Raw genomic sequence first — 56,576 nt, forward strand, 5'->3', positions numbered from 1 at the left:
GCCAATGACCCGCATCTGGCGCCGCAGCTTCCCTCGCTCTGGTACCAGATGGGCCTGCACTGCCGGGTGGTGAACGCCGCCTGCCCGTACGACGTCGCCGGTTACACCTTCTCAGGAATGCCAGGGGTCGTCATCGGCCACAACCAGAGCATCGCCTGGGGAATGACCAACCTGGGGGCGGACGTCACCGACCTCTATCTGGAGAAGGTCACGGCGGGCACCTACCTTTACGACGGCAAGCAACTGCCCTTCAAGACGCGCCAGGAGACCATCAAGGTCGCGGGTGGTAAAAGCCGCACTATTACGGTGCGCGAAACCAACAACGGCCCCGTGATCTCCGACCGCAGCGACGAGATCCGCACCGTCGGACAGACCGCACCCGTCACCGATCCACCGGGCGGCGTCAACAGTGGTTATGCCGTCGCTCTGCGATGGACGGCGCTCGAGCCCTCGAAGACCATGGACGCCGTCTTCGAACTCGACAAGGCGACGGACTTCGACCAGTTCCGGGCCGCCGCCGCCGACTTCGCGGTCCCGTCGCAGAATCTGATCTACGCCGACACCAAGGGCAATATCGGCTACCAGGCGCCGGGCCAGGTGCCGACGCGCGCCGACGGTGTGGACGGTACGTACCCGGTGCCCGGCTGGGACTCGCACTACGACTGGACGGGCACGATCCCGTTCAAGTCGATGCCGTACGAGTACAACCCCTCCCGCGGATACATCGTGACCGCCAACCAGGCCGTCATCGATCAGAGCAAGTACCCGTACCTGCTGACCGAGGACTGGGGATACGGCACCAGGAGCCAGCGCATCAACGACCTCATCGCGTCCAAGATCAAGGACGGCGGCAAGGTCTCCATGGACGACATGCAGTCGATGCAGGGCGACAGCAGCAGTGAGATCGCCAAGCTTCTCGTTCCGTATCTTCTGAAGATCAACATCACGAACGACAAGGGCGACTACGTACGCAAGGCGCAGCAACTGCTGGAGGGCTGGGACTTCAACCAGGACGCCGATTCCGCCGCCGCCGCGTACTTCAACGCGGTGTGGCGCAATGTCCTGAAGCTGGCCTTCGGCAACAAGCTGCCCAAGGAATTGCGTCCCGAGGGTCAGTGCCTGCGGGTGCCCCCGGCCGGGCAGACCGGGCCGGTCGACAATCTCGACGGCAGCAGCGGCACGGTCCACGAGTGTGGCGAGCGGGATGCCGACGAGGCGCAGCCGGACGGCGGCGACCGGTGGTTCGAGGTCGTTCGCAAGATGCTGCCGCAGCAGAACAGCCCCTGGTGGACGATGTCGACAACGGCGTTCTTCAGCGGTGACCCCGACAAGAAGCACCACAGCGATCGTGACCAGCTCCTTGGGCAGGCCATGAAGGACGCCCGCTACGAACTGACCGCCAAGCTCGGCAAGGACATCGACACCTGGAGCTGGGGCCGCCTCCACAAGCTGGAGCTGAAGAACCAGACGCTGGGAACCGAAGGCCCCGCCGTGCTCAAGTGGCTGCTCAACCGCGGCCCCTGGCAGCTCGGCGGCGGTGAGGCGGCCGTGAACGCGACCGGCTGGAACGCGGCGGGCGGTTACGACGTCGTCTGGGTCCCGTCCATGCGGATGATCGTCAATCTCCAGGACCTCGACAAGTCCCGGTGGATCAATCTGACCGGTGCGTCAGGTCACGTCTACAACGCGCATTACACCGACCAGACCAATATGTGGGCGAACGGCGAACTTCTCCCCTGGGTGTTCTCCGCCGAGCAGGTGGACAAGGCCACCAAGGCGAAGATGGCACTCACTCCGTAAATCACACCGGTAATCGCGCACCTGGTGACGGAAAACGTCACGCGCGAATGACGTCACCTGGTGAAGCGGTGCACTCCTTCCGGTGTCACCGCCAGGTCTACGAGGTGGTCGTGCGGTTCCTGCGGGACCCGGTCGACCACCTCGTGCGCGTAGAGCAGCACCATGAGAAGCGGATCGACCGCGGCCTCCCTCAGCCGGCCGAGGACCCGGTCGTACGAGCCGCCGCCGCGGCCAAGGCGTACGCCGCGCGCGTCCACGGCGAGGCCGGGGAGCAGAACGGCCCGCGCCGTGGTGACGGCTTGGGGGCCGAGGTGTTCGCCGGTCGGCTCGAACAGGCCGCGTCCGGTGCGGTGCAGGGCGTCGGGGCCGTCGTATGCGGCCCAGTCCAAGTCGTTGTCGGGGAGCAGGACGGGCAGTAGGACGCGCGTACCGGCGTTCCGCAGGGTGTCGATCAACTCCCGGGTGCCGGGCTCCGCGCCGATCGACACATAGGCGGCCACCGGTCCGGGGGCGGCCAGTTCGGGCAGGCCGCGTACGGTCTGCGAGAGCGCTGTCGCTGCGGCGGCACGCTCGGCGGCGGTAAGGTCGCGTCGGGTGCGCAGGAGCCGGGTCCGCAGTGCTGCTTTTCGCTCGCGGGCGTCGCTCATACCACACACATCCGTCACCAATCCGTCACAACCAGTCGTACCTTCGTCTTCGGGCAAATACTTGCCCGCTATGGTGCACGGCATGACGCAATCACATCCTCGTACCCGGATCAGCAAGGCTGTGATCCCTGCCGCCGGTCTTGGTACCCGCTTCCTGCCGGCGACCAAGGCGACGCCCAAGGAAATGCTTCCCGTGGTCGACAAGCCGGCCATTCAATACGTGGTCGAGGAAGCCGTGTCCGCACAGCTCTCCGATGTGCTCATGATCACAGGACGCAACAAGCGCGCCCTGGAGGACCATTTCGACCGCAACTACGAGCTGGAGGAAGCACTCACCCGCAAGGGTGACGAGTCCCGGCTCGCGCGGGTACGCGAATCCAGCGGTCTGGCGACCATGCACTATGTGCGCCAGGGTGACCCGAAGGGCCTCGGTCACGCGGTGCTGTGCGCCGAACCGCACGTCGGTGACCAGCCGTTCGCCGTGCTGCTCGGTGATGACCTCATCGACCCCCGCGACCCGTTGCTGGCGCGCATGGTGGAGGTGCAGGAACGGCACGGCGGCAGTGTCGTCGCCTTGATGCGGGTCGATCGCTCGCAGATCCACCTCTATGGTGCAGCCGCCGTGGTGCCGACGAGCGACGACGATGTCGTGCGCGTCACCGACATGGTGGAGAAGCCGAACCCCGACCAGGCACCGTCGTCGTACGCGGTCATCGGCCGCTATGTGCTTGACGCCGCCGTCTTCGACGTGCTGAAGAAGACCGAGCCGGGGCGTGGCGGCGAGATCCAGCTCACCGACGCGTTGCGTGAGTTGTCGCACCGGGACCACACCGGCGGGCCGGTGCACGGTGTGGTGTTCACCGGGCGGCGTTACGACACCGGTGACCGCGGTGACTATCTGCGTGCGATTGTCCGACTGGCATGCGAACGTGATGACCTGGGGCCAGATTTCCGGACCTGGCTGCGTTCGTACGTCACCGAGGAGATGCAAGAGTGAGTCATGACGCCGACCGGGTGTGGTCCGTCTCCGAACATCTCGACAGCATCCTGGGTCAACTGACCCCGCTGGAACCGATCGAGTTGCAGATCCTCGACGCGCAGGGGTGTGTGCTGGTCGAGGACGTCACGGTGCCGGTGGCGCTGCCGCCGTTCGAGAACAGTTCCATGGACGGCTACGCGGTGCGGGTCGCCGACACCAAGGCGGCGACCGAGGAGCACCCGGCGGTGCTCGACGTGGTCGGCGATGTGGCGGCGGGGAGCGGTGAACTGCCCACGGTGGGACCGGGCGAGGCCGCCAGGATCATGACAGGCGCCCCGCTGCCGCCCGGCGCTGAGGGCGTCGTACCCGTGGAGTGGACCGACGGCGGCACCGGTGGCGGCCCGGCGGCGAGCATGACCGCGCACAGCACCGATCCGGCCGGCGCGGCGGGTGAGGTGCGGGTGCACCGGCCGGTGGAGCACGGGCAGTTCGTGCGGGCTCGCGGCAGTGATGTCGCCGCGGGGGAGTTGGCGTTGGCCGCCGGTACGATTCTCGGCCCGGCGCAGATCGGGCTGCTCGCGGCGATCGGGCGCGGCGCCGTCAAGGTGCGGCCCCGGCCGCGGGTGGTCGTGGTGTCCACCGGCAGCGAGTTGGTGCAGCCGGGTGAGGACCTCGGACCCGGTCAGATTTACGACTCCAACAGTTTCGCGCTCACCGCCGCCGCGCGGGCGGCGGGCGCCATCGCGTATCGCGTCGGCGCCGTCGCCGACGAGGTCGAGACGCTTCGCGCCACTATCGAGGACCAGCTCATCCGCGCCGACATCATCGTCACCAGCGGCGGTGTGAGCGTCGGCGCGTATGACGTCGTCAAAGAAGCACTGTCGTCGATCGCGGACGGCAGTGAGATGAACGCCAACGACGACGACGGTGAGGGTGACATCTCCGCGCCAAGTGGACATGTCGACTTCCGCAAGCTCGCGATGCAACCGGGCAAGCCGCAGGGCTTCGGGCGGATCGGCCCCGACCGCACGCCGCTGCTCGCGCTGCCCGGCAATCCGGTGAGCGCGTACGTGTCCTTCGAGCTGTTCGTCCGCCCCGCGATCCGCACGCTGATGGGTGCCGGGTCGGTGCACCGGGAGGTCGTGCGCGCGGTGTGCGTCACCGCGATCGAGAGGTCGCCGGAAGGCAGGCGGCAGTTCCTGCGCGGTCACTACGACCGGGCGTCCGGTACGGTCACGGCGGTCGGCGGTTCCGGGTCGCACCTGGTCAGGGCGCTCGCGCATGCCGACGCGCTGATTGTCGTACCGGAAGCCGACACCTCGGTCGAGGCCGGAGCGGATGTCGAAGTGGTGGTGCTGGAGCCGTAGGCGATCGGCCGCCGGGCGGTCCGCGCGCACACCGGCGCGGACCCGTGGGCCGCGCGGAGGTCCCTGCCGGTACGGTGTCTGCCCAAGAGACCGCACCGGGAGAACGATGAGCAGCGCGCAGCAGCACCTCACCCACCTCGACGAGGCAGGCGCGGCCCGAATGGTCGACGTCTCCGCCAAGGACGTCACCGCGCGCACGGCCAGGGCGACAGGACGGGTCCTGGTCGATCCCGGCGTCATCAAACTTCTGCGCGGCGCAGGCGTTCCGAAGGGCGACGCCATCGCCACCGCGCGGATCGCCGGGATCATGGGCGCCAAGCGCACCCCTGACCTGATCCCGCTCTGTCACCCGTTGGCGGTGTCCGGTGTGACAGTCGACCTGGTGGTCGCCGACGACGCCGTGGAGATCACCGCCACCGTGAAGACCACCGACCGCACCGGGGTGGAGATGGAGGCGCTGACCGCGGTCACCGTCGCCGCGCTCACGGTCATCGACATGGTGAAGGCCGTCGACAAGGCGGCGGTCATCACCGATGTGCGGGTCGAGGAGAAGACCGGCGGCAAGTCCGGCGACTGGCACCGCGCATGACCGCGCCCGCCGTACCGCAGGCCGCGCCGGGCCGCACCCTGCGCGCGCTCGCCGTCACCGCGTCCAACCGCGCCTCCGCGGGGGTGTACGAGGACCGCGGCGGCCCGCTGATCGTCGCCGCGCTCCAGGAGTGGGGTTTCACCGTGGACGGCCCGCGGGTCGTACCCGACGGCGCGCCCGTCGGCGAGGCGCTGCGGGAGGCGGCCGAGGCCGCGTACGACGTGGTGGTGACCACCGGCGGCACCGGTATCTCGCCGACGGACCGTACCCCCGAGGTCACCCGGGAACTGCTCGACTACGAGATCCCCGGTATCGCCGAGGCGATCCGCGCGGCGGGCCGGGAGAAGGTGCCGACCGCCGCGCTCTCCCGTGGCGTGGCGGGGGTGTGCGGACGCACGCTGGTGGTGAACCTTCCCGGTTCGAGCGGCGGGGTCAAGGACGGCCTCGCCGTACTCGCCCCGCTCCTGGTGCACGCCGTCGACCAGATCCATGGCGGCGATCACTTGAATGACCAAACGACTTCAGTCCCTGGGAGACCGAGCTGAACGGGTCCTGGCCGGTTGAGTTGGTGGACGGTGACATCACCCTCCGCCCGATCCGGATGCGTGACCAGCGCGCCTGGCGCGAGGTCAACCGGCGCAACCGCGACTGGCTGCGTCCGTGGGAGGCCACCGTGCCGCCCGCCCCGCCCGGCCATGTCGCGCAGCGCCCCACGTACCGTCAGATGGTGCGGCACCTGCGCTCGGAGGCGAGCGCGGGCAGGATGCTGCCGTTCGTGATCGAGTACCAGGGGCGGCTCGCGGGGCAGCTCACCGTCGCGGGCATCACCTGGGGGTCGATGTGCTCGGCGCACGTCGGTTACTGGGTGGACGAGGCGGTCGCCGGGCGCGGTGTGATGCCGACGTCGGTGGCGCTCGCCGTCGACCACTGCTTCCGGCGCGTCGGACTGCACCGCGTCGAGGTGTGCATTCGCCCGGAGAACGGTCCCAGCCGCAGGGTGGCCGAAAAGCTCGGTTTCCGGGAGGAGGGGCTGCGTCCGCGCTATCTGCATATCGACGGTGGATGGCGGGACCATCTGGTCTACGCGCTGACGGCGGAGGAAGTCCCCGAGGGGTTGCTGAACCGCTGGCGGCAGGCCAGGCCCGGGACGCACCAGAAATAAAACAATTGTTCGAAAATGAAGCCAATCGCAAAAAAATCTCGGCATATCAGCCAGATCGTGCGACACACCGGGCCAAATTGCGTATGGCGTGTCTCGATCACCCCTACCGTGTAACGCGTGAGCAGTAGTGGCCTCATCTACGCAGTCATCGTCGGGGCCTGGGCTGCCTACTTGGTGCCCATGTGGCTCCGTAGGCAGGATGAGCTCAACGAAGCGCGTCCGACGGAACGCTTCAGCACCGCCATCCGGCTTCTGTCCGGGCGCGCGGCGATGGAGCGGCGTGTCGCGAAGGCGCGAGGTGAGAGCGTCGAACCCGCGGAAGACGCAGCCGACGACGTATCCGAGGACGACCTCGCCGGAGCGGTGGACGTCCGCGGACTCGCCGTGCCCGCGACCGAGGTGCGGCCGGGCATCCCGCAGGGCGCCCACGGCGTCCACGGAGCACGCGGTACTCAGGGCGCGGCCGGCGTCCATGGTGCGCACACCGCGCATGGTGCCCGCCCCGGCGTGCCCAATCCGCGTGCCAAGGTGCTCGCGCGCCGTCGCCGCACCACGACACTGCTCTTCCTCGGCTTCACCGTCGGCGCCGTCGCGGCGGCCGTCGGCGGCGTCGCGCTGCTCTGGGCGCCCGCCATCCCGGCCGTTCTGCTGACGGTCTACATCGGCCAGATGCGTCGCCAGGAGCGGCGTCGCTTCGAGGTGCGCATCGACCAGCGGTACGCCGCCGAGGCCGCCCGACGCCTGCGCGCCCGCCCCGAACCGGCCGCCGAGGAGCACCAGCACCAGCACCAGGCGGCGCCCGCCGAACGCCCCGCGCCCTCGCCGCGTACGGCTGACCGGCGCGCCCTCGTCGAGCAGACCGACCACGCCGAGTGGGTCGACCAGCAGCGCGCGCAGCAGAACAACGACGACGGCTGGGAGCCCGTACCGGTCCCGCTGCCCACCTATGTGACGGCTCCGGTCGCCCCCCGTACACCGGGCGGCGTCGACCCCGGCGCGCCCGACACGTGGAGCGCCGCCAGGTCCGGCACCGCCGCCGCGGAATCCGCCCCGGCGGCTGCCGTGCAGGAGTCCGCCCCGGCCGCCCCCCAGCCGCGCCGCCCGCGCCCGCGCACCCCCCGCACCCCGCTCTTCGACCAGTACGCCGACCCCTCCGACCGCCCCCGCGCCGCCAACGAGTAGTGCCGCCAGGCTTCCCGGCCATCCGGACCAGCGTGAATCGCGTTCACGACCACCCGTCTCGGGATGCTAGAGTTTTCCTCGTTGCAAGGGCCTGTGGCGCAGTCCGGTAGCGCACCTCGTTCGCATCGAGGGGGTCAGGGGTTCGAATCCCCTCAGGTCCACAACCAACTGTTTACGAGTTGTCTGGTGAGCGGTTGACGAGATCCCGTCCGATCTGATTGATCGGGCGGGATCTCGTCGTTTCTGGTGTCTGTTCGATGTGCTGTCCGAACGCGGCAGGCGTCGTGACATCTGTCCGGTGGTCGACAGCCTGTGGGGCCGGGGTGGGTCGGGTGCGGAGGGTGTTCCGGGGCCTTAGCCGGGCGTGCGTGATCGCGTGTGGTGCTGAGCTCTCAGGTGACGGTGCGGATCTGCGGTCGTGCGGGCGGAGGAACCCTGGTCGCGGCGGGAGGCGAGAGTGCTGGACTGCTGGGTGCGCCGGCTTCGCAGAGGGTGGTGAGGGCTCGCTCGGTGCCGGTGGTCTGCTGCCAGGTGAACAGGATGTGCAGGTTGATGCTGCAGATCATCAGCGCGAGCAGGATGGTCTGCGCGACTCGCCCGTGGGCGAGCCGTTCGGCGAGGTCGGAGATGTCGATGCCGTGGCTCTTGGCTCTGCCTTTGAGACCTTCGATGTTCGCCCGCTCGGGCCGGTAGACGTCCTGCCAGGTGGGGTGGAGGTAATGGCGGTCCTGGCGGAATTTGTCGAGTTTGCCGAGGCCACCTGGCCGGACGGTGATCGTCGGCTTCTGGCAGATCCGCGGCAGCTCGTTCATGGGCAAGGGCCGCAGCCGTTCGCCTTGCGGGATCGGGACGGTGGACTTGGCCGCGGTGTGTGCGGCGGTGGCTCGCTTTTTGGTGAGGTCGACGACGGCTGGCTGCGGCGCGGGGACGCGGTGGGAGTGGTTGAAGCGGGGGCAGGTTACGGCAGGTGAGGGACCCGTCGACGAGGAGGGCGCCCTTCTAGGTGCCCTGGACGCCGCGGTACTGCTGTTTGTAGTCGAGGACCAACTGGTAGCCCATGGTGCGGACCGGCTGTGCGAAGTTCTCGGTGGTCTGGTCGGTGTAGGCGCGGTCGGCTGCCAGCAGTCCCGTCGGGAAACCGAACGGGGCGAGCTGGGCCAGGGAGTGAACGGCGTTCGGGCCGATGCGCTTGCCCGGGGTGTCCAGGACGAGACCGAGGGCGAGTTGCGGATGCCGGCTGACACGTTCACCGGCCTGCGGATGACCTGCGGGGTGCCGTCGGCTGGCGGCGACCAGGAGGCTGGCGGAGTGCCCGAAGATTCCTTCCTCGGAGCCTCCGCAGTAGTGCCAGCCCCCGGTGAGCTCGACGGAGGCCAGGCCCCGTCGTTCGCGGGGAGGCTGGTGCCAGGCGGGAATCGGTGTGGTGTCGGCGCCGATGTCGCCCCGCCAGCCCTTGAGCAGGCCCCGGCGGTGAGCGAGGCGGACGGTGATCAGGATCAGACGATCGCTGATCTCCTGCAGCAGTTCCAGGCGTCGTTTGTGCTCGGCGTCCGTATCCTCCCAGGCGTCGGCCACGATCCCGGCCTCTTCGGCGGGAAGCCGGCGGCGCCGGTCGCAGCGCTGCGCGTCCAGGGCGGTGGTCAGGCGGTCGAAGGACCGGTAGACGCGGCGGGAGAACGCGATCCTGGCGTGGCCGTCAGCCCTGCTGTTGTCCGGGATGCCGAGCCAGGAGCGGGTAGGGGCTCGCAGCTCATCGAGCAGAACCCGGCAGACGTCCGCGAGGCTCGCGCTGCGGTGGTGATGCAGCGCCAGCAGCAATCCCACCAGCACGGTCCGCACTGGCAGCCCCTTCGGTCCCGGGCGGCCCGCCAACTCGGCGTCAATCAGCTCCAGCACCCCGGACTGGTGCAGGACGGCATCGAGCTGGCCGACCTTGGAATCGGGGATTTCGAAGGGGGCGTCGGTCACCCGCCGGGGTCGGCAGTGCTTGATCTTCTCCGGGTTCCGCCAGGCCCGGGGCTTGGTCACCGCTGCTCCGGGCCCCGCAACAGCCGGGCTGCGGTCGCCTCGTCCACGGGCGGCACCAGATGCTGCCAGCGGGCCAGGGAGGCGGCGGAAGCCAGTCCGGCCGCTTGGGCGATCAGGTGGTGATCAATATGCGCGCGCATGAACTCGACGATCCACGTCGCTCGCAGCCGGCCCACGGACACTGCGGGCGTGTTCCCCGGCGGCCGGTGCATCAGAGACCAGGAGCCGATCAGGTTCTTGGAGTATTCGACGGTCCGCCCGGGCCGGAACACGTACCCGCTGCCCGCCCGTTCCGCCAGTTCGCCCAGCAGGGCATCCCAGCCGGCTCGGGCGACGAGCGGGACCACACGCTTGACGCCCTTGTGCAGCAGCGGCCCGCCTTGGCGAGGACGCCGCAGATCGACGCCGCGACTAGCCGCCACCTCCCTGGGCGTGAGCCCCAGCGCCGCGCCCAGGCCCAGAAGTGCCAGGGCATCGGTCCGCTGCTGGCCCGGCAGGTGATCGGCCCAGTGCCGCAGACCCGCCAACTCGGCTGCCGTGTAGGGCTGGTGCGGAGACGCTTCCGCGTGCATCCGCGACGGGGCTGCCTCTCCGCGCTCGCTGAAGGCCAGAGCATCCCGCACCCGCAGGAGCCACGTCCGGTAGGTCCGCACCGACGACGTTTCGATGTCTCCTGCCCGCGACAGGACGAACGCGTCGATCACCTCATTGCGCAACCACGTATCCGGATCGCGTTCCAGCCCCGCCGACTCGGCCCACAACGCCAGGCGCCCGAGGACGTGCAGCAGCCTCTCCACCTCGTAGGGAACCGAGCTCACCGTGGCAGCGGCCACCGAGCTGACGAGTGGCGCGACCTCGTCCCAGAGCGGTGGAGCCTGCCGGGGGCGGTAGCGGGCGATCTTCGCAGACGTATCGGGATCAACGACCACGGCCATACATACCGGCTGGACAAGCAGCCATTCCAAGCGTGATCGACTTCGACGGACAGGATGGTGCGCGCATGGTCGGCGGACGCGCCCGCGCACGCTCCCCCCGGCAGATGACCCGCGATCCGGAAGCCTGGCCCGAACAGACCAGCCCCGACCCCGCGGCCGAGGCGGTTCGACAGATCGCTGACGCCCTCACCCGGGCGCTGGCCGATCAGGGACTGAGCCTGCGGGCGGCGGCGGCCGGTTCCGGAGTCAACCGGCAGGCCATCGCGGATCTGCTCGCCGGGCCGGTCCTGGCCCGACGTGGCCACTGTCGCCCGACTGGGCGCGTTCACCGGAGGGCGGCTGTGGCCGCGAAATTCCACGACCGATCGAACTGGGACGCATTGAGCCTCGATTCGCGCCCGGAACCGCACAACGGCGACCGGGCATGACGACTTCGCGGCTCCACGCTTTGAGGGGGGAAGGCATCTACTACGCTCGAAAACGCGGGAGCCACCGTTCACTTGGGCGCTCACGCACATTCGGCACCGCCGAGCTGAACCCTCGGCGGTGCCACCCTCCCCGGCCGCACCGGCGGCCGTCGCGTCACCTCATGCCCACTCCTTCCTGACGGTGTCCGCCAGCCGTGGGCGCGATCGCGAAATACGCCGTCGGGCCTTCAACCACCCGGCCCTCTTTCGCCATCCGCTTCAGCCGGGAACGGGTCGTCTCCACCCGCCGCGTGCTCGTGACGTCCTCGCCGATCGCCGCGCAGATGTCCTGCACCTTCATCGCCCGCCCAGCCCCAGCCAGAAGCACCAGCATCTGCTCGCGTGCCACCTCCCAGTCCAACTGGGTCCCGGACGCAGCAGAAGCACCTGAGCTATCGCCATCAGCCGAAGCTGAGACCTCGGCCGAACCGCGGGGCGAACTGCTGGCGGGCGGCGCCTGCCCGGCCTGTTCCGACGCTGCCTGAGGACCCTCGGTGGAAGCACCGCCGCCCAGAAGCGATTCCGCCGTCTCCCGGGTGATGGTCAACCGCGCCAGCCGTTCCTCGGCGACGGTGATCTTCTCCCGCAACGCGGACAACTCGCCGCGCACGATGGCTTCTTCCTCATCCAGACGCTGAAACAGCGATGTCATCTCGTCCCGCCAATCGCCCGCAGTCGACAGCCGGCTTCCACGGCCTCCGAAGCTCCAGGCAACCGTAGAAGGGAGCGCACCAAGATCGCAGAAGGTGACCGCTCATGCCCCCAAACAACCACACACGCCTGCCTTCCGCCCGCACCGCGTCGCCCCACGACAACTCCCGTCCGCGCCGTAAGCTCATCTCGTGCCGGCAGAGGACAGCCCCCAGAACAGCGTCAAGCACTGGCAGGAGTGCACCAGCGTCTACGACTTCCTGGAGCAGGTCCGTCTGCGACCTGGCATGTGGCTTCCCGGCGGCTCACTCCAGCACCTGCACTCCATCCTCATCGGCTACCGAGTCGCCCTGGGCGTGCACGACATCAACGAACCCTTCGATTTCTGGCCCGACGGGGACTTCACCTACTGGCTTCGTGAGCAGCAGGGCATCTCCGGTTCCCTCAGCTGGGCAGCAGGCATCGAGCGTGCGACACCAGCGGACTCCACACCGGTCGAGGAGTTCTTCCGGCTGCTGGCCCAGTTTCGCCAAGTCGGACGCCGAAGGTGGGAGGACGAGGCCGGTGCCTGATCTCCAGTTCAGCTGGGAACTCAGCGGGTCCGGCTGGGCAACCTGCCGCATCGCAGACGGGTCGTCGGAGCGCAAGGACATCGTCAGCTACCTCACCGATGCCCTTGCCGACCTGCTTCACAGCGTTGCCGGCCTCTACAGCCCGAACTCCGTCCACCGGTTCTCCTTCGACCTCGAACCGGCCGAAGTCAGGTGGGTCCTCCGACGTCTGGGGCCGGACGTGGACATAACGATCTACCGCTTCCCAGACATGTCCGCGAGCTTCGACGCGAACGACGATGCCGGCACGCTCGTATGGACCTCGACGCAAAGCCGTAGCGCCCTGAGTCACGCTGTCATCGAGGCCGCGCAGTCAGTGTTGCGGCTTCACGGTGAAGAGGGCTACCGAGCAAAGTGGGTGCAACACCCCTTCCCAGCCGCAGCACTGCAAGACCTGCGTCGGCTGCACATCCGAGAGGACGCATGCGGCAACCTGCACGACATTTCCGCCCCATAGGCGGCCCACGCTTCTCCCGGGAAGCGATCACCACTCGGGAAGCGATCTCCAAAGGCGTTGGACGTGCTGGTCAGACCCACGTCTGGCAGCCGTTCCCGACCCCGGCGTACTTCACGCTGGTCCGGTCCGTGCGGCCGCTGTCAGTGGCCTCTGTCAGGATTCCTCGATCAGCACCGTGATCGGGAGACACTTATGGGCACTTGGGACGTCGGCCCCTTCGACAACGACACCGCAGCGGACTTCTGTGGCGACCTTGACGAGGTTGCCGCAGGCGAACGCGAGGGCCTCGTCCGCGGAGCTCTCACCCGTGTGATCGACACCGTGGACTACCACGAAGCGCCAGAATCAGAGGAAGCCGTGGCCGCGGCCGCCCTCGTCGCGGCGCAGTGTCCCGGGGGTGAGCCTGCTGATCCCGTTTATGGGCCGGAAGAGCTCCTTCCTGATCTCACCGGCCTGCGCGATCTGGCACGTCAGGCCCTCGGCCGTGTCATGACCGAGCCGTCCGATCTGATGGAGCTGTGGGCCGAGCCGAGTGGCGCCTCCTGGCGCGCGAACGTCCGCCAGTTGCAGAACGTGCTCCTGCCACAGCCTCCTGGAGAGCAGTTCAGCCTGATCTGACCGACCGCGACCGCTACTTGAGTCCTGCCTGAAAGGCCACCATGAGCTGGGATGTGCTCCTCCTCCGCTTGCCCGACGAGGTCACCTCGATGCACGAGCTTCCCGACGACTACTCGTCGGAACCGCTCGGCCGGCGATGCGACGTGCTCGCGGCTGTCACCCGGGCCGTTCCCGAAGTTGATCTCTCGGACCCCACGTGGGGCGACCTGTCCGGCCCCACTTGGTCCATCGAACTCAGCATCGGCTCAGAAGAGCCGGTGGACTCGATCATGCTTCACATTCGGGGCTCCGGCGACGACGTGCTGGCACCCGTCTTCCGCCTTGCAGAGGCTCTGCGGTGCAAGGTGCTCGATCTCGCCGAAGGGGACCTGATCAATCCGGGACAGACGTCGGGCTGGCACACCTTCCAACAGTTCCGTGACGGTGTGCTCGGATCCGCTCAGTGATGCCGCCCGGCCGGATGATCACGTCCAGTGAAGGCGATGGGGATTCCCAACCCCTATGGCTCAGCGACGAGCCGGCCGCAGCCGGGCTGTGGGCTCGGATGCACGCCGAACACAGAGACTCCGGCCAGTGGCCCCTGCTGCTGGACGCGCTCGACCCCGAGGATGCCGAATTCCGCCCCTGGGGATCGGGCGAGGTGTTTCCAGAGCAGATGTCCGCTGCCACGGGCCACGACCCAACCGCCCTTCTCGCGAAGTGGTGGGCGACGTATACCGCCGTCGATGAAGACGACGACATGCTGTCGGCCGATCGGCGCCTCGCCGTCACCGCCCCCTTCGAGCAAGGCTGGCCTGGACGTGCACCCAGCCGAGAAGCCGTGTTGAGCGCTGACCAACTGGCCGCCGAGTACGCCGAGGTGTTCCTTTCCGACCACCCCAAGTCGCGTCTCGGGCTGGTCACCGCCGCATCCGGCGCAGAAGCCCTCACAACGGCAGGATGGTCCGGTCCCGCCAACTACGACAACGACACGGCGAAGTTCTCCGCGATCGTCGGCGACTGGGAGAACCGGTTCGGCGCCCGTGTCGTCGCTGTCGGCTTCTCCACCCTGCATCTCAGCGTCGCAGCCCCACCCACAACTGAGGAGGACGCCCTCCTGGTCGCTGCGGAGCACTTCGCCTTCTGCCCTGACAACATCTGGCAGGGCAGACGCCCGTACACACTGGGCGCGTACGCTGAGCGGCTCACCGGTGTCCACAACTGGGACTTCTGGTGGGACTGAGGCCCCTCGCTGACACCTCGCGCGGGAAACGATCAACCTTGCCGCGGGAAGCGATCTTCACGGGCGCCACGTGTGCCTGATCAGAGGTATTCGTCAACACCCCACAACAGGGCCGTTCCTGGGCGATTTCGGGAACGTTTGACGGAATCCCGCCGGTCTTCATGATCGGACGGGATTTCTGTCGTTTTACGGGGTCCGTTCGAGATGGTTCAGGGCGGCGGAGTTTTTCAGGGCGGCTTGCGGTCCCGGCCCGGCACCGGCGACACGGGACGGGGGCGGCGGGGGCGGATAGAGTGCGGGTGGGCCGTGACTGGCGCTGAGGTGGAGTACCACCGGGGAGCGGCCTGACGCATACGTCGGTGCCGTGCGCCTGGGCGAGTGGACTGAACACGCCTGGAGGCAACGGTGGCATCGACACATACCGCGCGGCTCATGGACGGGGCCGGTCTTGCCCGGCGCATCATGGGGGAGACCGCCGCCAAGGCGTCGATCCTTGCGCGGCGCACAGGATTCGCGCCGTGCCTGGCGACGGTGCTGGTGGGTGAGGATCCCGCGTCGGTGACGTATGTGCGGATGAAGCAGTCGCGCAGCGCGAAGGCCGGAATCCTGTCGCGCCATGTGGCGCTTCCCGCGCGGACCAGTACGGCGGAACTCGTGGAGACGCTCGGCGCGCTGTCGGCCGACCCCGAGGTGCACGGCATCTTGTTGCAGCATCCGGTGGGCCCGCACATCGACGAGCGGGCGGCGTTCGAGGCCATCGCGCCGGAGAAGGACGTCGACGGCGTCACGGTCAGCTCGTTCGGCGCGATGAGCTTCGGTCTGCCGGGGTTCGTGTCGTGCACGCCGGGCGGCATCATGCGGCTGCTGGAGGAGTACGAGGTCGGGCTCGCGGGGAAGCGCGCGGTCGTGGTGGGCCGCAGCGCGATCCTGGGCAAGCCGGTCGGGATGCTGCTGCTCGCGAAGGACGCGACGGTGACGTACTGCCACTCGCGTACCGAGGACCTGGCCGCGGTGGTCGCGGAGGCGGACGTCGTGGTGGCGGCGGTGGGGCGGCCCCGGCTGATCCGGGGTCAGGACATCAAGCCGGGCGCGGTGGTGATCGACGCCGGGTACAACGCGGGCAATGTCGGCGACGTGGACTTCGAGACGGCCCGCGGTCGTGCGCGGCTGATCACGCCGGTGCCGGGCGGGGTCGGGCCGATGACGATCGCCGTGCTGCTGGCGCAGACGGTGGACGCCGCCGCACGCCAGCTCGGGGTGTGAGGGCCCGGGCCCGGGACGGGCCGCCGCTGCCGCGGCGTTGAGCGCGGCCGACCTGCGCCGATGTCCGCTTGAGGGGCAATTGTCAGTGGTGGGTGGCAGGCTGTGACGGTGACCAGGACTCAGTACTACACAGCGACCACGCTCGACGGATTCCTCGCCGATGAGGCGAATTCGCTCGACTGGCTCTTCGAGGTGGACACCGAACCCGGAGAGCCGTTCGAGCGCTTCATAGCGGGCGTCGGGGTGCTGGCGATGGGTGCGACGACGTACCGCTGGGTGCTGGAGCACGAGAAGGTGGTGGACCGGCCGGAGGAGTGGCGGCGCTGGTACCGGGACCGGCCGTGCTGGGTCTTCACGCACCGGGACGATCTGCCCGCCGTGCCGGGGGCCGACATCCGCTTCGTCCAGGGCGACGTACGGCCGGTGCACGCGGAGATGGTGGCCGCGGCGCGGGAGGGGAGCGGTGGCAGCCGCGGCTACGGGGAGAACGTGTGGCTGCTCGGCGGCGGCGAGTTGGTCGGGAACTTCGCCGACGCCGGGTTGCTGGACGACATCATCCTCGGCGTCGCGCCGGTGACGCTGGGAGCGGGGGCGCCGCTGCTGCCCCGACGGTTGGACGGGGGGCGGCTGCGGTTGACGGACGTGGAGCGGGTCGGCCAATTCGCCTATCTCACGTATGAGGTGGGGCAGCCGGTGACGCCGTCCGCCGGTGGGGGCGGGGGTCAGCCGAGCGCGTAGGCGATCAGGGTGAGGGTGACCATCGAGAGCAGGGTGGTGAGCAGGACGGTGTCGCGGGGGAGGTCGGTGGGGAGCCGGTATTCGGAGGCGAAGATGAAGGCGTTCTGCGCGGTGGGAAGTCCGGCGCACAGGACGACGGCGAAGAGGGCGTTGCCGGAGAGGGCGAAGGCGTAGCGGGCCAGCAGATAGGCCAGGAGGGGGCGGACGACGGTCTTGAGGCCGGCCAGCAGACGGCGTTCGGTGCGCGCGGCCGGGGTGGGGCGGGAACGGGCGTGCAGCGACATGCCGAGGGCGAAGAGCGCGGAGGGAACGCCCGCGCCGCCGAGCAGTTGGACGGGGGAGACCACTTCGGCGGGCAGGGTCAGTCCGGTGGCGGCCGCCGCCAGGGCCGTGGCGGAGGCGGCGATCACCGGGTTGCGGAAGGGGAGTCGGAGCATGCGCCGCCACAGCGCGCCGACGCCGCGGTGGGTGTCGAGGTCGATCAGGACGAGGATCAGCGGGGTGACGAAGAGCATCTGGAAGAGCGCGGCGGACACGATGAAGGACGTGTCGTGCAGGACGTGGACGGCGACCGGGATGCCGAGGTTGGCGGAGTTGACGTAGGACGCGCACATCGTGCCGATCGCCTGGTCGGCCTGGCGGTGCCGGAACAGCTTGCGGCTGACGGTCAGTGCGCATGGCGGACCCGGGGGCGGCTGTATCGGGCGGGTCGAGGGGGGAGCGGGGACGGCGACTTATGTGTGTGGCCTGGGTCACATCTCGGGGTGGGGGAAATAATCCGACCGCCGAAAGAGCTTGATGTTTCAAGATCTTATGAGGGGGTCAGCATGGCGTCGAAGGTGTCGACCAGTGCGTCGGGCACGGCGGTCAACGCGGCGCGGGGCGGGGACAATCCGCTGCCGGCCGCCGGGATACGGACGAAAGTGCGGGTGCCGCTGCGGTTCTCGGACGGGTGGGGGACGACGGCGGACGTGTTCACGTTCACCGGTCTGGTGGACGGCAAGGAGCACTTGGCGCTGGGACTCGGGGACTACGAGGGCGCCGAGCCGCCGTTGGTCAGACCGCATTCGGAGTGCCTGACGGGGGACGTGTTCGGGTCGCAGCGGTGCGACTGCGGGCCGCAGTTGCGCGAGGCGGTCGAGCGGATCGCGGAGACCGGCGGGTATCTGCTGTATCTGCGGCAGGAGGGCCGGGGGATCGGTCTGTACGCGAAGCTCGACGCGTACGCGCTCCAGGACGACGGCCTCGACACGTACGAGGCGAATCGCGCGCTCGGGCGCGGCGAGGACGAGCGGGACTACACCGCGGCGGCCCAGATGCTGGCGGCGCTCGGGGTCGACGGCATACGGCTGCTGAGCAACAACCCGGACAAGGCGCGGCAGCTCACCGCGCTCGGGACGGCCGTGGTCGAGCGGATTCCGACCGCCGTCCACGTGTCGGCGGCGAATGTCAGCTACCTGCGGGCGAAGGTCGAGCACACCGGTCACACGCTGGCGCTTCCCGCCTGAGCCGGGACGCGAGGTCGACCGCGGCGCCGCGCCTGGGCGGTGCGGATCCGTGCGCGCGAGGGCGCGGGCACGGTTGAGCGTCGTGAACGTGATTCGACCCACGATCGAAACGGTGGCGTTTCGATCGCGGGCCGTCTATGGTTATGTGTACGACATCGTTTCGACTCGGAGGGCAGGGCGACATGACGGCTGAGGTTTCCGCCACGCGTCGTACGCGCCTGACCCCCGAGCGCGAGCACGAGCTCTACGCGGCGGTGGTCGAGCTGCTGCGTGAGGTCGGCTACGAGGCGCTGACGATGGACGCGGTCGCGTCCCGTACGCGTTCCAGCAAGGCGACCCTCTACCGCCAGTGGAAGGGCAAGCCGGAACTCGTGGCCACCGCGCTGCGGCACTCCAAGTCGGTGTCCACGGCGGACATCGACACGGGCTCGCTCAGCGGTGACCTGCACGAACTCATCCGCTGTCACGACCAGGACGAGACCAAGCGGGACCAGGAACTCATGCGCGGGCTCGCCCACGCGGCCTTCAGGAACGAGGACCTGTTCCGCGCCCTGCGGGAGCTGCTCATCGAGCCGGAGCTGGTCAGCTTCCGGGCTCTTGTGCAGCGCGCCGTGGACCGCGGTGAGCTGGCCGCCGACAATCCGGCACGCGACTTCGTCCCGCACCTGCTGTTCGGGGCCGCATTGGCGCGGCCCATCATCGAAGGTCTCGACCCCGACCCCGACTTCTCACACAGATACATCGACGCGGTGGTCGTCCCCGCCCTGCGTCTGTCGTGACGAAGCGCAGTGACCACTGATGTGATCTGACCTTTCCCCGCGCCACTCAGCACGACTCGGCGCCCCGGCACGACTCAGCACGACATTCCCCGCACCACCGCTCCACCTGACACGCCGCTCTCGTCGTCGGGCTGGTTCCTCACGCCCACATTTCCATCCTCCTGACGGGAGCCCACGCCCCCATGGCCACATTCCTCTACAAGCTGGGCCGGCTCGCTTTCCGGCGACGGCGGTTCGTCGTACTGATATGGGTGGCGCTGCTGGCGCTCGCCGGTGTCGGCGCGGCGACCGCGCCGTCCGCGCCGAGCGACAACTTCACGGTGCCCGGCACCGAGGCGCAGCAGGCGTTCGACCTGCTGCATGAGCGTTTCCCCGGCACGAACGCCGACGGCGCGAGCGCGCGCATGGTCTTCCAGGCACCCGACGGTCAGAAGATCACCGCGGGACCGAACAAGGCGGCGGTCGAGAAGGTCGTCGACGAGCTGAAGAGCACACCGCAGAAGGCGACGGTCGCCGATCCGTTCGCCGCCGGCGGTGACGCGATCAGCAAGGACGGCACCACCGCTTACGCGTCGGTCAGTTACACGGCCAAGTCCTCCGACATCACCGACGCCACGCACACGGCGCTGGAGGACGCGGCGCAGCACGGCAGGGACGCCGGGCTGACGGTGGAGACCGGCGGTACGGCGCTCCAGGCGTCGGTGGAGACCGGGAACAGCGAGATCATCGGTGTCGGCATCGCGGCGGTCGTGCTGCTGATCACGTTCAGTTCGCTGGTCGCGGCGGGGCTCCCGCTGCTGACCGCGATCATGGGTGTGGGTATCGGTATCGCGTCGATCACCGCGCTGGCCAGCACGCTCGGTCTGTCCAGCACGTCGTCCACGCTCGCGTCGATGATCGGACTGGCGGTCGGTATCGACTACGCGCTGTTCATCGTCTCGCGGCACCGGCATGAGCTGATGGAGGGCCGAGAGGGTGAGGACGCGGCCGGCCGGGCGGTCGGCACGGCGGGCTCCGCGGTGGTCTTCGCCGGTCTGACCGTGCTGATCGCGCTGGCGGGCCTGGCCGTGGTCAACATCCCGATGCTGACCAAGATGGGGCTGGCCGCGGCGGCCACCGTCGCCATCGCCGTACTGATCGCGCTCACCCTGATCCCCGCGCTGCTCGGCTTCGCGGGACCGAAGGCGCTCAGCCGCAAGGTCCGCAAGGGGCGCGCGGTCGACACCGGCAAGCCGAACATGGGCACCCGCTGGGCGCGCATGGTGGTACGCCGCCGGGTGCCGATCCTGGTCGCGGGCGTCGTGGCGCTGGGCCTGGCCGCGATCCCGATGACGAGCATGCAACTGGGCCTGCCCGACGACGGTTCGCAGCCGGTCAGCACGACCCAGCGCAAGGCGTACGACCTGCTGTCCGACGGTTACGGGCCGGGCTTCAACGGGCCGCTGATGGTGGTGGTCGACGCCGCGGCGAGCGACGACCCGAAGGCGGCGGTCGACCGGATCAAGACGACCATCACCGGCTTCCCCGATGTGAAGACGGTCAACGCGCCCGCCTTCAACACCAAGGGCGACACGGCCACCCTTTCGGTGGTGCCGGACTCCAAGCCGAGCAGCGCGCAGACCGAGGACCTGGTGCACGCGATCCGCGGGCATCAGGGTGAGTTCACCGGTACGACCGGCGCGCACGTCCTGGTCACCGGCACCACGGCGATGAACATCGACGTGTCGCAGAAGCTGAACGACGCGCTGGTGCCCTACCTGGCGCTGGTCGTCGGCCTGGCGTTCCTGCTGCTGATGCTCGTGTTCCGGTCGGTGCTGGTGCCGCTCAAGGCGGCGCTCGGCTTCCTGCTGTCGGTGCTCGCGGCACTGGGCGCGGTCGTGGCGGTCTTCCAGTGGGGCTGGCTGTCCGGCCTGATGGGCGTGGAGCAGACCGGGCCGATCATGAGCATGATGCCGATCTTCATGATCGGTGTGGTGTTCGGTCTCGCGATGGACTACGAGGTCTTCCTCGTCACCCGGATGCGGGAGGCGTACGTCCACGGGGAGTCGCCGAGCCAGGCCGTCGTCACCGGCTTCAACCACGGTGCGCGGGTGGTGTCCGCCGCGGCGGTCATCATGATCAGCGTCTTCGCGGGCTTCATCGGCTCCTCCGAGTCGATGATCAAGATGATGGGCTTCGGCCTCGCGATCGCGGTCGCCTTCGACGCGTTCATCGTTCGTATGACCATCGTCCCCGCCGTGCTGGCGCTGCTCGGGCGCTCCGCCTGGTGGCTGCCGCGCTGGCTCGACCGCGCGCTGCCCAATGTGGACGTCGAGGGTGAGCAGCTCCGCAAGAGCCTCGGTGACACGGTGACTACCGGCGGCGGCGCCTCGGGGACCGGTGCTTCGGAGGAGGAGCACGAACCCGTACGCGTCTGATCATGTGACGCCGTCGGTTGTGGCTTCGTCCAGTCGGACGCGGCACCAGGTGACGCCGTCCGTTGTGTGATCCTCCACCCGTCCGGTTGCCTTCGGGCACCGGGCGGGTGTTTGACGTTCACCTCGGAGTCGGTGGAATGTCGCGTTCCTGTCTGTCGGGGATGCCTAATATCTGGCGACATTCACAGAACATGCGTACCGGGGGAACCGATGGCACCTCAAGAAGTCCCTCCGGGAGCGGTCGGCCGCGTGAGGTCCTGGTTCCTCGCCGCGCGCACACGGGCGGCGCTGCTCGCCGCGGGCGTCGCGGCCGTCGCCTTCTGTATCGGGGACGCGGTCGCGGGCAGCTACCCGTTCGGCTCGCGCACGCGCAGCGTCAATGACCTGGGGAATCAGTTCGTCCCGTACCACGCGCACCTGTGGGACCTGCTGCACGGCAGGGCCGACGGCGGGCTCCTGCTCAACTGGCAGTCCGGCTACGGCAGCAGCTTCCTGCCGGACCTCGGCACGTATGTCTCCAGCCCCTTCGCGCTGCTGGTCGCCTTCTTCCCGCGCGACCGGATCGACCTCGCCGTCTACGCCGTGACCGTGCTGAAGATCGGCGCCGCCGCCGCGGCGATGGCCGTACTGCTGCTGGCGCTGCGCCCCGGCCGGTGGTGGGCGGCGGGCGCGCTCGGCGCGTCGTACGCGCTGTGCGGCTGGACGGTGATGCTCGCGTCGTACAACCCGATGTGGCTGGACGGCCTGATCGCGTTCCCGCTGCTGTGCCTGGTGGGGGAGTGGGCGCGGACCGCGCGGCGGCCGTATCTGAGCGTCCTCGTGGTCGCCCTGTGCTGGATCGCGAATTTCTACACCGCGTATATGGCGACGATCGGTGCCGGGCTCGTCCTCATCGCCCGGCTGCTGACCGAGCCCGACCGCGGCGACACGACCGCGCCGGACCGGACCGCACAGGACGGGACCGCACAGGACGGGACCGCACAGGACGGGACCGCACCGGGCGTCGGCGGCCCCGGCGGTACGCGTGCGCCGCGCGAGTGGCTGCGCGCGCTCGGCAGGGCGGCGCGCAGCATGGTGCTCGGCATCGGTCTGTCCGCGCCGCTGGTGCTGACCATCTTCAAGGGGACGAAGCTCGCCTACCCCGGCCTGGTGCAGGAGTTCGAGCCCAAGCCGTGGTCGGACCTGCTCGGCCGGATGCTCCCCGGCACGTACGGCTTCACGACGCCGTCCACGTACATCGACACCGCGGCGCTGCTGCTGGCCTTCGCGCTGCCCTTCCACCCGGCGGTGCCGCGCCGCACGCGCACGGTGTGGACGGTGCTGGTGCTGGTGGTCACCGCGTCGTTCCAGTGGAAGCCGACGCATCTGCTGTGGCACGCCTTCACCACGCCCAACGGCAGCGCGTACCGCGAGACGTTCGTGCTCAGCGGGATGATGGTGATCGCCGGGTGGTTCGCCTTCGCGCACGGTCTGCCCGGCCGGCGTCAACTCGCGTGGGCCACGGGCGTGATGGCGGCGCTGGTGGCCGTCACGCGCTTCGGTGCGGAGAAGGGCGTCACCGGGCAGGGCACGTATCCGCTGCTCGCGCTCGGCCTGGTGGCCACGATCGGCGCCCTGTTGCTGCTGCGCTGGGCGGCGGACCGGTCGCAAGGCGGTGCCGCGCCCACCGGGGCTACCGCGGCCACCGGGGCTTCCGCGCCCGCCAAGGCTTCCGCGACCGCCACGCTGCCCGTGGTGCTGGCCGCCACGCTGCTGATCGGCGCCCAGATCGGGCAGTCGGCGTTCACCAACGCCTGGGACGTCAGGAAGCGGCTGGCGACCATGGACGACTACGGGCAGTGGGGCCAGCGCGAGACGTACCAGTACGACGCCGTCGCGAAGGCCGACGGCTGGCCGGACTACCGCACCGATCCCGGACGCGAACAGACCGTCGGGAACGACCCGTTGATGGTCGACGGCCAGGGCGCGCAGTACTACAGCAGCCTCACCGCCGATGTGTGGACGAAGACCCTGATGGCGCTCGGCGGCGGCTGGACCTCCCGCGGCCGGTCGTTGCAGAGCCTCGACAACCCCGTCACCGACGTCATCTTCTCGGTCGGCGCGCGCGTCCACTCGCGCCGCGATCCGCACCAGGTGCATGTGAACCCGCCGCCGAACGTGCCGCCGACCGTCACCCGGCAGGAGGTGCCGCCGCTGGTGACGATGCGCGACGCCGCACCGGCAGGGCGCTACGGCCTCTCGCCGTACCGGAACCAGGAGTTGCTGCTCGGCTCCGCCGTCTACACCCCGACCAGCGCCGAACTGCGCGACAGCAAGGGCCGGTTGATGCCGCGCACCCCGAAGGGATACCGGGTCACCGGGTACGTGCGGCATCCGCGGACCAGTACGTACTCGCTGCGGACGTCCTGCCCCGCGGGCAGCGAAGTGTACTTCTGGTCACCGGACTTCAAGGGTCAGGTCACGCTCCCCGGCGCCGCGCCGGTCGACTTCCTCGGCCGGATGCCCACCCACCGCGCCGCCGTCGAGCGCCTGGGCGAAGTGCCGCGCGGCGGCGGGAAGTTCGCCCTGAAGGTACGGGCCCAGGAGCCCGGCACCCTCTCCTCGGACGGCGTCGGCTGCCTCGACCGGGGCAGGCTCGCCGCCGCCGAGCGGAAGCTGGCGGCGGGCGCCGCCACCCGCGTCCAGGTGACCGACGACGGCATCAGCGCCCAACTCCCCTCCGGCGCGCACGGATTCGCGGTCGTCGCGGCCCCGGCCATCACGGGCTGGAGCTGCGCCACCGACAACGGCTCCAGGCACCCCGCGCGCTCCTACCTCGGGCTGATCTCCGTGCCCGTCACCGCGGGCGCCACCTCGGTCTCCTGCTCCTTCACCCCGCCCGGCCTGCACCTCGGCGAGGCGATCGGCGGCGCCTCACTGCTCGGCGTCGCGGCCCTCGCGGCGTTCGGCTGGTGGCGCGGGCGGCGCCGCCCCGAGGAGGACGGTGACAGCGAACCGGTACGGCCGGTGCCCGCGGCACTGGTCGAGAGCTGAGGCGGCTCCCGCGCCTCAGAGCGGCACCGGAGACTTCCGCACCTCAGAGCGGTACCGGAGACTTCCGCACCTCAGAGCGGTACCGGAGACTTCCGCGCCCTCAGAGCAGCACCGGAGACTTCCGCACCTCAGAGCAGCACCGGCTGCTGGACGCCGTTCTCCATCGCCAGCAGCCACCGCTTGCGCGGCAGCCCGCCGCCGTAGCCCGTCAGGTCGCCGCCCGCGCCGACGACGCGATGGCACGGCACGATGACGCCGATCGGATTCCTGCCGTTGGCCAGGCCCACCGCGCGGGAGGCGGTGGGATGGCCGAGGATCGCGGCGAGTTCGCCGTACGAGACGGTCTCGCCGTACGGGATGTCGCGCAGCGCCGACCAGACGCGCTGCTGGAAGGGTGTGCCCGACATCGCCAACGGCAGGTCGAAGCGGGTGAGTTCGCCCGCGAAGTAGGCGTCGAGCTGGGCGCGGGCGGCGGCGAAGACGGGGCTGTCGCCGCGCGGGCCGAAGGTCTCCTGCGCGGGGCGGTGCCGCTGCTCGGTCATGTAGAGGCCGGTGAGGGCGCAGCCGCGGGCGACGAGGGTCAGTTCGCCGCAGGGGCTGTCCACGACGGTGTGGACCGGGTGCTCCGCCGAGGGGGCGGGGCGGGTGGCGGTCATGAGGGTGAAGTCCCTTTCTCATCGGTGGTGTTGGGGGGCAGGACGTTGATCGGGTGGTCACCCGTCGCCCACAAGTACTGCGTGGCGTAGGCCCGCCACGGCGACCAGGCGGCGGAGTGCCGTACCAGCGCCGCCGGAGTCGTCGGCAGGCCGAGGTCGCGGGCGGCGTACCGCACGCCGAGGTCAGTGGCCAAAAAGGCGTCGGGGTCGCCGAGCGCCCGCATCGCGATCGTCTCGACCGTCCACGGCCCGAATCCGGGCAGCGCCGAGAGCTGGGCGCGGGTCCGTACCCAGTCGCTGCCGACGTCGAGGTCCAACTCGCCGCTCTCCAGGGCCCGTACGAGCGCGGCCAGGGTGTTCCTGCGGGTCTGCGGCATCGCGAGGGCGGCGGGGTCGAGTCCGGCGAGCGCGGCGGGAGCGGGGAAGAGGTGGGTGAGGCCGCCGCCGGGGTCGGTGACCGGCTCGCCGTGCGCGAGCACCAGACGGGCGGCGTGCGTACGGGCCGCCGCCGTCGAGATCTGCTGCCCGAGGACGGCGCGGACCGCGAACTCCGGCCCGTCCGTGACTCGCGGCACCCGCCGCCCCGGCGCCTTCGCCACCAGCGGCGCGAGCACCGGGTCCGCGGACAGCAGCGCGTCCACCGCTTGCGGGTCCGCGTCCAAGTCGAGCAACCGGCGGCAGCGGCTGATCGCCTGCGCCAGGTCACGCCAGTCGGTGAGCCACAACTGGCAGGCGATGTGGTCGGGTTGGGGCCGCAGCGCCACGATCCCGGTGCCGTGCGGCAGCCGCAGCGTGCGCCGGTACGCGCCCGCCCGCCACTCCTCGACGCCCGGTACCGCGGTCGCGGCCAGGTGCCCGAAGAGATTGTCCGGGGTGAGCGGCCGGCGGAACGGCAGCCGCAGTGACAAGGTGCCGGTCCCCGCGGCCGGACGCCCCTTGGCGACCCGCGCCCGCAGCTCGCTCGGCGACAGCGCGAAGACCTCGCGCACGGTGTCGTTGAAGGCGCGGATGCTGGCGAAGCCCGCCGCGAAGGCCACTTCGCCCATCGGCATCGCGCTCGTCTCGATCAGCAGCCGCGCGGTCTGCGCGCGCTGGGCACGCGCCAGGGCCAGCGGCCCGGCGCCCAGCTCCGCCAGCAGCTGCCGCTCGACCTGCCGGGCGCTGTAGCCGAGCCGCGCCGCGAGGCCCGGCACCCCGTCGCGGTCCACCACCCCGTCGGCGATCAGCCGCATCGCGCGCGCCACCAGGTCGGCCCGCTCGTTCCACTGCGGCGAGCCGGGGCTCGCGTCCGGGCGGCACCGCTTGCAGGCCCGGAAACCGGCCTGCTGCGCGGCGGCGGCGCTCGGGTGGAAGGTCATGTTCTCGGCCTTCGGCGGCACCACGGGGCAGCTCGGGCGGCAGTAGATGCCGGTGGTCCGCACCGCGGTGTAGAACCATCCGTCGAAGCGGGCGTCCTTCGACCGGACGGCGCGTACGCAGGTGTCGAAGTCCGGGACGGCCGCGGCCGACCCGGAGTCCCGGACCGGTCCCCCGGCGGCGTTCCCGCTCGCGGCCCTGCCCGCAGCCGCGACCGCAGCCCCAGCCGTAGCCGTAGCCGTAGCCCTGTCCGTATCCCTGTCCGTATCCGTATCCGTGTCCACGCCACCAGCATCGCCCGTCGTCAGGCTTCCGGTCTGGCGGAAATCCGACATGGACGTCGAGGCGCGTGCGGTGCGGGCGCGGCGGTACGGGCGGTCGGTGCGAGCGGGTTAGGGACGCCCGTACGTACGGGGGCTCAGTCGGAGACGTTGCTCGCCGGTACGTAGAGCAGATCCGCGTACTCCGGGTGCTTGCCGAGCCAGCCCTCGAAGAACGGGCAGATCGCCAGGACCCGCAGGCCCTGCGCGCGGGCGGCGTCCAGGGCGGTACGGGCGAGCGCGGAGCCGACGCCGCGGCCCTCGTAGGCGTCCTTCACCTCGGTGTGGATGAACGCGATCATGTCCGGAGTGCGCAGATACGCGGCCACCCCGGCGATGTCGTCGCCGATACGTGCCTCGTACCGCTTGCTCTCGGGCGCGTCGGTGACCGTGACGTCACCGTGGACGGAGGCGGCGCCGTCGGTCATGAGCGGTAGTTCTCGACGGTGGAGGCCGGGCGGACCTTCGCGTCGCCGGGGTCCTCGCCCGCGTCGGTCAGGGCGCGGCGCTGCCGCAGCAGGTCCCAGCACTGGTCGAGCTCGCGCTCCAGGGCGGCGAGCCGCTCCTGTTCCGTCGCGCCGTCGATGCTGCCTGCGGCGAGCAGGTCGCGCAGCGCCTTCTCGTCCGCGACCATCGCGCTGATCCGGCCCAGAATGGCCTGGTCTGCCGAGGAGTCGTTGGGCTGTTGCACGGGGCACCTCCCGGGTCGGTACGGCCTTGTGGTCCACTCTCGCAGGTCGTGCGGCGGCGCGCTCGCGATGTGCGGGGTGATGTGACGGGTCAGACGCGGCCGGTACGTCGGGCGCGGTGCGTACGTCAGGCGCCGGCGGTGGGTTCGGCCGGGTCCGTACCGATTTTCGTACCGCCGTCCGTACTGCCGCCCACATCGGCTTTCGCGCCGCCGTCCGTACCGCCGTCCGTTCCGCAGCCCGCGTCGCCCTCCGCCCGCTCCGCCTGCTGCCGCAGCCAGGCGTCGATCTCGGCCCGTACCCGCCGCTCCATCGCGAGCCCCATCTCAGCGTCGACGATGTTCTTGGCGAGGGGCCGCAGGCGTTGCAGGGACTCGGCTATGCGGTGGGCCTCGGCGGGCGGGAGGTCGTCCATGGGCCCGATGACGTGGGTGCGGATGACCTGGGTGAAGAGGTCGGCGAGCGCGTCGGTGTGGGCGCGTACGCCGCGTCCGGCGGCGAGGACGGCGGCCAGCGGCACGCCCTCGTGGACGAGGGCGGCGGAGGCGTCGAGCAGGCGGCGGCTGATGTGGATGACGTTCTCGCCGTCGACGCCGATGTAGCCGATGTCGAGGGCCGTCGTCAGATTCTCCGGGGTGACGTCCTCGCCGAAGTAGTCGGCCAGCTCCTCGGGGGTGAGGCGGACCGGGGTCTCCTCCGACCAGGGCGCGGTGAGCGCGCCCTCCAGGCCGAGCAGTTCGGCGACGCCGCCGAGCGTGCGGCCGTTCTCCCACGCGCCGATCAGTTCGGCGATGCCGCCGAGGGTGTGGCCGCGCTCCAGCAGCCCCGCGATGGTCCGCAGCCGGGCGAGGTGGGCCTCGGAGTACCAGGCGATCCGGCCGTCCCGGCGCGGTGGCGGGAGCAGCCGCCGCTCACGGTAGAACCGCAGCGTCCTGACGGGGATACCGGCCGCCTTGGCCAGCTCCTCCACGCGGTACTCGCGCTCGGCCCCTGAGCCGCTGCCGGAGCCGTCGCCCGCGCCGTGGTCCCCCGCGCCGCCGCTTCCGTTGTCGTCCACGCGGCCAGCCTATGTGCTGTTCGGGGCTGTCCGACCCCGCCCCTGGGCAGGTATTCCGTCGTGACATCCGCCGCCGCGCGCCTGGCCGTACGCCCCCGTGTCCGGACCAGTACGCTCCGTCGCGCGCCCCGCCGCCCGGACGCGTACGCCCCCGCCGGACGCCCCGTGTCCTGGCCCGTACGCCCCACCGCGCGCCCGTCGTCCGCCACCGCGCGCCCCGCCGTCCGGGACCCCACGCGCCACCCCGCGCCCCACGTACGGACGACTTCCGCCCCTACCCCTACCGGAGGTAACCCGGCATGGTCTACAGTCCGAACCGTGCCAGTGATTGCTGGCATGATCGACGGGGGCACAATTCGGCGGAAGGCGGTGCCATGGACGAGCTCGAACACGTGCGGGTGGCGGTGATCGGGTCCGGGTTCGGCGGGCTGGGGGCCGCGGTACGGCTGCGGCGCGAGGGCATCACGGACTTCGTGATTCTGGAGCGCGCGGACTCGGTCGGCGGGACCTGGCGCGACAACAGCTATCCGGGCTGCGCCTGCGACGTGCCGTCGCACCTGTACTCGTTCTCCTTCGCGCCCAACCCCGACTGGCCGCGCGCCTTCTCCGGGCAGGAGCACATCCGGGCGTATCTGGAGCGGGTCACCGACACCTTCGGGCTCCGCCCGCACCTGCGGTTCGGCGCCGAGGTGCGGCAGGCCCGCTGGGACGGCGAGGCCAACCGCTGGCACCTGACGACCGCGACGGGCGAGCTGACCGCCGATGTCGTCGTCTCCGCGACCGGGCCGCTGTCCGACCCGAAGATCCCCGACATCCCCGGGATCGAGGACTTCCCCGGGCGCGTCTTCCACTCCTCGCGCTGGGACCACGACTTCGACCTCAAGGGCAAGCGCGTCGCCATGGTCGGCACAGGCGCGTCCGCGATCCAGATCGTGCCGTCCATCCAGCCGGAGGTCGCGCGGCTGACCGTCGTGCAGCGCACCCCGCCGTGGGTGATGCCGCGCGTCGACCGCGGGGTCAGCGCCGCCGAGCGCTGGCTGCACGGCAAGGTCCCGGCCACCGCCAAGGCGCGCCGCGGCCTGCTCTGGCTGATCAGGGAGTTCCAGGTCGGCGCCTTCGTACGGCACCCGAAGCTGCTCAAGGCCGCCGAGCGGATCGCGGCCAACCACCTGAAGCGGTCGGTGAAGGACCCGGAGCTGCGCTCCCGCCTCACCCCCGACTACACCATCGGCTGCAAGCGCATCCTGCTGTCCAACACCTACTATCCGGCGCTCGCGCAGCCCAACACCGAGGTCGTCACCTCCGCGCTCAGCGAGGTCCGCGGCTCGACGATCGTCACCGCCGACGGCACCGAGCGCGAGGTGGACGCGATCGTCTTCGGCACCGGCTTCCACGTCACCGACATGCCGATCGGCGACCGGGTGATCGGCGCGGACGGCCGCACGCTCGCCGAGCACTGGAAGGACGGCATGGCCGCGCTGCGCGGCTGCGCGGTCGACGGCTTCCCCAACCTCCTGTTCATCATCGGCCCCAACACCGGCCTCGGTAACAGCTCGATGATCCTGATGATCGAGTCGTCGCTGAACTACGTCGCCGACTTCATGCGCACCCTCGACGCCACCGGCGCCGCCGCCCTCCAGGCCAGGCCCGAGGCCGTCACCGCCTGGAACGAGGAGATGCAGCGCCGCGCCGCCCGTACGGTCTGGAACACCGGCGGCTGCGAGAGCTGGTATCTCGACGCGAACGGGCGCAACACCACCGCCTGGCCCGGCACCACCGCCGAATTCCGGCGCGCCACCCGGCAGTTGAAGCTCTCCGAATACGAGGTGCTGGCCCCGGTCGCGGGCCGGCGCGAGGCTGTGGAGGCCGTGTCATGACGGTGCCCTACGAGGCGGTACGCGCCCGCCGCGAGCTGACCGTCGTCTCCGCCGACGGCACCCGGATCCACGTCGAGGAGTACGGCCGCGCGGACGGCCCGCCGCTCGTCCTCGCCCACGGCTGGACCTGCTCCACCCTCTTCTGGGCCCCGGTCGTCCGTGCGCTCGCCGCCGACTTCCGGGTCATCGCGTACGACCAGCGCGGGCACGGGCGCAGCGCGTCGCCGCGGTCGCGGGCGGGGTACGGGACGACGCAGCTCGCCGACGATCTGGAGGCGGTGGTGAGGGCTGTGCTGCCGGGGGGCGCTTCGGGAGCCGGCGCTCTCGGAGCCGCTGACGGCGGCGGCGCTGGCGACGGCACCGGTGACGGCTACGACGGTGAGAAGGCCGTGCTGGTCGGCCACTCCATGGGCAGTATGACGATCATGGCGGCCTCCGGGCGTACCGCCGTCCAGGAGCGTACGGCCGCCGTCCTCATGACCAGCACCGGCAGCGCCCGGCTGCTCGGCTCGACCCAGGTGCTGCCGCCCCGCTTCAGCTCCCGGCGCGTCCGGCGGGCCTTCCACCGGCAGCTCCTCGTATCCCGGCTGCCGCTTGGACCGGTCACCCCGGTCTCGCGCGCGGCGCTCAAGTACGGCGTGCTGGCGTCCGGTTCGACCCGCGAGCAGGTGGCTTTCTCCGCCCGTATCGTGCACGCCTGCGGTGCGCGGCAGCGCTCCGAGTGGGGACGGGTGCTCGCCGCGCTCGACCTCGACGCGGAACTGGCCGCGCTCACCGCGCCCACGGCCGTGCTGGTCGGCACCGCCGACAAGCTCACCCCTCCGGTGCACGCGCGCGGCATGGCCGCCGCCCTGCCGAACTGCACCGACCTGATCGAGCTGCCCGGGCTCGGCCACATGACCCCGATCGAGGACGCGGACGCGGTGGTCGCGGCGGTACGGAAGCTGGCCGCGGCTTATCTGCGGGTGGGTGCCGCGTCCGGCGACGCGCGCGCGGTGGACGACCCGCGCACCGACCCGCGCACCGACACGCGTACCGGCACACTTACTGACCCGGTCACCGACACACGGACAGAGGAGAAGAGCGCATGAGCAGCCGTACGGACAGCTCGCTCGACGGGCAGGTCGTGGTGGTCACGGGGGCGGCGCGCGGGGTGGGGGCGCTGCTGGCGCGCAAGCTCGCCGCGCGCGGGGCGACGCTGGCGCTGGTCGGCCTGGAGCCGGACGAGCTGAAGAAGGTCGCCGAGTCGATCGGGGCGCGGGCGGGCTGGTGGACCGCCGACGTCACCGACCGGGCCGCGATGGCGGCGGTGGCCGAGGAGGTCGCCGAGCGCTTCGGCCGGGTCGACGTCGTCGTCGCCAACGCCGGGGTGGCCACCGGCGGCCCCTTCCTCGACTCCGACCCCGAGGCGTTCGACCGCGTCATCCAGGTCAATCTGCTGGGCAGCATCACCACCGCCCGCGCCTTCCTGCCCGCGCTGCTGCGGTCGCGCGGCTATCTCCTCCAGATCGCCTCGCTGGCGGCGCTGACCCCGGCGCCGCTGATGGCCGCGTACTGCGCGAGCAAGTCGGGCGTCGAGGCCTTCGCGCACTGCCTGCGCGGGGAGGTGGGCCACAAGGGTGTCAAGGTCGGCGTCGGCTACCTGAGCTGGACCGACACCGACATGGTGCGCGGCGCCGACGAGGACGACGTCCTGCGCGACCTGCGCTCCAAGCTGCCCTGGCCCACCAACCGCACCTATCCGCTCGAACCCGCCGTCGACCGTATCGCCGCCGGGATCGTGCGCCGCTCCCCACACGTCTACGGGCAGGCGTGGCTGCGCGGCATGCAGTCCATCCGCGGCTACCTCCCGTCCGTCATCGGCGGCGCCCTCGGGCAGCGGCAGATGCGGCAGGTCGAACCCGCCCTCGCCCGCGCGGCCGGTACCCACCGCGGCCTCGTCGGCCGGGGCGGCGCCGCCGACGAGACGGCCCGCTCGGCCGGCGCGACCACGGGACCGAACGCCTGAGCCTCACGCTCCGTGATCCCAAAGTCCTTGCCGCGCTGGGCTTTTCGTCCCGAGATGCGCACTTCGCGCACCCGTGTAAGTCTGGTCGAGGCCCCATCCCCACAGACTCCAGGAGGAGTGATCATGGGCGCTTTCGACCAGTTCAAGGACAAGGCCAGCGAGTTCGCCGACAAGGCCAAGGGCGCGGCCGGCGACCAGCGCGACAAGGCGGCCGAGTCCGCGGACGACGCGCGCGACAACATGCAGCGCGGCACCCAGCAGGACCAGGGGCAGCGGGACCGTCGCTCCGACGTCGAGGACCCGTCGCAGGACCGCCTCGGCTCCGAGTCGAGCGACGCGGACCAGGACGACTGGGCCTGACGTCACGCGAACACCGTGACAAAGAAGGGGCACCCCCTCGGGGGTGCCCCTTCTCCCTTGTGCCCACGGCCCGTTCTCCTGTCCGCCGCGCCCGTTTCTGTCCGCCGCGCCCGTTTCGCGGTGTGTTCAGCGCGGGGGGAGTGGGGGGCGCTGGCGGTTGGGGCGGGTGGTGAGGTCGGGCGGGGTGGCGGCGGGGTGTTCGGCCAGGAGGGCGAGGGCGGTGCGGACCGCGACGTCCATCTGGCCGTGGCGGCCCTCGGCCCAGTCCAGCGGGGTGCGGAGGGCGTCGATGTCGGGGTCGACGCCGTGGTTCTCGACGGACCAGCCGTACGCGTCGAACCAGGCGGCGTTCATGGGGACGGTGATGACGGTGCCGTCGCCGAGGCGGTGGCGGCCGGTCATGCCGACGACGCCGCCCCAGGTGCGGGAGCCGACGACCGGCCCTATGCCGAGGAGTTTGAAGGCGGCGGTGATCATGTCGCCGTCGGACGACGTCGCTTCGTCGGCGATGGCGACGACCGGGCCGCGCGGGGCGTTGCCGGTGTAGGAGACCGGCTGCGCGTTGCGGGTGAGGTCCCAGCCGAGGATGGTGCGGGTCAGCTTCTCGATGACCAGTTCGCTGATGTGACCGCCCGCGTTGCCGCGGACGTCCACGAGCAGGGCGTCGTAGGCGACTTCCATCCGCAGGTCGCGGTTGAACTGCGCCCAGCCGGAGCCGCCCATGTCGGGGATGTGCAGATAACCGCACCGGCCGCCGCTCAACTGCCGTACGACCGAACGGCGTTTGGCCACCCAGTGCTGGTAGCGCAGCGGGCGTTCGTCGATCAGCGGGACGACGGCGACGCGGCGGGGCGCGCCGCGGCGGCCCGGTCCGACGAAGGTCAGCTCGACGGTGGTGCCGCCCGCGCCCGCCAGCAGCGGATACGGTCCCGCGTCCGGGTCGACCGGCCGCCCGTCGATGTGGGTGAGCACCGCGCCCTCGCGGATGCCCGTACCGGCCAGCGGCGAACGGGCCTTGGAGTCCGACGACTCGCCCGGCAGGATCCGTACGACCGACCACGTACCGTCCTTGCCGTGCTGGAAGTCGGCGCCGAGCAGGCCGATGGGGCGCTGGTAGTGCGGCGGGCCCTCGTTGCGGCGGGCGGGGGCGACGTACGCGTGCGACGTGCCCAGTTCGCCGAGGACTTCGCGCAGCAGGTCGGCGAACTCGTCGGGCGTGGCGACGCGTTCGACCAGCGGGCGGTACTGGTCGAGGATCGCGGGCCAGTCGACGCCGCACATGTCGGGCGCCCAGAAGTAGTCGCGGATCAGCCGCCCGGCCTCCGCGTACGACTGCCGCCACTCGGCCGTCGGGTCCACCTCGTGCAGGATGCGGCGCATGTCGACATAGACCGTCGAGTCGTCGTCGCCGCGTTCGGTGGCGGGCAGGACGGCCAACTCGCCCTCGTCGAAGACCGCCAGGCGCTGGCCGTCGCCGCTGACCGCGTACCAGTCCATGTGGTGGACCAGCTCGGTCCGCTTGGACTTGGTCAGGTTGTAGTACTCCAGCGTCGGGCGGGCGGAGGGGTCGGTGGGGTTGGCGAAGGTCTCGCCGAGCGCGCCGGAGATCGGCCAGCGCAGCCAGACCAGGCCGTTGTGCACGGGCTCCAGCGCCGAGTACTTCGACGCGGGGACGGGGAAAGGCGTCACCCGGTTCGCCAGGCCCTCCACCTCGACGACCACCGGGCCGTCGCCGCCGCCGCTCTCGCCCGGGTCGAGACCGCCGCCGATGGGACGGCCGTCGACCGGCAGCGCGAAGGGTGACGGCGTCGCCGAGTTCAGCGGCACCAGATACGGGCGGCAGCCGAGCGGGAACGACAGGTCGCCGGTATGAACGTCGTACACCGGGTCGAAGCCGCGCCACGACAGGAACGCGAGGTAGCGGCCGTCGCGGGTGAAGACGGGCTGCTCGTCCTCGAAGCGGCCGTTGGTGACGTCGATGATCGACTGGTCCGACAAGCGGGCGATCTTCACCGAGCGCAGACTGCGGCCGATACCGGGGTGCGACCAGGTCAGCCACGCCGAGTCGGGGGAGAAGGCCAGGTCGCGGACGGGGCCGTTGGTGGAACGGATCAGCTCGTCGACAGCGCCCGCCATGGTGCGGCCGTCGGTTGTGTGATCGTCCAGCGGTACGCGGCGTACGCCGTTTCGCGTGCCGTCACCCGCGCCGCCGGGCTCGTCGCCCGCGTCGCCCATCTCGCCCATCTCGCGCACGCCGCGTACGTCGGCCCGTACGTCGTCCCCTAGGCCGTACGGGTCATCGCCCTCGTCACCGTCCGAGTCGTCCTCCGCCTCGCCGGTCGTCACCAGCAGCAGGCGGCCGTCGTTCGTGGCGACGGCCAGCGTGCCGCCGTCGGGGGAGGAGACCAGCTCCAGGACGCGGCCGAGCTTGCCGACGGCGAGGCGGGTGGGGCGGTCCGGCTCGTGGCCGCCGCCGGTGACGTCGTCGTCCGTGTACACATCGGTGTCGGGCGATTGGCCGTCCGAGCCGAGGGTACGGGTGGGGCCTTCGCCCTTGCCGCGGCCGGCCGCGGGGTCCGTGTAGACCGTGCTCGAACGGCTGACGTCCGCGTCGCCCTTGCCGCCACCGGCCTTGCTCCCGCCGCCCACCCCGCCACCGGCCTTGCCTCCGCCTGCTGTGCCGCCACCGCCCGCCCCGCCGCCTGCCCCGCCGTCCGCCTTGTCGCCACCCGCGACCGGCACCACATCGGTCAGCTCCTCCGTCACCTCGGTGACGTCCTCCGCCTCCGTCACCTGCGCCTTCGCGTCCGCCGCCGCGGAATCCCGCGCGCCGCCGCGGATCGCCGTCCGCGACGCCCGCCCCGGCAGGTGCGCCAGCTCGATCCCGTCCTCGCCCTCCGCGTCCGTGACGAAGGCGACCAGCCCGGTGTCGCCGAGCATCTCCGGCAGCCGGACCCGCGCGCCGGGCTCGTCGGCGATCGTCCGGGCCGGGCCGTCGCGGTGCGTGAGCCAGTAGAGGCTGCCGCGTACGCAGACGGCGCTGGCCCGGCCCGTACCGTCCATGGCCAGGCTGTCCAGATTCGAGGCCGCGGGCACCTGGTACGGGCGCTGCCCGCTCCTCGCACCGCCCAGCCGGATGTCCAGGCGGCGCGGCCGGGCGTCGGGCGCCGCCAGGTCCTCCACCAGCCACAGCTCGCCCGCGCACTGGTACACCACCCGCCGGCCGTCGGTGGCGGCGCTGCGGGCGTAGAACTCGGCGTGGTCGGTGTGCCGCCGCAGATCCGTACCGTCCGGGTGGCACGAGTACAGATTGCCGATGCCCTCGTGGTCGGAGAGGAAGGCGATCCGGCCCGACACGAACATCGGCGACGCCAGGTGACCGTCGATGTCCGGAACCAGCCGCTCGCCGTGCAGCCACAGCCGCCCCGTCGCGCCGCCGCGGTACCGCTTCCACGCGTGCGGCTCGTGCGGCGGCGTCCCCGTCAACAGCAGGGTGCGGCGCTCACCCGGCTCCCCGTTCTCGTCGCACACCGCGATGTCCGACACCGGCCCCCACGGCAGCGGGCCGCCGGGCCCGCCGTCCACCGGCACGCTGTGCGCCCACGTGTGGTACGCGAACGGCTGCCCGTGCGACGACACCGCCAGCACCTGGCCGTCCGGCGTCCACGAGCACACCCGGGTGTCGGAGCTGCCCCAATACGTCAGCCGCCGCGACTCCCCGCCGTCCGTCGGGACCAGATACACCTCGGGGTCCAGGCTCCGCCAGGTCGTGAACGCGATGGTCGAACCGTCGGGCGACAGCCGCGGCGGCCCCACCCGCGTCCGGTCCGCCGTCACCCGCCACGCCCGCCCTGGCGACCCCCCGGCCGCCCCCAGCGGGGCCACCCAGATGTCGTCCTCGGCGGCGAAGCTGAGCAGGTCGCCGTGGAGATGCGGGAATCGGAGGTACGCGCCGTCGCTCACCCCTCCCATGGTTCGGCCCCCGGAAACCCCCGGCAACTTTTCGCCACCTTGCGCCCCCGCCTCGCCCCCGTCCGCCGCCCATGCGCCCCGCCCCGGGAGCCCCGGGGGACCCCGTCCCACAGACCTTGGCCAGACGGCGGCGTCAGGCGGTCCCCACCGCCAGCAGGTGCGATGCGGCGGACAGCAGCTCCGGCGTCGACTCGTCGAATACCGCGCCGTGGACATCCAGGATCCCGGACCCCACGTGCGGTCCGGTCGCCGTGCGTCCTCTCCGTCCGCTCAGACGCGCGCCAGGCGGCTGACGAATCCGGCGGCGATCAGTCGTTCGTATGCGGTGCGTACGTTCCGCGGGACGTGCTGGGCGACAGCGAATCCGAGCTTCGGGTATTCGATCACCCGCTGCAGGTCTCCGACGATCATGTCGACGACGAGTTTGTCGTCGCCGATGCTCTTCAGATAGTCGTCGAATTCCAGACGTTCCGAGGCGCACAGCACGTCCACCTCGGGCCAGAGTTTCCTGGTCGTGGCATACGAGCGGCGTTCCGCGTACGGCTTGCAGATCAGCAGAACCGTCTTTGGGCTGAATCCGGCGGCTGCCAGTACCTCACGCGAAAAGGTGATGTTCTGGCCGGTGTTCCCGGCCCTGGGCTCCACGAGGATCGCGTCGTCCGGTACACCGAGGCCGACGGCGTGCTCCCGGTAGTGGACGGCCTCCCCGCGCGGGAAACGTGCGACTGTCGTGGGGCTGTTCCCGCCGCTGAATACGACGACGGGAAACAGCCCTTCCCCGTAGAGCTCGGCCGCGCGTGTCGCCACCCCGAGGTCATGACTGCCGAGACCGATCGCCGCGTCGCACGGACGGGGTTCGTGCCTCAGCAGATGGAAGTCCCACATCAGCTTGGCGTCGCTCCACTGCCCATCGGTGATGGCGCGCGGCTCGCGCTCCGGCACACGTACTCCCGGTTTCATTGCCACGGGGACCGTGGCGGCACAACGTTCGGCACGACGTCCTCCGACCGCCGGATTCCCTCGATGCTACGTAGTTGGTGTCCCAAGCCGTAACGGCCGGCCACCTCCGCCGCCTCGTTGAGTATGGCCAGACCGCTGTCGCGGGTGTTCGGGTCGGACATGAGGACGTGCCCGTGCGCGGTGCTCAACCGCACGCGCTGCAAGGGGGAGTCACCGCTTCCGCCGGATCGCGCGATGTCGATGTGCCGCAGCGCCTTCGTGAGACCGCCCTTCGCGCGGTGGGCGAGTGCGATCTTCTGGTGGGCCACCGACCAGTCGCCGGGTTCAGCGAGGTCCTCGAATTCACGGGCGGCCTCCGTCATGACCTTCACGGCGCGGTCGTTGTCACCGAGTTTGCTGGCCGACCTGCCCAGCCACAGCCGGGACCGGGACCGGTCGCGTCCGCTGAGGCGCCCGTCGCACGTCAGCCGCTCGTACGTCCGGCTGGCCTGCTCGACCTTCCCCGACATCTCGTCCACGAGCGCGAGCGACAACTCGGTCTGTGCGAGACGTCGTGGGATATCGAGCCCGGAGAACAGACCGTTCGCGATGCTGTACGCGTGACGGGCCGACAGCGGTCCCCACAGAACTCCCCGGTCGCGTCGCAGGTCGCCGAGCAGGGCGGTGGACCGGGCAAACAGATACAGCCCTCGGTCGTTCGCCTCACCTTCCACGAAGTGGTCCAGCCGGCGATGGAGCAGATTCCCGGCGACGGCGAAATCCTGATGCGACAACGCGATGATGACCCGGTCGAGATCATCGGCCCACGACTCGTACTCCCACGCTTGCGGCACGGTGGGCGGTGTGTGCCGTTGTGAACGTGTCGTCACGGCTTCCGAGAGATTCCTCGCGAAGCGCGCATGGGTGTCGGCGCTCGCGCGGGCAAGGGCGGTGTCGAGAATGGCCTGGGTGTCGGGGCGAGGTTCCGTCTCGGTGAGCAGCTTCTCCCACTTGGAGACCGTGCGAATTCCGACGCCCAGATGTTCGGCGAAAGCGCGGACGCTCAACCGTAAAGCGCTACGCAGGGCTCGGGCCTCAAGCCCGGTCCAGTGGTGCACCGTCGCCACACGTCACTCCCTTCTTCCCGCCATGGAAGCACGGCGCAGGTGTACAGGGGGACGGAAGTACGACGGAAGTGCAACAGGAAGACATTTCGCGGAGATCGCGGCCCGCCCAGGATCAGATACGGCGCGGCCTCCCGGTCCACGCGTCGACCGCACTTCCCGTCACCACCTGAACCGTGAGGTCTGCCATGGCCGAGTCAGCACAGAAGTTCTTCGACGCGAAACGTGAATCGGTCGGGCTGGCGCGCGAATTCGCCGCAGGGGCTCTGAGGGCATGGGGGTTGTCGCCTGTCGTTGACGACGTGCGGTTGTGCGTATCGGAGTTGGCGTCGAACGCGTTGGCGCACGGGACGCGGCGGGGGCACGGGTTTTTGGTGCGGGTGGTGGTGGAGGACGGGTGCGTACGGCTGGAGGTGCATGACAGTCGTGACGAGGAGGGGGAGCGGAGGCCGCGGGTGTGCGAGCCCGGCGCGGCGGATGTACGGGGGCGGGGGCTGTTGATCGTCGCGGCGGTCGCGGACGGGTGGGGGGTCGAGGGGCGGGAGCCGTTCGGGAAGGTGGTGTGGGCGCGGTTCAAGGAGGTGGCTTCCGGGCCCGCGGGCGGCCAGGGGTAATGCGGGGGGCCAGGGGTGGGTGGTGCGGGAAGACCCGGTCGAGGCCGGGCGCAGCTCGTCGCCATCGCCTACCGCGCGGGCCTGGCCCACGCCGCCCCGGAGAGCGGCGCGGACGGCCGTACGTGGTCAGGTGGTGGGGCTACGGCTACGGCTACGGCTACGGCCGCGGGTAGCCGATGGCCGCGATGTCGTCGGCCAGTTCGGGGAGCGTGAGGTCGGGGTTGAGCGTGGTGACGACCTCGGCGGTCAGCGGGCGCAGGGCGAGGACGTGGTGGACGGGAGCGGGGGCGACCGGGACCTCGTAGTAGTCCTCGGCGAAGGCGCGGTAGGCGTCGGCGTCGCGGTCGGTGAGCAGCGGGAAGAGGAGTCCGGCGCCGTCGGGGTCGCCGTCGGGCGCGTCGGGGAACTCGATGGCGCCGCCGGTCCGCCACGCGGTGTCGGCGGCCTGCCGCCAGAGGCAGGCGGTGACGACGGGCATGCCGTCCTCGTCGCTGAAGGCGGGCTCCTCGACGCAGGGGCGGAAGACGGCGGGGACGTCGTCGAGGACACCGGGCCACGGCCCGTCCTCGACGTAGGGGCTCATCCGGGACTCGTGGGCGAAGCCGCGGACGTAGGCACCGAGGGGGGAGAAGACGATGGAGTATTCGTCGCCCGAGCCGTTGCTCATGGAGGCCATCTCCTCGACGTCCGACCAGTGCGCGTCGAAGGAGTAGAAGCGGCTCTCCCACGACGGGCTGAGTATCGCCTCCAGCATGGCCAGCGCGCGGCAGTGGTCACGGAGCACGGGGATGGCGGGGAGCCGCCGGGCGGTGTCGTAAACGGTCACGGCGGCGACCGTACGCCGTCCGGCGGCCGGTCCCGATGCCGGGTCCGGCGCGGCGGTGTAAGACCCGCCGCGCCAGGGTGGCGGGTCTTACGACTCGGCGGGCGTCTCCGACTCCAGCCGGGCGCGGGCGGCCTCCAGGCGGGCCAGCGCGCGCTCGCGGCCGAGGGCTTCGAGCGACTCGAAGAGCGGCAGCCCGACGGTGCGGCCCATGACGGCGACGCGGATGGGCGCCTGGGCCTTGCCGAGCTTGAGGCCGTGGGCGGCGGCGATGGACTCCAGGGCCGCCTTCAGGGGCTCGGCCGACCAGTCGGGAAGCGCGCCCAGTTCATTGGCTGCGTCGCGCAGAAGATCCGCCGCGCCCGCCTTCATCGCCTTGGACCACGACGCGTCGTCGCGCACCGGCTCGTCGAGGAAGAGGAAGTCGACGTACGACGTGATCTCGGACAGCAGGGCGATCCGGGTCTGGGCGAGCGGCGCGACGGTCTCGAAGACGGCCTCGTCGTACGACAGCGGGTCCCAGGTGGCGTGCGGGGCGGTCAGCCACGGCGCGCAGGCGCTGACGAAGGCGGCGGGGGACAGGGCGCGGATGTACTCGCCGTTGAAGGCGGTGAGCTTCTTGACGTCGAAGAAGGCCGAGGAGCCGATGACGTCCTCGATGCGGAAGAGCTGCTCCAGCTCCTCGTAGGGCAGGATCTCGCGGTCGTCGCCGGGGCCCCAGCCCAGCAGCATCAGGTAGTTGACCATGGCCTCGGGCAGGTAGCCCTCGGCGAGGTAGTCCTCGAGGGCGACCTTGTCGCGGCGCTTGGAGAGCTTCTGCCGCTTCTCGTTGACGATCACCGGCAGGTGCGCCCAGGTGGGCGGGGTAGCGCCCAGCGCCTCCCAGAGGAGCTGCTGCTTGGGCGTGTTGGACAGGTGCTCCTCGCCGCGGATGACCTGCGTGACGCGCTCGTCGAGGTCGTCCACGACGTTGGCGAGCAGGAAGACCGGGGAGCCGTCGCCGCGGGCGATGACGAAGTCCTCGATGGAGCTGTTGGGGAAGGCCGGTTCGCCGCGGATCAGGTCGACCACGACCGTCTCGCCCTCGTCCGGCGTGCGGAAGCGCATCGCCCGCCCCGGCTCGTACGCCAGCCCGCGCTCGCGGCAGAAGCCGTCGTAGCCGAGGTGTTCGGAGCCGGTGCGCTCCTTGAGCATGTCGCGCGTGCAGTCGCAGTAGTACGCGCGCCCCTCGATCTGGAGCCGGGAGGCGGCCTCGCGGTGCCGGTCGGCGTTGTGCGACTGGAAGTACGGGCCCTCGAAGGCGGGGTCGGCGCCGCTGATGCCGATGGCGGCGAGCGCGCTGATGATGCCGTCGATCCATTCGGGCTTGTTGCGCGCCGCGTCGGTGTCCTCGATGCGCAGGACGAAGGTGCCGCCCGACTGTCGGGCGACCGCCCAGTTGTAGAGGGCGGAACGGGCGCCGCCGACGTGGAACATACCGGTCGGGGAGGGGGCGAAACGGACGCGGAGCGGGGCATCAGACATGGCGTGAATCCTACCGAGCCGGGTCGGCGCCCCGCGCCTCGGATTATGCGGGGTCCCGATGCCGCTGACCCGCGCGCGCCGCTCGCGTAACGTGCTCGTCACTACGTTGACTACTGGCGAGTAAGGAGCGGTCGGATGGCGCTGGACGCGGATGTCGTGGTGGTGGGCGCGGGGCTGGCCGGTCTGGTGGCCACGGTCGAGCTGGCGGAGGCCGGACGGAAGGTGATCCTGGTCGACCAGGAGCCCGAGGCGTCCCTCGGGGGCCAGGCGTTCTGGTCCTTCGGCGGGCTCTTCTTCGTCGACTCGCCCGAACAGCGCCGGATGCGGATCAAGGACACGCCCGACCTCGCGCTCCAGGACTGGCTCGGCACGGCCGGCTTCGACCGGCCCGAGGACTACTGGCCGCGCCGCTGGGCCGAGGCGTACGTGCACTTCGCCGCGGGTGAGAAGCGGGCCTGGCTGCACCAGCGCGGCATGCGCTTCTTCCCGGTGGTCGGCTGGGCCGAGCGCGGCGGCTTCCTGGCCACCGGCCCCGGCAACTCCGTGCCGCGCTTCCACATCACCTGGGGCACCGGGCCCGGCGTCGTCGCGCCCTTCGCGCAGCGGGTGCGCGACGAGGTCGCGCGCGGGCGGGTCGAACTGCGCTTCCGGCACCGGGTGACCGGCCTGACCCGTACCGGCGACGCCGTGGACGGTGTGACCGGCGAGGTCCTGGTGGCCAGCGACGTGGCGCGCGGCGAGGCCAGTTCGCGGGAGACGGCGGGCGCGTTCGAACTGCGCGCGCAGGCCGTGGTCGTCACAAGCGGAGGCATCGGCGGCAACCACGATCTCGTACGGGCCGCCTGGCCCAAGCGGCTCGGCACCCCGCCCGGCAAACTGCTCTCCGGCGTTCCCGCGCACGTGGACGGCCTGATGCTCGGCATCACAGAGGCGGCGGGCGGAAGGTTGATCAATGGTGACCGGATGTGGCACTACACCGAGGGCATCGAGAACTGGAACCCGATCTGGGCCCGCCACGGCATCCGCATCCTGCCCGGCCCTTCGTCGCTGTGGCTGGACGCCACCGGCAAGCGGCTGCCGGTCCCGTACTTCCCCGGTTTCGACACGCTCGGCACCCTGGAGCACATCATGGGGACGGGCCACGAGTACACCTGGTTCGTCCTCACCCAGAAGATCATCGAGAAGGAATTCGCGCTGTCGGGCTCCGAGCAGAATCCGGACCTGACCGGGAAGAGCGTGCGCGACGTGCTCAAGCGCGCGCTGCCGGGGGCGCCGGGGCCGGTCGAGGCGTTCAAGCAGCACGGCGTCGACTTCGTGGTGGAGAAGGACCTCGGCGCCCTGGTGCGGGGGATGAACGCCGTGACGGGCGAGGGGCTGGTCGACGAGGCGGTCGTACGGCGCGAAGTCGAGGCGCGCGACCGCGAGATCGCGAACACGTACACCAAGGACTTGCAGGTCACGGCCATTCGCGGGGCCCGCAACTACCTCGGCGACAAGCTCATTCGCACCGCGTCGCCGCACCGGCTGCTCGACCCGAAGGCGGGGCCGCTGATCGCCGTGCGGCTCAACATCCTGACCCGGAAGTCGCTCGGCGGCCTGGAGACCGACCTCGAAGGGCGCGTCCTGCGCGGCGGGTCGGAAGGCGCGGAGGACGGCGGCGCGGCCGGTCGCGGCGAGGTGCTCAGCGGGCTCTACGCGGCGGGCGAGGCCGCGGGATTCGGCGGCGGCGGGATGCACGGATACCGGTCGCTGGAGGGGACGTTCCTCGGCGGCTGCATCTTCTCCGGGCGCGCGGCGGGGCGGGCCGCCGCGGCCGCGACGGCATAACGCGCGAGCGGGCGCCGGGGGTTCCGCCCCCGGCGCTCCCTCCGTGCCCCGGTGCCCGGCCGCCCGTCCGGGCGGGTCCGCCAACCGTCATGCGTTTCAGAGGTGTTGGCGCCCGGCCCCCGTCCGGGACCAACTCCATGGACGTAGCGCCAAGCATTGACAGGAGCGGACCGCCTGCCCACTATGGGAGCGCTCCCACGTTAAGAGCGTGTAACCGAACCATGCTTCACCGCACCACCTCCCATGACCCCGCGAAGTCGTTTCGAGGGGTCCATCCCCCCTATGGAGGTTGTTCGCACATGGCAGTCCCGACAGTCCGACGCAGAACCGCCGCGCTCGCGGCCGGCCTGATGGTCGTCGCCTCAGGCGGCGTGGTCGCCGCGATGAGTACGACATCCGCCTCGGCGGCCACCGCCGGTTGCTCGGTCGCCTACGACGTGAGCCAGTGGGATTCCGGCTTCACCGCGCAGGTGACGATCACCAACACCGGCCCGGCCATCACGAGTTGGCAACTCGGCTGGAACTTCCCCGGCAATCAGAAGGTCACCCAGGGCTGGAACGCCACCGTGAGCCAGACGGGCGCGGCCGTGACCGCGGCGAGCCTGTCGTACAACGGCGCGGTGGCGACCGGCGGTACGGCGACCTTCGGCTTCAACGGCTCGTACAGCGGCACCAACACCAAGCCGTCGTCGTTCACCCTGAACGGCGTCGTGTGCGGCGGCGGCACCGGTACGACCCCGCCGACGACGCCCCCCACGACGCCCCCGACCACACCCCCCACCACTCCGCCGACGACGCCCCCCACGACGCCGCCGACCACCCCGCCCACCTCGCCGCCGCCCGGCACCAGGGTCGACAACCCGTACGCGGGCGCCAAGGGCTACGTGAACCCGGACTGGTCCGCGAAGGCCGCGGCCGACGGGGGATCGAAGATCGCCAACCAGTCCACCGCGGTGTGGCTGGACCGGATCGCGGCGATCGCGGGCACCAACGGTGCCATGGGGCTCAAGGCCCACCTGGACGCGGCGGTGCAGCAGGCCGCAGGCCAGCCGCTCACCATCGAACTGGTCATCTACGACCTGCCCGGCCGTGACTGCGCCGCGCTCGCCTCCAACGGCGAACTGGGCGCGACGGAGATCGGCCGCTACAAGACCGAGTACATCGACCCGATCGCCGCGATCATGTCGGACCCGAAGTACGCGGGCCTGCGGATCGTCAACATCATCGAGCCCGACTCGCTGCCCAACCTGGTCACCAACGCGGGCGGCACCGCCGGTTCGACGGACGCCTGCGCCACGATGAAGGCCAACGGCAACTACGAGAACGGCGTCGGTTACGCGCTCGCCAAGCTCGGCGCGATCGGCAACACGTACAACTACATCGACGCCGGACACCACGCCTGGCTCGGCTGGGACACCAACCTGGCGCCCGCCGCGCAGGAGTTCCTGAAGGCCGCGAAGACCGGTGGCGCCACCGTCAACGACGTCCAGGGCTTCATCGTCAACACGGCCAACTACAGCGCCACCGTGGAGCCGAACTTCAAGGTCACGGACAGCGTGAACGGCACCACCATTCGCCAGTCCAAGTGGGTTGACTGGAATCAATACGTCGATGAGCAGAGCTACGCGCAGGCCCTGCGCAACCTCCTGGTGTCGGACGGCTTCAACTCCAACATCGGCATGCTGATCGACACCTCCCGCAACGGCTGGGGCGGCGCCTCGCGTCCCGCCGGTCCCGGGGCGACCACGACCGTTGACACCTACGTCGACGGTGGCCGTATCGACCGCCGCATCCACGCCGGCAACTGGTGCAACCAGTCCGGGGCCGGCATCGGTGAGCGCCCGACCGCGGCGCCCGCCGCCGGTATCGACGCCTACGTGTGGGTGAAGCCTCCGGGTGAGTCCGACGGTTCGAGCACCCAGATCCCGAACGACCAGGGCAAGGGCTTCGACCGGATGTGCGACCCGACCTACACCGGTAACGCCCGCAACGGCAACAACCCGACCGGTGCCCTGGCCAACGCCCCGCTCGCGGGTGCCTGGTTCTCGGCGCAGTTCCACCAGCTCGTGCAGAACGCGTACCCGCCGCTCCCGTAGCGGACTCCCCACCGGGCCCGTGACGGGTCCCGCGCTCCGGCCGGACACTCTCCGGCCGGGGTCGCGGGCCCGCCGCGGGCCCGGGTGGTTTTCCGGCTCCTGCCGCGGGGAACGGGTGCCGCCCCGCCGCCGCCCGCGCTCGACCGCGTATACGGCCCGTCCCACCGCCTGTTTACAGAACGCGCATCTTCGTCGTGCACCATGGGTGCCGCAGAGTTCGGTGCAGCGGGTGGACCGGCGGAGCGGCAGGCGGAGGCGGCATTCATGGACGCGTTCACGGACGTCCACGGCACGGCGGAGGACGGCTGGGAGCCGGTACGTACCGCTTTCGCCCAGAATTTCACCCGCCGGGGGGATGTCGGCGCCGCTTTCGCGCTCTATAGGCACGGCCGCAAGGTGGTCGACCTGTGGGGCGGTGCCGCGGCGGCCGGGAAGCCCTCGGGGAAGCCGTGGGCCGAGGACACCGTGCAGATCGTCCGGTCGGCCACCAAGGGCGTGGCCGCGGCCTGTCTGCTGCTGCTCCACCAGCGCGGCCAGTTGGATCTGGACGCGCCGGTGGGCGCGTACTGGTCGGAGTTCAAGGCGCACGGCAAGGAGCGGGTGACCGTCAGGGACGTGCTGGCGCACCGGGCAGGAGTGCCCGCGCTGGACACGCCGTTGACGCCGGAGCAGGCGCTCGACGGCACGACGGGGCCGCGCGCGGTGGCCGCGCAGAAGCCGCAGTTCCCGCCGGGCGCGGCGCACGGGTACCACGCGCACACCTACGGCTGGTTGGTCGCGGAGCTGGTGCTGCGCCCGTCGGGGCGGACGGTCGGCCGCTTCGTCGCGGAGGAGATCGCCCGGCCGCTCGGCCTCGACCTGTGGGTGGGGTTGCCGCCGGGGCAGGCGCACCGGGTGGGCGGGACCGCCGAGACCGTCACGCCGGAACCGGCCGTCTCCGGCGCGCTGCGGGCCCGGCCCAAGCGGTCCGTGCAGGACGCGTACGCCGACCCCGAGTCGCTGACCATGCGCGCCTTCGGGGCGATCTCACCGCGGCCCGACGAGAACGACCCCGCCTATCGCGCGGGTGAGCTGCCCGCCGCCAACGGCATCACCGACGCGCGCTCGCTGGCCCGCTTTTACGCGGCCCTGATCGGGGAACTGACCGACGGGCCGCGGCTGTTCGTGCCCGCCACGCTCACCGCCGCCCGGACCGTGGAGTCCGAGGGGCCGGATCGAGTATTGATCGTCAACACTCGATTCGGCCTGGGATACATGCTGCACGGCCCGGCGTCCCCGCTGCTGGCGCCCGGCTCCTTCGGGCATCCCGGCCGCGGCGGCTGCCTCGGTTTCGCGGACCCCGCGAGCGGAATCGGCTTCGGCTACGTCACCAACGGCATGCAGAAGAACGTCACCGCGGATCCCCGTGCCCAAGCCCTGGTCAGGGCGGTACGGGAGTGCCTACGCTGACCCGATGGTGCGTAACGGGACAGCTGCGGCGGCGTATTCAGGGCAACGATTCGCGACCTACACCGTCATGGTGACCGGCGGCGCGCGGGGCATCGGCGAGGCGACGGCCCGCAGATTCGCCGCGGAAGGCGCCGCCGTACTCCTCGCGGACCTCAACGGTGAAGCGGCCGAACGCACCGCCGCCTCGATCCGCGAGGACGGCGGACGGGCGGAGGCGGTCGGGTGCGACGTCGCCGACCGTACGGCCGTGGACGCGGCGGTCGCGCACGCGGTGGCGGCCTTCGGCGGCCTCGACGTCCTCGTCAACAACGCCTATTCGTGCAGCGATCACTCCGAGGACTTCACCGAGGAGCCGGACGAGAACTGGCTGCGCGACCTCGACGTCACCCTGACCGGCGCCATGCGCTGTTCCCGCGCCGCGCTGCCGCACCTGGCCGCCGCGACCGGCGGGCGCGGCGCGATCGTCAACATCGGCTCGGTCAACGGCATGTCGTACTTCGGCAACCACTCCTACAGTGCGGCCAAGGCGGGACTGATCTCGCTGACCCGCACGCTCGCCGTGCACGCGGCGGCCAGCGGCGTCCGCGTCAACCTCGTCGCGCCCGGCACCATCCGCACGCCCGCGTGGGCGGGCCGCGAGTCCATGCTGGAGACCGCCGCGGGGCTGTACCCGCTCGGCCGCGTCGGCGAACCCGCCGACATCGCCGCCGCCGTCACCTTCCTGGCCTCCGCCGACGCGTCCTGGATCACCGGTGTCACGCTGCCGGTCGAAGGCGGCATCCTCTCCGCGAATCCGGGGTTCACCCACGCGCTGTCGGCCGGGACCGCCGACGACGAGGCGCCGTAGGAGCCGCGGCGGGAGCCGCCGTCGGCGCTGCCGGGAAAGAGTGACGCAGGTCACCTCCGCTTCTGTCACGCAGGCGCCGGGCCGTTTGTCCTATGGGCATCGACGAGGCGGCCGGCTTGTGTGTCCGGCCCCGGCACGGGACGAGGGACGGACGGCATGGACGCTGCGAAGGACACGGGAAGCGACCGGCGCACGGGCGGCGGGGGCCTGCGGATTCTGCTGGCGGGCGGCAGCGGCGTCCTGGGACGTTCCGCCGCGAAGGAGTTGACAGCCGCCGGGCACCAGGTGGTACAGCTCGGCAGGGGCGCGTCCCACGACATCCGCGCCGACCTCCTCGACCGTGACGCGCTGCTGCGCGCGGTCGACGGGCTCCGCTTCGACGTCGTCGTGCACGCGGCGACCGCGCTGTCCGGCAAGTCCATGACCAGGCACCGGGACATGGACGGCACCAATACGCTGCGTACGGCCGGAACCCGGCACCTCTTGGAGGCGGCCCGCACGACCGGCGCGTGGCGCTGCGTCACGGAGTCGATGATGTTCGGCTACGGGTACGGCGACCACGGTGAGGGTCCGGTCACCGAGGCGGGCACACCCTTCGGGCCGCACAGCGACGACAAGCACCTGGAGCGGCACGTCGCCGCCATGCGCGTCAACGAGGAGCTGGTCCTGGGCGCGGACGGCGTCGAGGGCGTCGCCCTGCGCTTCGGCCTCTTCTACGGCGCCGGCGTCACCGACACCCTGATGCTGCCACTGCTCCGCAAGCGCACCATGCCGGTCGTCGACGACACCCACCGCCAGGTGTCGTGGGTGGAGGTTGGCGACGCCGCCCGCGCGGTCGCGCTCGCCGTCACCTCGGGGCGGCCGGGGCAGGCGTACAACATCGGCGACGACCGGGCGCTCGGCTTCGCCACCCACATCCGCGCGGTCGCGGACGCGTACGGCGTGGCGCGCCCGCTGACCGTACCGGCCTGGGTGCTGCGCGCCACCCCGCTGATGCGCGCGATCATGGGGACCCGGCTGAAACTGGACAGCGCGAAGGCGGCGGCAGAACTGGGCTGGCGGCCGTCGTACCGCGACAGCGCGCAGGGCGTGCGGGCGATCGCCGCCGGGCCGGTTGCCGGGGCCGGGCCGCTGCTGCCAGCCTGAGCGGATGACGGACGACACGGGGGAACGGCGCACGGGCGGCACGTACGAGCGCCCACAGGGCGACCTCGGCGGCGCGCGCGAGGACGACGCCTTCCTGCGCGACCGGCGGCTGCTGTTCTCCACCGCCTACCACCTCCTGGGCAGCGTCGCCGACGCCGAGGACGTACTCCAGGACACCTGGCTGCGGTGGGCGCGCGTCGACCGCGCCGACGTCCGCCACCCCACCGCCTACCTGGTGCGTACGGTCTCGCGGCTCTGCCTGAACCGGCTCACCTCGGCGCGCGCCACCCGCGAGACGTACATCGGCCCGTGGCTGCCGGAACCGCTGCTGACCGGGCCCGACGCCGCCGACCGCACCGACACGGCGCACTCGGTGTCCATGGCCATGCTCGTCGTCCTGGAGACGCTCAGCCCGCTGGAGCGCGCGGTGTTCGTGCTGCGCGAGGTCTTCGGCTATGAGTACGCGGAGATCGCCGCGGCCGTGGAGCGCGCGGAGCCGACCGTACGGCAGACCGCGCACCGCGCCCGCGCGCACATCCAGGCGCGCCGCTCCCGTTACGACGCCGACGACGCCACCCGCGCGGCGGTGACCGAGAAGTTCCTCGCGGCCTGCGCGGGCGGCGACCTCAACGCGGTGCTGGCGCTGCTCGCCCCGGGCGTCACCGCATGGTCCGACGGCGGCGGCAAGGTGACGGCCGCCACCCGCCCGCTGCGCGGCGCCGACCACGTGGCCCGGTGGGTCCTCGGCGTCCTGGGCAAGCCCGAACTGGCCGCGATCACCGCCGCACCGGCCGCCGTCAACGGCCGGCCGGGTGTGCTTTTCACCCTGCAGGGCGCGCCCGCCGGCGCCCTCACCTTCGAACTCGCCGCCGGCGGCCGCATCCACGAACTGCGCTTCCAGGTCAACCCCGACAAGCTGCGCGGCCTGTCCGGGTGAGCGTCAACTCGCGTGCAGCATCAGACCTATGCCGGTCACGACCACCACGGCGGCGACCATACGGGGACGGCCGAACTGCTCCTTGAAGAACAGCGCGCCTATGGCGGCGCCCGCGATGATCGAGGACTCGCGCAGGGCGGCGACCGGGGCCAGCGGCGCGCGGGTCTGGGCCCACAGGACGAGGCCGTAGGCGGTGAGGGACAGGGCGCCGCCGAGGAGGCCCCGCAGGGCGACGGGTCTCAGCTGCGCGGCCAATTCTCTGCGGCGCGCAGAGAATGCCACGGCCGGGATCACCAGGCCCTGGAACAGCAGCAGCCAGGCGATGTAGCCGAGCGAGCTGCCGGAGGCGCGCACGCCGACGCCGTCCACGACCGTGTACCCGGCGATGGTCAGTCCCGTACCGGCGGCTGCCGTCAGCGCGGGCCAGTTGGGGCGCTTGCCGCGCAGGCCCCACAGGGCGACGCCGCCGAGTCCGGCGCAGGAGGTGATGACGCCCGCGGTCTGCCAGGGCCCCGGCCGTTCGGCGACGAAGACGGCCGCCAGCACGGTGACGGCGAGCGGCGCGATACCACGGGCTATCGGATAGACCTGCCCGAACTCGCCGAGCTGGAAGGACCGCATCAACAGGTACTGGTAGGCGAGGTGGATGACCACCGACGCGATCAGATACGGCCACGCGCCCGCGTGCGGCACCGCCGCGAAGGGCAGCAGGGCCAGGGCGCACAGGGCCCCGCCGCCACCCACGAGGGTGAAGGCGAGGACCTGGTCCTTGATGCCGTGCGCGATGGCGTTCCACGCGGCGTGCGTGATCGCGGCGGTGAGGACGACGGCGACGACCAGCGGCGTCATCCGCGGCTCGAACGGCCGGGGCTGCTCGTACGGCGCGGACCGCTCAGACGGCTGGGGCGGTGCGACGGACGCATCGGCGGGTCAGGAGGCGCGCAGCACGGCCGCCACGATGGGGCCGGCGGACTGGTTGCCGTGACCGCCGCTGTGGACGACGGCGGCGGCGGCGACATGGCCCGCGTACGCGGTGAACCAGCCGTTGGCCTCCGCGGAGGTGTCGGTCTCGGCGGAGCCGGTCTTGGCACCGGAGTTGGGGCCGAATCCGCTCATCACACCGCTGGCCGTGCCGCTGGTGATGGTCGCGCGCATCATCTGCCGCAGATACTGCGTCGTCTTCGACGGGATGCCGGAGGCGGTGGCGATGGGGCCCTCGATGAGGCTCTTGGCGACGATCCGCGGCTGGTGGAAGTCACCGGTGCTGGCGGTCGCGGCGACGGACGCCATGATGAGCGGGCTCATCTGAAGAGTGCCCTGTCCGATCATCTCCGACGTCAGCTCGTCCCCCGTGCCGCCCGGCACCACCGGGTCCTGGGACACGGTGCCGATGTTCCACCCCTGCGTCAGGCCGAACTGCTCGGCCGTGTCCACGAGTCCGGTCGCGCCGAGCGTCTTCGCCTGGAGGATGAAGCCGGTGTTGCAGGACTTCATGAAGTCCCATTGCAGCGAGGCGCCGGGGTTGTTCATGCCGCCGTCGTTCTTGTACGCCTTGCCGTAACCGTAGTTCGCACCATTGATGCACTTCGCGGGCGAGGACGGTGTAAGACCGCGCTGGAGCAGTGCCGCCGCCGTGACGATCTTGAACGTCGAGCCGGGCGCGGCCTTGTCCTGCAACGCGTAGTCGGTGCCGGACGCCGGGCCGTAGGCGACCGCCAGGATGGCGCCGTTCGTGGTGTCGACGGCGGTCACCCCGGACTTGTCCTTGCCCGCCACCGCCTTCTCGGCCGCCTTCTGGATCGTGGCGTCGAGCGTGGTGTCCAGCCGTACGGGCTTGCCCTTCTTGAGCACGTTCAGCGTCTTGCCGGCCGAGTCGTCCGCCTTCTGGACGTACGTCTCGATGCCGGGGGTGCCGTCGCCCAGCTTGTCCGCGTACCGCGTGCGCAGGTCGGGGATGATGCGGCTCAGCGACGGATAGTCGGCCGGGTCCATCACCCGCCCCTTGCGGTCCACGACATCCACCTCGGGCACCTTGGCCTGACCGGTGACGAGCTGGTCGCCGTCGCCCAGCTCCGGGCTGATCACGGACGGCTTCCACCGCACGACCGGCTTCCCGCTCGCGCCGCGTACGACGGTCAGCGACGAGCGGTAGCTCCAGGGGGTGGTGACGCCGTCGTACGTGACCTGCGCGGTCACCGTGAACGGCATGGTCGTGGTGGTTGTCGCCGCCGGTGTGCCGGGGGTGAGCTGCACGGACGTCACATGGGCCTGCGTCTTGTACGCGGTGAGCGCGGCCGTCGTCGTCCGCACCGAGTCGGTCAGGGCCGCCGCCCGCGTGATGTCGCCCGACGACCACGCGGTCAGGAAGTCGTCCCCGACGTCGGTGACTTCGGCGGCGCTCGGCGGCGCGGTGTTGACCGGCGTCGGCTTGGGCCGCGCGGACTTGCCGCCGCCCCCGCCGCCGCCCTCCAGCGAGTCGTAGACGTTGTAGGCGCCGTACCCGGCGACCACGAGCATTCCGACGAACACCGTGCCGATGATCCCCGACTTGACACCCCGTGACATGGGCACGAGACCTCCCCCTCCCCTTTGAACGCGTTCAAGGAACGCGCGCTGTAGCACCCTACGGGACCCCTGTGCGGAGGAAGGTCTCAGTCCGGGCACGGGTTCGTACGGAAACAGCCCTCCCGGGACCCTCACCCGCCCCAGGAAAACTCAGCCCGGCCCCGTAGCGCTGTCCGGCCCCCCGGCCCCCGGCGCTCGGACCCCGCGCTCGGACCCGGCCCCCCGGACCCCGGCCCCCCGGACCCCGGTCAGACCCAGGAGTCGAACCACATCCTGGCCTGCCAACTGCTGTACGGAATCGTCATACCGGTATAGATCGGGAAGAAGTAGATGAAATTCCAGATGATCAATAGGACAAGCGTGCCCGCGCCGACCGCGCCCCACATACGTCTGCCCTCACTCGCGCTCGGTGGGCCGAGGAAGGCGCCGATCATCATGGCGACCGCGAGGCAGAGGTAGGGGACGAAGGCGACGGCGTAGAAGAAGAAAATCGTACGGTCCTGGTAGAGGAACCAGGGGAGGTAACCGGCGCCCGCCGCGCACAGGATGGCGCCCGCGCGCCAGTCGCGGCGCATCGCCCAGCGGTAGACGAGGTAGATGAGGGCGAAGCAGGCGGACCACCACAGCAGGGGCGTGCCCAGCGCGATGATCTCGCGGGAGCAGCCGGCCGCCGCGTGGCAGCCGTCCTCGCCGTTCTTGGGGGACTGGAAGAAGTACGAGACCGGGCGGCCGAGTACGAGCCAGCTCCAGGGGTTGGACTGGTAGGGGTGCGGGGTCTGGAGATTGACGTTGAAGTCGTAGACCTGCACCTCGTAGTGCCACAGGCTGCGGATCGGGGCCGGGATCCACGACCAGGTGCCGCCGCGGGCGTCCGCCCAGTGCCGTCCGTAGGCGTTGTCGGACAGGAACCAGCCGGACCAGGAGAGCAGATACGTCACCAGGGCGACCGGCAGGATCGTCAGCGCGGCCCAGCCCAGGTCCTTGCGCAGGACGGCGAGGTACGGGCGGCGGGCGCCGGCCAGGCGGCGTGAGCCGATGTCCCAGACGACGGTCATGATGCCGAAGACCGCCAGGAAGTACAGGCCGTTCCACTTGCTGGCGCAGGCCAGGCCGAGGCAGACGGCGGCGGCGATCCGCCAGGGCCGCCAGCCCATGCCCGTCCGGTCGCCGACCTGCCGGTCGGGTCCCGCGTAACCGCTCTCGTCGACGGGCAGGGCGCGCGCGAGGCGGGCCCGCGACCAGTCGCGGTCGATCAGCAGGCAGCCGAACGCGGCGAGCGCGAAGAAGGAGATGACGAGGTCGAGCAGCGCGATCCGGCTCATCACGAAGTGCAGTCCGTCGACGGCGAGCAGGGTGCCCGCCACGCAGCCGAGCGTCGTGGAGCGGAACAGCCGTCGCCCTATCCGGCACAGCATCAGCACGGACAGCGTGCCGATCAGCGCCATCATGAAGCGCCAGCCGAAGGGGTTGAGCCCGAACATCCACTCGCCGACCGCGATCACCCACTTGCCCATCGGCGGGTGCACGACATAGCCGGGCGCGTCCGAGAGCGGGATCACCTGGGGGTGGGCCAGGATCTGCGGGTTGGAGACCTTGCCGTCGGGCCAGGTGCCCTCGTAGCCGAGCTTCAGCAGCGACCAGGCGTCCTTGGCGTAGTACGTCTCGTCGAAGACGACGTCACGCGGGTTGCCCAGGTGCCAGAAGCGGATCGCCCCGGCGAAGACGGCGACCAGCAGCGGGCCGAGCCAGCCGCTCCACTTCGCCACCCGGTGGGCCGCGACGGGGCCGAGGCCGAGCGCCTCCCACATCCGGGTGCCCGGCTCGGGGAACGGCGGTACGAGGCGGTCGCGGGTGTCGATCCGAGTCCGTTCCGCATAGCCGAACCGGCGCAGTCGTCGCGCCCACGCGCTCGACTCCGCCTCCACCCGAAAGCCCTCGTCGGCCCGGTCCTGCGTCGCGGTCTCACTTGTCACCGGCCCATCGTAGGGAAACCCCCTGAGAAAGCGATGAGGTCCGGGCTCACCGCCCGGGTTTGTCCGCAATCCCGGCCGGTAATCAGGGGTGCGCGGGCCGTGTCCGGGCGGTTTCCGGGCGGTGGGGCGGCCGGGATCGGGGCCGATGCCGTTCGTCCGGGGCCGCGGGGGTGGGCGAGGGCCCCGGCGTGATCCTGGTCACGCGCCGTGCGGCCGGCTCCGAGGAGCGGGGCGGGGGGCGCGGGGCGTTGGGCGGTGGGCGCTGGGCGCGATTGAGGGGATACGGCGGGCAGGTGGGAGGCTGGGGGCGTGACCACCTCAGCCGTCGGCGTCCTCGTTCTGGCCGGAACCCCCATCGGCGACCCCGCCGACGCCCCGCCCCGCCTCAGCGCGGAACTGCTCGCCGCCGATGTGATCGCCGCGGAGGACACCCGCCGCTTCCGCCGTCTCACGCACGCGCTGGACGTGCACCCGACGGCCAGGGTCGTCTCGTACTTCGAGGGCAACGAGAGCGGGCGCACACCGGAGCTGGTCGAGGCGCTGGAGGGCGGCGCGCGGGTCGTGCTGGTGACGGACGCGGGGATGCCGTCGGTGTCCGACCCCGGCTACCGGCTGGTGGCGGCGGCCGTCGAGCGCGACATCAAGGTGACCGCGGTGCCGGGCCCGTCGGCCGTACTGACCGCGCTGGCGGTCTCCGGGCTGCCGGTGGACCGTTTCTGTTTCGAGGGCTTCCTGCCGCGCAAGGCGGGCGAACGGCTGTCGCGGCTGCGCGAGGTCGCCGCCGATCGCCGCACCCTGGTGTATTTCGAGGCGCCGCACCGGATCGACGACACCTTGGCGGCGATGGCGGAGGCGTTCGGCGAGGAGCGCAGGGCCGCGGTCTGCCGGGAGCTGACCAAGACGTACGAGGAGGTCAAGCGCGGGCCGCTGAAGGCGCTCGCGCTGTGGGCGGCGCAGGGGGTGCGCGGCGAGATCACCATCGTGGTGGAAGGCGCGCCGGAACCCGGCCCCGCCGACCTCGACCCGGCCGAACTCGTCCGCCGGGTGGCAGCCAGGGAAGAGGCGGGCGAGCGGCGCAAGGAGGCCATCGCGGCGGTCGCCGACGAGGCGGGCCTGCCCAAGCGGGAGGTCTTCGACGCCGTCGTCGCCGCCAAGCGGACCGGCGAACTGCCCCCGGGCGCCTGAGGACCGGGACTCCGCACGGCCCGGCGGCGTGCGGCCCGAGGACCGTTTTCTGACGGCGCGGCGGCCTGCGGTCCGAGGACCGTTTTCTGACGGCCCGGCGACCGCCGTTCGCGGAATCCGTCGCCTGATGCCCTGATTCCCGGGCGCACAATCCCGACGGGCCGCCCTTTTGACGCCGTAAGAACCTAAACCGTATGCATGGCAAAGCAATATCCGCCATCTGCCACATACGGGCCCAAATCTGGCTCAAGAGTCGGGCGCATCTCCTGCGGAGCGGGCAAATCGGGCGTTCGCTGGTAGGTGCAAAGTCCCGCTCCGGACACCGTGTCCGGAGGGCACGCAGGAGCTGCCATGAGCGAGACCATCGGAAGCGATCCCCGTCCCGTCGCCGCCGCACCGGGTGCGCCCGCCGTACCCGTCACGGTGACCGTCACCGCCCCCGCACCCGACGGCCCGGCTCCCGCACCCGACCGCGCGGCCGCCGCGCGCGAGGAGTCGGGCCGGAACGCGGCGGAGGCGTACGCCTTCGCCTGCCTGAACTGCGGCCACGGCTGGGAGCAGGCGTACGAGATCGAGCACCATGTGGACGCGTCCGGCCACGCCTTCGTCGTCTACCTCGCGGACGGCGCGAGGGTGCCGTCACCGCTCACCCGCCCGGCGTGCCTGAACTGCGGCGGTACGCACGTACGCATCATGCGCTCGGGGCAGGTCTCCGGCGTCGCCTCCGTATGGGCCCACCCGCGGGGCGACCGCGGTGTGCGCCGCGAGCACCACTGGTC

At 71.1% G+C, this 56,576-nt stretch carries 51 protein-coding genes, 1 tRNA gene and 1 riboswitch (2 of these 53 running past the window's edge); of the genes, 33 read left to right on the plus strand and 19 right to left on the minus strand.

Annotation, left to right across the window (positions count from 1 at the left end):
- On the plus strand, positions 1-1,800 hold the 3' portion of the coding sequence (locus ACIQCJ_RS05235; protein WP_401857403.1) for a penicillin acylase family protein. It extends 915 nt beyond the left edge of the window; the window shows 1,800 of its 2,715 coding nt (coding positions 916-2,715); the start codon falls outside the window, past its left edge; the stop codon is at positions 1,798-1,800.
- Positions 1,801-1,853: 53 nt separating this feature from the next.
- Here ACIQCJ_RS05235 and ACIQCJ_RS05240 read toward each other — a convergent pair whose 3' ends face one another.
- Entirely contained in the window at positions 1,854-2,447 is a 594-nt protein-coding gene (locus tag ACIQCJ_RS05240) for a 5-formyltetrahydrofolate cyclo-ligase (protein WP_402710740.1), read from the minus strand.
- An 82-nt stretch (positions 2,448-2,529) separates the two neighbouring features.
- On the opposite strand from ACIQCJ_RS05240, the gene galU reads away from it, so the two are divergent.
- The 7 genes from galU (at position 2,530) to ACIQCJ_RS05275 (ending at position 7,887) form a co-directional block, all read left to right on the plus strand.
- Positions 2,530-3,444 carry a UTP--glucose-1-phosphate uridylyltransferase GalU gene (gene galU / locus ACIQCJ_RS05245; RefSeq protein ID WP_401310442.1) on the plus strand — a complete coding sequence of 305 codons (915 nt, stop codon included), beginning with the start codon at positions 2,530-2,532 and terminating at the stop codon, positions 3,442-3,444.
- Positions 3,441-4,793: a gephyrin-like molybdotransferase Glp gene (gene glp / locus ACIQCJ_RS05250; RefSeq protein ID WP_402710741.1), complete on the plus strand. Its 1,353-nt coding sequence runs from the start codon at positions 3,441-3,443 to the stop codon at positions 4,791-4,793. Before galU ends, glp begins: the two co-directional genes overlap by 4 nt.
- A gap of 106 nt (positions 4,794-4,899) precedes the next feature.
- Entirely contained in the window at positions 4,900-5,382 is a 483-nt protein-coding gene (moaC, locus tag ACIQCJ_RS05255; RefSeq protein ID WP_355337867.1) for a cyclic pyranopterin monophosphate synthase MoaC, read from the plus strand.
- Positions 5,379-5,927: a molybdenum cofactor biosynthesis protein B gene (locus ACIQCJ_RS05260; RefSeq protein ID WP_402710742.1), complete on the plus strand. Its 549-nt coding sequence runs from the start codon at positions 5,379-5,381 to the stop codon at positions 5,925-5,927. The genes moaC and ACIQCJ_RS05260 overlap by 4 nt, the downstream gene beginning before the upstream one ends.
- A complete protein-coding gene (locus ACIQCJ_RS05265; RefSeq protein WP_401310712.1) occupies positions 5,924-6,544 on the plus strand; it encodes a GNAT family N-acetyltransferase in 621 nt (206 codons plus the stop codon). Before ACIQCJ_RS05260 ends, ACIQCJ_RS05265 begins: the two co-directional genes overlap by 4 nt.
- 117 nt (positions 6,545-6,661) lie before the next feature.
- A complete protein-coding gene (gene glpR / locus ACIQCJ_RS05270; RefSeq protein WP_402710743.1) occupies positions 6,662-7,726 on the plus strand; it encodes a gephyrin-like molybdotransferase receptor GlpR in 1,065 nt (354 codons plus the stop codon).
- Positions 7,727-7,813: 87 nt separating this feature from the next.
- Positions 7,814-7,887, plus strand: a tRNA-Ala gene (locus tag ACIQCJ_RS05275).
- Between the two features lie 231 nt (positions 7,888-8,118).
- On the opposite strand, the gene ACIQCJ_RS05280 is transcribed toward ACIQCJ_RS05275, so the two are convergent.
- The 3 genes from ACIQCJ_RS05280 to ACIQCJ_RS05290 form a co-directional block, all read right to left on the minus strand.
- Positions 8,119-8,538, minus strand: coding sequence for a hypothetical protein (locus tag ACIQCJ_RS05280; protein ID WP_402710744.1), 420 nt, complete (start codon positions 8,536-8,538; stop codon positions 8,119-8,121).
- A gap of 187 nt (positions 8,539-8,725) precedes the next feature.
- On the minus strand, positions 8,726-9,754 hold the full coding sequence (locus tag ACIQCJ_RS05285) for a hypothetical protein (RefSeq protein WP_402710745.1): 1,029 nt from the start codon (positions 9,752-9,754) through the stop codon (positions 8,726-8,728).
- Complete coding sequence (locus ACIQCJ_RS05290; protein WP_402710746.1) at positions 9,751-10,689, minus strand: hypothetical protein; 939 nt, start codon at positions 10,687-10,689, stop codon at positions 9,751-9,753. Before ACIQCJ_RS05290 ends, ACIQCJ_RS05285 begins: the two co-directional genes overlap by 4 nt.
- A 32-nt stretch (positions 10,690-10,721) precedes the next feature.
- Between ACIQCJ_RS05290 and ACIQCJ_RS05295 the strand changes: the two genes are divergently transcribed.
- Complete coding sequence (locus ACIQCJ_RS05295; RefSeq protein WP_391162365.1) at positions 10,722-11,117, plus strand: hypothetical protein; 396 nt, start codon at positions 10,722-10,724, stop codon at positions 11,115-11,117.
- A gap of 154 nt (positions 11,118-11,271) precedes the next feature.
- On the opposite strand, the gene ACIQCJ_RS05300 is transcribed toward ACIQCJ_RS05295, so the two are convergent.
- Positions 11,272-11,808: a hypothetical protein gene (locus ACIQCJ_RS05300; RefSeq protein WP_402710747.1), complete on the minus strand. Its 537-nt coding sequence runs from the start codon at positions 11,806-11,808 to the stop codon at positions 11,272-11,274.
- A 190-nt stretch (positions 11,809-11,998) separates the two neighbouring features.
- Between ACIQCJ_RS05300 and ACIQCJ_RS05305 the strand changes: the two genes are divergently transcribed.
- The 7 genes from ACIQCJ_RS05305 to ACIQCJ_RS05335 all read left to right on the plus strand — a co-directional run bounded on the left by ACIQCJ_RS05305 (position 11,999) and on the right by ACIQCJ_RS05335 (position 16,716).
- The gene (locus tag ACIQCJ_RS05305) at positions 11,999-12,379 is read left to right on the plus strand and encodes a hypothetical protein (RefSeq protein ID WP_391043393.1); all 381 of its coding nucleotides are present in this window, start codon (positions 11,999-12,001) and stop codon (positions 12,377-12,379) included.
- A complete protein-coding gene (locus tag ACIQCJ_RS05310; protein WP_402710748.1) occupies positions 12,372-12,875 on the plus strand; it encodes a hypothetical protein in 504 nt (167 codons plus the stop codon). The genes ACIQCJ_RS05305 and ACIQCJ_RS05310 overlap by 8 nt, the downstream gene beginning before the upstream one ends.
- 192 nt (positions 12,876-13,067) lie before the next feature.
- Positions 13,068-13,493: a DUF4259 domain-containing protein gene (locus ACIQCJ_RS05315; protein WP_402710749.1), complete on the plus strand. Its 426-nt coding sequence runs from the start codon at positions 13,068-13,070 to the stop codon at positions 13,491-13,493.
- Between the two features lie 41 nt (positions 13,494-13,534).
- Positions 13,535-13,939, plus strand: a complete 405-nt coding sequence (locus tag ACIQCJ_RS05320; protein WP_402710750.1) for a hypothetical protein — start codon at positions 13,535-13,537, stop codon at positions 13,937-13,939.
- A 98-nt stretch (positions 13,940-14,037) separates the two neighbouring features.
- Positions 14,038-14,715 (plus strand): DUF4253 domain-containing protein, encoded by a 678-nt coding sequence (locus ACIQCJ_RS05325; protein WP_401857362.1) that lies wholly within the window; start codon positions 14,038-14,040, stop codon positions 14,713-14,715.
- Positions 14,716-15,011: 296 nt separating this feature from the next.
- A riboswitch (ZMP/ZTP riboswitch) is annotated at positions 15,012-15,098 on the plus strand.
- A 49-nt stretch (positions 15,099-15,147) separates the two neighbouring features.
- Entirely contained in the window at positions 15,148-15,978 is an 831-nt protein-coding gene (locus ACIQCJ_RS05330) for a bifunctional 5,10-methylenetetrahydrofolate dehydrogenase/5,10-methenyltetrahydrofolate cyclohydrolase (RefSeq protein WP_401857512.1), read from the plus strand.
- A 108-nt stretch (positions 15,979-16,086) separates the two neighbouring features.
- Complete coding sequence (locus ACIQCJ_RS05335; protein ID WP_402710751.1) at positions 16,087-16,716, plus strand: dihydrofolate reductase family protein; 630 nt, start codon at positions 16,087-16,089, stop codon at positions 16,714-16,716.
- On the opposite strand, the gene ACIQCJ_RS05340 is transcribed toward ACIQCJ_RS05335, so the two are convergent.
- Entirely contained in the window at positions 16,701-17,417 is a 717-nt protein-coding gene (locus tag ACIQCJ_RS05340; RefSeq protein WP_402710862.1) for an AEC family transporter, read from the minus strand. The genes ACIQCJ_RS05335 and ACIQCJ_RS05340 overlap by 16 nt on opposite strands.
- A 126-nt stretch (positions 17,418-17,543) precedes the next feature.
- Between ACIQCJ_RS05340 and ribA the strand changes: the two genes are divergently transcribed.
- The 4 genes from ribA to ACIQCJ_RS05360 all read left to right on the plus strand — a co-directional run bounded on the left by ribA (position 17,544) and on the right by ACIQCJ_RS05360 (position 24,453).
- Positions 17,544-18,224: a GTP cyclohydrolase II gene (gene ribA, locus ACIQCJ_RS05345; protein WP_402710752.1), complete on the plus strand. Its 681-nt coding sequence runs from the start codon at positions 17,544-17,546 to the stop codon at positions 18,222-18,224.
- A gap of 182 nt (positions 18,225-18,406) precedes the next feature.
- Positions 18,407-19,003 carry a TetR/AcrR family transcriptional regulator gene (locus ACIQCJ_RS05350; RefSeq protein WP_188282412.1) on the plus strand — a complete coding sequence of 199 codons (597 nt, stop codon included), beginning with the start codon at positions 18,407-18,409 and terminating at the stop codon, positions 19,001-19,003.
- A gap of 182 nt (positions 19,004-19,185) precedes the next feature.
- Positions 19,186-21,420, plus strand: coding sequence for an MMPL family transporter (locus ACIQCJ_RS05355; protein ID WP_355337882.1), 2,235 nt, complete (start codon positions 19,186-19,188; stop codon positions 21,418-21,420).
- A 210-nt stretch (positions 21,421-21,630) separates the two neighbouring features.
- The gene (locus tag ACIQCJ_RS05360) at positions 21,631-24,453 is read left to right on the plus strand and encodes a YfhO family protein (protein ID WP_402710753.1); all 2,823 of its coding nucleotides are present in this window, start codon (positions 21,631-21,633) and stop codon (positions 24,451-24,453) included.
- A 128-nt stretch (positions 24,454-24,581) separates the two neighbouring features.
- Here the strand turns inward: ACIQCJ_RS05360 and ACIQCJ_RS05365 are convergent, their stop codons facing one another.
- The 5 genes from ACIQCJ_RS05365 to ACIQCJ_RS05385 all read right to left on the minus strand — a co-directional run bounded on the left by ACIQCJ_RS05365 (position 24,582) and on the right by ACIQCJ_RS05385 (position 28,444).
- The gene (locus tag ACIQCJ_RS05365; protein ID WP_355337888.1) at positions 24,582-25,109 is read right to left on the minus strand and encodes a methylated-DNA--[protein]-cysteine S-methyltransferase; all 528 of its coding nucleotides are present in this window, start codon (positions 25,107-25,109) and stop codon (positions 24,582-24,584) included.
- Positions 25,106-26,749, minus strand: a complete 1,644-nt coding sequence (locus ACIQCJ_RS05370) for an AlkA N-terminal domain-containing protein (RefSeq protein ID WP_402710754.1) — start codon at positions 26,747-26,749, stop codon at positions 25,106-25,108. Before ACIQCJ_RS05370 ends, ACIQCJ_RS05365 begins: the two co-directional genes overlap by 4 nt.
- Before the next feature lie 134 nt (positions 26,750-26,883).
- The gene (locus ACIQCJ_RS05375) at positions 26,884-27,213 is read right to left on the minus strand and encodes a GNAT family N-acetyltransferase (RefSeq protein ID WP_401310391.1); all 330 of its coding nucleotides are present in this window, start codon (positions 27,211-27,213) and stop codon (positions 26,884-26,886) included.
- Positions 27,210-27,476 carry a DUF2630 family protein gene (locus tag ACIQCJ_RS05380; protein ID WP_355337897.1) on the minus strand — a complete coding sequence of 89 codons (267 nt, stop codon included), beginning with the start codon at positions 27,474-27,476 and terminating at the stop codon, positions 27,210-27,212. The genes ACIQCJ_RS05375 and ACIQCJ_RS05380 overlap by 4 nt, the downstream gene beginning before the upstream one ends.
- Positions 27,477-27,601: 125 nt before the next feature.
- Complete coding sequence (locus ACIQCJ_RS05385; protein WP_402710863.1) at positions 27,602-28,444, minus strand: MerR family transcriptional regulator; 843 nt, start codon at positions 28,442-28,444, stop codon at positions 27,602-27,604.
- A gap of 461 nt (positions 28,445-28,905) precedes the next feature.
- On the opposite strand from ACIQCJ_RS05385, the gene ACIQCJ_RS05390 reads away from it, so the two are divergent.
- The 4 genes from ACIQCJ_RS05390 (at position 28,906) to ACIQCJ_RS05405 (ending at position 32,776) form a co-directional block, all read left to right on the plus strand.
- A complete protein-coding gene (locus ACIQCJ_RS05390) occupies positions 28,906-30,408 on the plus strand; it encodes a flavin-containing monooxygenase (protein WP_402710755.1) in 1,503 nt (500 codons plus the stop codon).
- Positions 30,405-31,499 carry an alpha/beta fold hydrolase gene (locus tag ACIQCJ_RS05395; protein ID WP_402710756.1) on the plus strand — a complete coding sequence of 365 codons (1,095 nt, stop codon included), beginning with the start codon at positions 30,405-30,407 and terminating at the stop codon, positions 31,497-31,499. Before ACIQCJ_RS05390 ends, ACIQCJ_RS05395 begins: the two co-directional genes overlap by 4 nt.
- The gene (locus tag ACIQCJ_RS05400) at positions 31,496-32,416 is read left to right on the plus strand and encodes a short-chain dehydrogenase/reductase (protein WP_391121038.1); all 921 of its coding nucleotides are present in this window, start codon (positions 31,496-31,498) and stop codon (positions 32,414-32,416) included. Before ACIQCJ_RS05395 ends, ACIQCJ_RS05400 begins: the two co-directional genes overlap by 4 nt.
- A 123-nt stretch (positions 32,417-32,539) precedes the next feature.
- A complete protein-coding gene (locus tag ACIQCJ_RS05405) occupies positions 32,540-32,776 on the plus strand; it encodes a hypothetical protein (RefSeq protein ID WP_355337909.1) in 237 nt (78 codons plus the stop codon).
- Positions 32,777-32,902: 126 nt separating this feature from the next.
- On the opposite strand, the gene ACIQCJ_RS05410 is transcribed toward ACIQCJ_RS05405, so the two are convergent.
- The 3 genes from ACIQCJ_RS05410 to ACIQCJ_RS05420 form a co-directional block, all read right to left on the minus strand.
- Positions 32,903-36,748 carry a S41 family peptidase gene (locus ACIQCJ_RS05410; RefSeq protein ID WP_402710757.1) on the minus strand — a complete coding sequence of 1,282 codons (3,846 nt, stop codon included), beginning with the start codon at positions 36,746-36,748 and terminating at the stop codon, positions 32,903-32,905.
- 270 nt (positions 36,749-37,018) lie between these two features.
- Complete coding sequence (locus ACIQCJ_RS05415; protein ID WP_402710864.1) at positions 37,019-37,708, minus strand: YdcF family protein; 690 nt, start codon at positions 37,706-37,708, stop codon at positions 37,019-37,021.
- Positions 37,705-38,814, minus strand: a complete 1,110-nt coding sequence (locus tag ACIQCJ_RS05420) for a helix-turn-helix domain-containing protein (RefSeq protein WP_402710758.1) — start codon at positions 38,812-38,814, stop codon at positions 37,705-37,707. The genes ACIQCJ_RS05415 and ACIQCJ_RS05420 overlap by 4 nt, the downstream gene beginning before the upstream one ends.
- A 185-nt stretch (positions 38,815-38,999) precedes the next feature.
- On the opposite strand from ACIQCJ_RS05420, the gene ACIQCJ_RS05425 reads away from it, so the two are divergent.
- On the plus strand, positions 39,000-39,425 hold the full coding sequence (locus tag ACIQCJ_RS05425; protein ID WP_402710759.1) for an ATP-binding protein: 426 nt from the start codon (positions 39,000-39,002) through the stop codon (positions 39,423-39,425).
- Between the two features lie 157 nt (positions 39,426-39,582).
- Here the strand turns inward: ACIQCJ_RS05425 and ACIQCJ_RS05430 are convergent, their stop codons facing one another.
- Together ACIQCJ_RS05430 and gltX are read right to left on the minus strand one after the other, a co-directional pair.
- The gene (locus tag ACIQCJ_RS05430; protein ID WP_355337924.1) at positions 39,583-40,251 is read right to left on the minus strand and encodes a hypothetical protein; all 669 of its coding nucleotides are present in this window, start codon (positions 40,249-40,251) and stop codon (positions 39,583-39,585) included.
- Positions 40,252-40,338: 87 nt separating this feature from the next.
- On the minus strand, positions 40,339-41,724 hold the full coding sequence (gene gltX / locus ACIQCJ_RS05435) for a glutamate--tRNA ligase (RefSeq protein WP_402710865.1): 1,386 nt from the start codon (positions 41,722-41,724) through the stop codon (positions 40,339-40,341).
- 183 nt (positions 41,725-41,907) lie between these two features.
- Between gltX and ACIQCJ_RS05440 the strand changes: the two genes are divergently transcribed.
- The 6 genes from ACIQCJ_RS05440 (at position 41,908) to ACIQCJ_RS05465 (ending at position 50,074) form a co-directional block, all read left to right on the plus strand.
- Positions 41,908-43,599, plus strand: a complete 1,692-nt coding sequence (locus ACIQCJ_RS05440; RefSeq protein WP_391162333.1) for an FAD-binding dehydrogenase — start codon at positions 41,908-41,910, stop codon at positions 43,597-43,599.
- Between the two features lie 299 nt (positions 43,600-43,898).
- The gene (locus tag ACIQCJ_RS05445; protein WP_355337930.1) at positions 43,899-45,695 is read left to right on the plus strand and encodes a glycoside hydrolase family 6 protein; all 1,797 of its coding nucleotides are present in this window, start codon (positions 43,899-43,901) and stop codon (positions 45,693-45,695) included.
- 264 nt (positions 45,696-45,959) lie between these two features.
- The gene (locus ACIQCJ_RS05450; RefSeq protein ID WP_402710760.1) at positions 45,960-47,144 is read left to right on the plus strand and encodes a serine hydrolase domain-containing protein; all 1,185 of its coding nucleotides are present in this window, start codon (positions 45,960-45,962) and stop codon (positions 47,142-47,144) included.
- A 4-nt stretch (positions 47,145-47,148) separates the two neighbouring features.
- A complete protein-coding gene (locus tag ACIQCJ_RS05455; protein ID WP_401310364.1) occupies positions 47,149-47,991 on the plus strand; it encodes an SDR family NAD(P)-dependent oxidoreductase in 843 nt (280 codons plus the stop codon).
- Between the two features lie 156 nt (positions 47,992-48,147).
- Complete coding sequence (locus tag ACIQCJ_RS05460) at positions 48,148-49,137, plus strand: NAD-dependent epimerase/dehydratase family protein (protein ID WP_402710761.1); 990 nt, start codon at positions 48,148-48,150, stop codon at positions 49,135-49,137.
- Between the two features lie 4 nt (positions 49,138-49,141).
- Positions 49,142-50,074, plus strand: coding sequence for an RNA polymerase sigma-70 factor (locus ACIQCJ_RS05465; RefSeq protein ID WP_402710762.1), 933 nt, complete (start codon positions 49,142-49,144; stop codon positions 50,072-50,074).
- Positions 50,075-50,077: 3 nt separating this feature from the next.
- Here ACIQCJ_RS05465 and ACIQCJ_RS05470 read toward each other — a convergent pair whose 3' ends face one another.
- The 3 genes from ACIQCJ_RS05470 to ACIQCJ_RS05480 all read right to left on the minus strand — a co-directional run bounded on the left by ACIQCJ_RS05470 (position 50,078) and on the right by ACIQCJ_RS05480 (position 54,612).
- Complete coding sequence (locus ACIQCJ_RS05470; RefSeq protein ID WP_402710763.1) at positions 50,078-50,923, minus strand: EamA family transporter; 846 nt, start codon at positions 50,921-50,923, stop codon at positions 50,078-50,080.
- Between the two features lie 81 nt (positions 50,924-51,004).
- On the minus strand, positions 51,005-52,639 hold the full coding sequence (locus ACIQCJ_RS05475; protein WP_355337948.1) for a penicillin-binding transpeptidase domain-containing protein: 1,635 nt from the start codon (positions 52,637-52,639) through the stop codon (positions 51,005-51,007).
- Between the two features lie 248 nt (positions 52,640-52,887).
- On the minus strand, positions 52,888-54,612 hold the full coding sequence (locus tag ACIQCJ_RS05480) for a dolichyl-phosphate-mannose--protein mannosyltransferase (RefSeq protein WP_402710764.1): 1,725 nt from the start codon (positions 54,610-54,612) through the stop codon (positions 52,888-52,890).
- Positions 54,613-54,921: 309 nt separating this feature from the next.
- Between ACIQCJ_RS05480 and rsmI the strand changes: the two genes are divergently transcribed.
- Positions 54,922-55,797 carry a 16S rRNA (cytidine(1402)-2'-O)-methyltransferase gene (rsmI, locus tag ACIQCJ_RS05485; RefSeq protein ID WP_402710765.1) on the plus strand — a complete coding sequence of 292 codons (876 nt, stop codon included), beginning with the start codon at positions 54,922-54,924 and terminating at the stop codon, positions 55,795-55,797.
- Positions 55,798-56,148: 351 nt separating this feature from the next.
- A protein-coding gene (locus ACIQCJ_RS05490; RefSeq protein WP_402710767.1) for a hypothetical protein crosses the window boundary here: on the plus strand, positions 56,149-56,576 show its 5' portion. Its footprint extends 169 nt past the window's final position; only the first 428 of its 597 coding nucleotides appear in the window; its start codon is at positions 56,149-56,151; its stop codon lies beyond the right edge, outside the window.

The sequence above is a fragment of the Streptomyces sp. NPDC093221 genome (genome assembly GCF_044753885.1).
GTDB lineage: Bacteria > Actinomycetota > Actinomycetes > Streptomycetales > Streptomycetaceae > Actinacidiphila.

Coding starts and splice junctions, on each gene's coding strand:
- ACIQCJ_RS05240 (WP_402710740.1), bottom strand. CDS start 2,447: ATGAGCGACGCCCGCGAGCGAAAAGCAGCACTGCGGACCCGGCTCCTG.
- galU (WP_401310442.1), top strand. CDS start 2,530: ATGACGCAATCACATCCTCGTACCCGGATCAGCAAGGCTGTGATCCCT.
- moaC (WP_355337867.1), top strand. CDS start 4,900: ATGAGCAGCGCGCAGCAGCACCTCACCCACCTCGACGAGGCAGGCGCG.
- ACIQCJ_RS05260 (WP_402710742.1), top strand. CDS start 5,379: ATGACCGCGCCCGCCGTACCGCAGGCCGCGCCGGGCCGCACCCTGCGC.
- ACIQCJ_RS05280 (WP_402710744.1), bottom strand. CDS start 8,538: ATGAACGAGCTGCCGCGGATCTGCCAGAAGCCGACGATCACCGTCCGG.
- ACIQCJ_RS05290 (WP_402710746.1), bottom strand. CDS start 10,689: ATGGCCGTGGTCGTTGATCCCGATACGTCTGCGAAGATCGCCCGCTAC.
- ACIQCJ_RS05300 (WP_402710747.1), bottom strand. CDS start 11,808: ATGACATCGCTGTTTCAGCGTCTGGATGAGGAAGAAGCCATCGTGCGC.
- ACIQCJ_RS05315 (WP_402710749.1), top strand. CDS start 13,068: ATGGGCACTTGGGACGTCGGCCCCTTCGACAACGACACCGCAGCGGAC.
- ACIQCJ_RS05320 (WP_402710750.1), top strand. CDS start 13,535: ATGAGCTGGGATGTGCTCCTCCTCCGCTTGCCCGACGAGGTCACCTCG.
- ACIQCJ_RS05325 (WP_401857362.1), top strand. CDS start 14,038: ATGCACGCCGAACACAGAGACTCCGGCCAGTGGCCCCTGCTGCTGGAC.
- ACIQCJ_RS05330 (WP_401857512.1), top strand. CDS start 15,148: ATGGACGGGGCCGGTCTTGCCCGGCGCATCATGGGGGAGACCGCCGCC.
- ribA (WP_402710752.1), top strand. CDS start 17,544: ATGGCGTCGAAGGTGTCGACCAGTGCGTCGGGCACGGCGGTCAACGCG.
- ACIQCJ_RS05350 (WP_188282412.1), top strand. CDS start 18,407: ATGACGGCTGAGGTTTCCGCCACGCGTCGTACGCGCCTGACCCCCGAG.
- ACIQCJ_RS05355 (WP_355337882.1), top strand. CDS start 19,186: ATGGCCACATTCCTCTACAAGCTGGGCCGGCTCGCTTTCCGGCGACGG.
- ACIQCJ_RS05360 (WP_402710753.1), top strand. CDS start 21,631: ATGGCACCTCAAGAAGTCCCTCCGGGAGCGGTCGGCCGCGTGAGGTCC.
- ACIQCJ_RS05365 (WP_355337888.1), bottom strand. CDS start 25,109: ATGACCGCCACCCGCCCCGCCCCCTCGGCGGAGCACCCGGTCCACACC.
- ACIQCJ_RS05375 (WP_401310391.1), bottom strand. CDS start 27,213: ATGACCGACGGCGCCGCCTCCGTCCACGGTGACGTCACGGTCACCGAC.
- ACIQCJ_RS05390 (WP_402710755.1), top strand. CDS start 28,906: ATGGACGAGCTCGAACACGTGCGGGTGGCGGTGATCGGGTCCGGGTTC.
- ACIQCJ_RS05395 (WP_402710756.1), top strand. CDS start 30,405: ATGACGGTGCCCTACGAGGCGGTACGCGCCCGCCGCGAGCTGACCGTC.
- ACIQCJ_RS05400 (WP_391121038.1), top strand. CDS start 31,496: ATGAGCAGCCGTACGGACAGCTCGCTCGACGGGCAGGTCGTGGTGGTC.
- ACIQCJ_RS05405 (WP_355337909.1), top strand. CDS start 32,540: ATGGGCGCTTTCGACCAGTTCAAGGACAAGGCCAGCGAGTTCGCCGAC.
- ACIQCJ_RS05410 (WP_402710757.1), bottom strand. CDS start 36,748: ATGGGAGGGGTGAGCGACGGCGCGTACCTCCGATTCCCGCATCTCCAC.
- ACIQCJ_RS05415 (WP_402710864.1), bottom strand. CDS start 37,708: ATGAAACCGGGAGTACGTGTGCCGGAGCGCGAGCCGCGCGCCATCACC.
- ACIQCJ_RS05425 (WP_402710759.1), top strand. CDS start 39,000: ATGGCCGAGTCAGCACAGAAGTTCTTCGACGCGAAACGTGAATCGGTC.
- gltX (WP_402710865.1), bottom strand. CDS start 41,724: ATGTTCCACGTCGGCGGCGCCCGTTCCGCCCTCTACAACTGGGCGGTC.
- ACIQCJ_RS05440 (WP_391162333.1), top strand. CDS start 41,908: ATGGCGCTGGACGCGGATGTCGTGGTGGTGGGCGCGGGGCTGGCCGGT.
- ACIQCJ_RS05445 (WP_355337930.1), top strand. CDS start 43,899: ATGGCAGTCCCGACAGTCCGACGCAGAACCGCCGCGCTCGCGGCCGGC.
- ACIQCJ_RS05450 (WP_402710760.1), top strand. CDS start 45,960: ATGGACGCGTTCACGGACGTCCACGGCACGGCGGAGGACGGCTGGGAG.
- ACIQCJ_RS05455 (WP_401310364.1), top strand. CDS start 47,149: ATGGTGCGTAACGGGACAGCTGCGGCGGCGTATTCAGGGCAACGATTC.
- ACIQCJ_RS05460 (WP_402710761.1), top strand. CDS start 48,148: ATGGACGCTGCGAAGGACACGGGAAGCGACCGGCGCACGGGCGGCGGG.
- ACIQCJ_RS05465 (WP_402710762.1), top strand. CDS start 49,142: ATGACGGACGACACGGGGGAACGGCGCACGGGCGGCACGTACGAGCGC.
- ACIQCJ_RS05470 (WP_402710763.1), bottom strand. CDS start 50,923: ATGACGCCGCTGGTCGTCGCCGTCGTCCTCACCGCCGCGATCACGCAC.
- ACIQCJ_RS05475 (WP_355337948.1), bottom strand. CDS start 52,639: ATGTCACGGGGTGTCAAGTCGGGGATCATCGGCACGGTGTTCGTCGGA.